Consider the following 57,671-nt stretch of genomic DNA (forward strand, 5'->3'; position numbering starts at 1 on the left):
CGGTCAACCCACCATGACCAGCACAAACCAAGATGAAAAACCCCCAATGTGGCATTGGGTGCGTCAGATGCACCCAATGTGGCGTTCGGTGCGTCGCATGCACCCAATGCCACATTGGGGCGCGTCGCGGCGGACCGTTTGGGGGCGTGAGGGGAACCCTGAGGGACTCTGAGTTCGTGAAGGTTCCCCTCACGTACTTCAGGGGGTGGGGGCGCAGGCGGTGTGGCCTACGGTGACTGAGCCTGTTGCGCCGGAGGCGGGGGTGAAGTCGATGCGGAGCATGGTCAGGGTCATGCTTCCGTCGCCGGGGAGCGTTTGGATGTTGAAGACCGCGTTCGCCAGTACGGTTCCGTCGCTCTTCGTCAGGGGCTTGGTGTAGTTCGCGGGGATGGGTGAAGGCAGGCCGCTGATTCCGGTGAGGCCGCTCAGGGTCCAGTTCGCGTTGGTGCCGCTTTGGGTTGCCTTGCAGGTCACTGTGTACGACGAGATGCGGATGCGTTTGCCGCCTGCGCTTACCAGAGCTGACAGTTCGAAGTTGTTGCCGGTGGCGGTCGACGTCGTGGTGGTGACGTCGTTCGCGGGGTCGACGACTTCGGTGGTGCAGCTTGACGTGCCGCCGCCGAACGTGACGCCGGGCTTGGACACCGCGGGTGCGGAGCCGCTGGTCGGGCCTTCTACGGCGCACGGGGCTTGCGTCGGGATGGAGATCGTGGTGCCGGCCTTGGTGAAGTTCGCGTTGCCGGTGTCGGCGACTCCGGCGGGGCTGTCCGCGGCGGCGGTGCCGGCAGCGGCGAGCAGGCCGGCGGCGGTCAGTGCTCCGGCCAGTTTGGCGCGCTTGATGATCATGTCTCGTCTCCTCGCTGCTGATGCTGCTCAAAGGTCTATCCGCAGGTCCGAATCGCCCGTTGCGCCCTCGGGCGGCGATCACCCGTCCGGGATCGCGGATCAACCCGTTCGTGGCCCAGCGCTCAGCTGGGGCGGCAGTGTCGCGTTCGTCACCGTTTCCGCAGGACAGCGGGTAAAGGCAGGCCGCGGGGCAACCACTACCCTGAAGGGGGTAACCGACTGGCGACGAGCGCCACGAGAGAGCGGAGCCGACGTGTCTGTGTCTTCACCACCTCCGGGGGCGGCCCGGGATGGCGCTGTAGAGGACCTGCGCGCGACCGTCGGGCTGCAGATCCAGGACGAGCCCTTGCTGCGCGCGATCGCGGGCGGGCTGGCGGACGTCGAGACGATGCTGCGGGACGTCGTGAAGAGCGACGTGCCCGCTGTGCACGACGCGGCGTTGCACCTGGTCGAGGCGGGGGGCAAACGTTTTCGTCCGCTGTTCACGCTGCTGTCCGCGCAGTTCGGGCCGAAGCAGGGCGAGCAGGTGCTGATCGCGGCTGCCGCGGTCGAGCTGGTGCACCTGGCGACGCTGTATCACGACGACGTCATGGACGAGGCGACCATGCGCCGGGGCGCGGAGAGCGTCAACTCGCGCTGGGACAACACCGTCGCGATCCTCACCGGCGACTACCTCTTCGCGCACGCTTCGCGGCTCGTCGCCGACCTCGGCACGGACGCCGCGCGGATCATCGCCGAGACGTTCGGCGAGCTGGTCAGCGGGCAGATGCGGGAGACGGTCGGGCCTGGGCCTGGTGACGATCCGGTCGAGCACTACCTCACCGTGATCGCGCAGAAGACCGGTTCGCTGATCGCGACGTCGGGACGCTTCGGCGGCATGATGTCCGGCGCGGCCGAGGAGCACGTCCAGGCGCTGCGCCGCTTCGGCGACATCATCGGGGCGGCCTTCCAGATCTCCGACGACGTCATCGACATCGCGTCGCCCTCGGTCGAGCTCGGCAAGGCGCAGGGCACTGACCTGCGGGAAGGCGTTCGCACGCTGCCGATGCTGTACGCGCTGGCCGATCCGGGCACCGACCCGCGGCTCGTCGAGCTGCTCGCCGGCCCGATCACCGACGACGACCTGGTGGCCGAGGCGCTCGAGCTGCTGCGCCGTTCCAGCGGCCTCGAACGCGCGCGGGCAACCCTTTCCGACTACGCTTCCCGAGCACGTGCCGAGCTCGCCTCGCTGCCCGCTTCCCCTGCGCGCGACGCTTGCGAGTCGGTCGCCGACTACCTGGTCGCGCGAACGTTCTAAAAGGGGCGGAAGATGTCCATTTTCGGGCAGGTGTGGCTCTGGAGCCTGCTGGCCTTCATCGTCGGCGCGGTCATCGCCTGGCTGGTGCTGGCGCGTCCGGCACGCAAGCGGGTACGCGAACTGGAAGCGGAACTGGCGAGCGCGCACGCGGACACTGCGCGCGCCGCGGCCAGCACGCCCGCGCGCACCGCGGTGCTGCCGCCCGCGGAGGACTGGACCAGAGACCGCCGCGAGCACGCTCCGACGGAAGTCATCCAGGCGACGAGCGCTTTCGAGCCGGAAGCCGAGTACGACGCGGAATACCGCACGGCTCCGGAACCGGCGGCCGCTGCGGCCTCTGTGGACACTGCTGAGTCTCCAGAGGACGACGTCGACGAGGCGTTCGCTCAGGCCGAGGCCCGCGAACACCATGCGGCGAACGGTCTTTTCGACAGCGCGCCGGCCGAGACTGCTCCGGAGGACTCCGGCTCGGCCTACCGCGCCGCGGCCACCGAGTACCTGCAGCCGGTCGACCGCGACACCGGTTCGCACCGCATCGCCGAGCCGGCCGAGGACCACGACAGCGGCTATCACCGCATCGCGGAACCGGCGGACGCGCACGACAGCGGCTACCACCGCATTCCGGACCCGGTCGACGTTCCGGCGGCGGACTACTCCGAGGCGGACAGTCCCGCTGAGCAGGAGCAGAGCCATCACCTGGCCGAACCGGCCGACGGTCTGTCCTCTTTGGAGCGGCGACTCGACCCGAATCCGTTGGACGGCACCGCTTCGGAGCCCGAGCCGGTCTCGCTGTTCCGCCCGGGACCGGGTCGCGCGGCCGAGCCGGAGCCGGACTGGTTCAACCAGACGGACGCGCCGCAGCGGTCGGCGTTCGAAGAACCCGCCGAACCGGTCGAATCGACTGTCGGTCACCTCGAAGAGGAATCGACGACCGATCACCTGATCCCGAACGTCGAGCCCGCTGCAGTGTCTACAGAGGACACTGCGGACACGGTGGACACGGTGGACGCTGCGGGTGGCCAGGGCTTGCCGAAGCGGCAGCGCCGCGAATCCCCGCGCGGCGGTTTCGACGCGCCGCAACCGATCCAGCCGTCGATGCGCCCGGTGGAGCGCCGCGAACCGGATCTCGCCGGCGGGCACAGCGGTTCGCTGTTCGAGCCGTCCGTGCAGCCGAACCAGTCCGCGATGGCTGCTCCGGAACCGCCGCCCGCGCGCCAGACTGCTGACGACGCGGTGCCGCCGGGGCCGTTCGGCCCGGGGTCGGCGATGCCGCGTCCGGGCGGTGGCCGTCCGGCGGATGGTTTCACGGTGAAGGCGAGCGTGACGGCGTTGCGGTATTGCGGGGAGGATTCGCCGCAGTTCCCGAAGATGGTCGCCGAGGTGTGGTTCCGCAGCGCGGCTGATGCCGAGCGGGTCGGGTTCCGTCCCCTGCACTGAGTCCACATGCGACAGAGGCCGCCATCCCCGAGGGGGTGGCGGCCTCTGTCGTAAGTGGACTAAAACCTAAACGACGGTCCAGGTGTCCTTGCCCCGCAACAGCCCCTGCAGGTCCGGCTTCCGAGCCTCACGTGCCTGCTCGACCTGGGCCCGCGCCGCATCGTCGTACGTAGGACGCTCGACCTGGCGCAGGATGCCCATCGGGACGTGGTTCAGGTTCTGGTCGCCGAGGCGGGAAAGCGCGAAGGCGTACGAGGTGTCCGCGATGGACGGATCGTGCACCACCAGGTTTTCCTCGCCGATTTCCGCGACCTTGCCGACATCCAGGCCGCCCCAGTCGCCGCGGCGGACGCCGTATTCGCCTTCCGAGCCGAAGCGGATCGGCTCGCCCGTGCGGAGCGGGATCAGCCGGGAGGCGGCTTCGTCCTTGTCCTTCAAGACATCGAACGCGCCGTCGTTGAAGATCGGGCAGTTCTGGTAGATCTCCACCAGCGCCGAACCGCGGTGTTTCGCCGCTGCCTCAAGGACTTCGGTGAGGCCCTTGCGGTCGGAGTCCATCGCGCGGCCGACGAACGACGCCTCCGCGCCGATCGCCAGCGACAGCGGGTTGAACGGAGTGTCCAGCGAACCCATCGGCGTCGACTTCGTGACCATGCCCTGGCCGGACGTCGGCGAGTACTGGCCCTTCGTGAGCCCGTAGATCCGGTTGTTGAACAGCAGGATCTTGATGTTCACGTTGCGCCGCAACGCATGGATCAAGTGGTTGCCGCCGATGGACAGCGCGTCGCCGTCTCCGGTGACGACCCACACCGACAGGTCCGGGCGCGTCGTGGCGAGCCCGGTCGCGATCGACGGCGCGCGGCCGTGGATCGAGTGCATGCCGTAGGTGTTGAGGTAGTACGGGAACCGCGACGAGCAGCCGATGCCCGAGATGAAGACGATGTTCTCGCGCTTGAGCCCGAGCGTCGGCAGGAACGACTGCACGGCGTTGAGCACCACGTAGTCGCCGCAGCCGGGACACCAGCGCACTTCCTGGTCGGACTTGTAGTCCTTGGCCTTCTGCGGTTCGTCGGTGGTCGGCACCAGGTCGATGCCGCCCAATTGCGGCAGCCCGAGATCGATGGCGGTCACTTGACGCCCTCCGGAACGAGGTTGGCGATGATGTCGGAGAACACGTTCTGCAGTTCCTCGGCCTTGAACGGCAGGCCGGCGACCTTCGTGTACGAGTGCACGTCCACCAGGAACTTCGCCCGCAGCAGCAGTGCGAGCTGGCCGAGGTTCATCTCCGGGACCACGACCCGGTCGTAGCGCGCGAGCACCTCGCCGAGGTTGTGCGGCAACGGGTTCAGGTGCCGCAGATGCGCCTGCGCGATCGGCATCCCGAGCTTGCGCACGCGGCGGCAGGCCGCGCCGATCGGGCCGTAGGACGAACCCCAGCCCAGCGCCAGCACGCGCGCCTCGCCGGACGGGTCGTCGACCTCCAGGTCCGGCACGTCGATGCCGTCGATCTTCGCCTGGCGCAGCCGCACCATCTTGTCGTGGTTGTCCGGGTCGTAGGAGATGTGGCCGGTGCCATCGGCCTTCTCCAGCCCGCCGATGCGGTGCTGCAGCCCGGGAGTGCCCGGGATCGCCCACGCCCGCGCGAGCGTCTCCGGGTCGCGCACGTACGGCCAGAACTCGCCGGATCCGTTGTCGGAGTTGGGTTCCGACGCGAATTCCACGCGCAGATCCGGCAGGTCCTCGACATTCGGGACCAGCCACGGCTCGGAACCGTTGGCGATCGCGCCGTCGGACAGCAGCAGCACCGGCGTGCGGTACTTCAGCGCGATCCGGGTGGCCTCGATCGCCGCGTCGAAACAGTCGGCGGGCGAGAGCGGCGCGACGATCGGCACCGGCGATTCGCCGTTGCGGCCGTACATCGCCTGCAGCAGGTCGGCCTGCTCGGTCTTGGTCGGCAGGCCGGTGGACGGCCCGCCGCGCTGCACGTCGATGATCACCAGCGGCAGTTCGGTCATCACGCCGAGGCCGATGGTCTCCGACTTCAGCGCGACGCCCGGCCCGGACGTGGACGTGATGCCCAGCGCCCCGCCGTAGGACGCGCCGAGCGCGGCCCCGATGCCGGCGATCTCGTCCTCCGCCTGGAAGGTGATGATGCCGTAGTTCTTGTGCTTGGACAGCTCGTGCAAAACGTCCGAGGCCGGGGTGATCGGGTACGTGCCGAGCAGGATCTGCAGCCCGGACTGCTGTCCGGCGGCCACGATCCCGTACGCCAGCGCGGTGTTCCCGGTGATCTGCCGGTAGGTGCCCTTGTCCAGCTTCGCGGGCGCGACCTCGAAGGTGGTCGCGAACGATTCAGTGGTTTCGCCGTAGTTCCAGCCTGCCCGGAAGGCAAGGATGTTCGCCTCGGCGATGTCCGGCTTCTTCGCGAACTTCTCGCGCAGGAAGCGCTCGGTGCCCTCGGTCGGCCGGTGGTACATCCACGACAGCAGGCCGAGCGCGAACATGTTCTTGCAGCGTTCGGCGTCCTTCTTGCCGAGCCCGGTGTCGGCGAGCGCGCCCTGGGTCAGGGTCGACATGGCGACCCGGTGCACCTGGAACGGCGACAGCGAATCGTCGTCGAGCGGGTCGGTCTCGTAGCCGACCTTCACCAGGTTCCGCTTGGAGAACTCGTCGGTGTTGAGGATGATCGTCCCGCCACGGGGGACGTCGCGGACGTTCGCCTTGAGCGCGGCGGGGTTCATCGCGACGAGCACGTCCGGCCGGTCGCCCGGCGTGAGGATGTCGTAGTCGGCGAAGTGCACCTGGAAGGACGAGACGCCGGGGATGGTGCCCTGTGGCGCCCGGATCTCGGCCGGGAAGTTCGGCATGGTCGACAGGTCGTTCCCGAAAGCCGCCGCCTCCGAGGTGAACCGGTCGCCGGTCAGCTGCATCCCGTCGCCCGAGTCGCCGGCAAACCGGATGACCACCCGGTCCAGCTTGTTCACCTCGGTGGAGCGGGACGCGGTCAGCGCGCCTTGCCCGTTCCCGGCCGCGCTGCCGTTCGCACTGGTGCTCATGGGTCAGGGAATCCCTCTCTCCCGGCGTGCTGCGGGCCAGGGTCGGCTCCCCGGGGAGCCCGCCGAGGCCTGCTTCCGAGGTTACTCGCCGCGCCCCTGGCCGCGGCCCGAGTGCGGTCAAGTGTGGGGTGGCCAGACCAGATGCCCGCCAGGGTGCCCTCGATCGTAGGGCGAATCGGGCCCTCGTCCGGAGTGACGCGCGTCTCTTGCCGACCGCGCGGCACTGACCAGCAGTTTGCTCCAGGTTGAGGGTTCCCGGAATGTGGGAATTTTTGCGCGGTGCTGGTCAGCGGCCGCTGATGCGCGCCTTCATCGCCGCCAGTCGCTCGGCGAATGCCGGTGCGGCCAGCGATTCCAGCTGCGGGACGAGCTCGGCGTCGACCGCAGCGGCGTGGTCGGTCAGGCCGCTCGTCTGCCGCATAGTCCGCTTGGTGGACAGCACGACCTCGCGCGGCGCGGCGACCGTCGGGGCGGCGAGGTCGCGCGCGGCCTGGACCAATGCGTCGTGGTCGCCGTCCACAAAGCGCAGTGCGAACCCGACCTTGACTGCGGATTCCGCGGTAAGGGTTTCGCCGAACAACGCCATCGCGGACGCCTGCTGCGGACCGAGGATTCGCTGCGACATCCAGGTCATGCCGCCGCCGGGGTGCAGGCCCAGTTCGAGGAACCGCGGGATGAATTTGGCGTGCGGCCCCACGAGGCGGACGTCGGCGGCCAGCGCGAGGTTCAGACCAGCGCCGACAGCGGCCCCGCCGACCGCGGCGATCGTCGGCAGGCTGCATCCGGCGACAGCGAGGAACCCCGCGTACACCGAGCGCAGCCCTTCGGCGTCGGCCTTGCCGAGCGCGGTGAGATCCGCGCCCGCGCAGAACGCTGGCGGTGCGCCAGTAACGATCACGGCGTGCACGTTCTCGTCCGCTTCTGCGCGCGCGACCGCTGCGGCCAGCTCGGCGGAGAGATCGAGAGTGAGCGCGTTGCGGCTCTTCGGGGCGTCGACGGTGAGCAGCGCGACGCCTTGGTCGTGCTCGCTGTGAATGCGGTCGGTCATGCCGCGAGCATCTCAGGAGGGCGTCGGCGGGCGCTCCAGCAGCCGGGACAACACGACTGTCGACACCGTGCGATCGATGATTTCCAGCCCGCGCAGCCGTTCGAGCGCGGTCTCCAGGTGGTGGATGTCGGCGGCGCGCAGGTGCACGATCGCGTCAGCCGCGCCGGACACCGTGTACGCGGCGACGACCTCGGTCAACGGCTCGAGCCGGGCGCGGATCCGGCCGGGCGTGACGTTGCCCTGGCAGTGCACCTCGACGAACGCCTCGGTGCCCCAGCCGAGCGCCTCCGGGTCGACGACCGCGGTGAAGCCGCGCAGCACGCCCGTTTCCAGCAGCCGGTCCACGCGCCGTTTCACCGCGGGGGCGGACAGCCCGACCACCTTGCCGATCTCCGCGTAGCTGGAGCGGGCGTTGGCCACCAGGCAGGAAACGATTCGCTGGTCGATGGTGTTCACACGCAATGTTTAGCACGCAGGTGCGCAGTGAACAGCGATTGATTGCGAGATTAGGTCCACCTTAGCCTGGTTGCATGCAGGGAGAGGCTGTGCCGCCGCGGGTGCCCACGCCCCGCCGTTACCTGATGTGCCCGCCGCGTTATTTCGCCGTCGACTACGCGATCAACCCCTGGATGGACCCCTCCAAGCCGGTCAGCGCGGACGTCGCCGTCGCGCAGTGGACCGAGCTGCGCGACACCTATCGCCGCCTCGGCCACACCGTCGAGGAGATCGACCCGCAGCCCGGCCTTCCGGACATGGTGTTCGCGGCCAACTCGGGCACTGTCGTGGACGGGCGCGTGCTCGGCTCGCGGTTCCGTGCCCCGCAGCGCGCCGCCGAGGCGGAGCACTTCCGCCGCTGGTTCCTCGAACACGGCTACCGCGACCTGACCATGCCGGAGAAGATCAACGAGGCCGAGGGCGATTTCGCCTGGACCGGAAAGCTGCTGCTGGCCGGCACCGGCTTCCGCACCGACCCGGCCGCGCACGCCGAGGCGCAGGAGGTGCTCGGCGTCCCGGTCGTGTCGCTGCAGCTGATCGACCCGCGTTATTACCACCTGGACACCGCGCTGTTCGTGCTGGCCGAGGCGACCGACACGGCGACCGCGCAGGTCGTCTACTACCCGGAGGCGTTCTCGCCTGGTTCGCAGCGCGTGTTGCGGCGGATGTTCCCGGACGCTGTTCTCGCTACCGCGGCTGATGCTGAGTGCTTCGGGTTGAACGGGGTGTCCGACGGGCGGAACGTCGTGCTGCCGGTCGAGGCGACGGACCTTGGTGCGCGGCTGGCTGAGCGGGGTTACGAGCCGGTCTACGTGGATATTTCGGAGCTGCGGAAGGCCGGCGGCGGGCCGAAGTGCTGCACTCTGGAGATCCGCAAGTAGGTCAGTGCGGTTTCGGATCGGCCGTTTTGCCAACCCGGCTTACTCCAGGACCCGGCCGAGGAAGCCGCGCAGGTAGCCCGCGACCACGTCGAGGTGGCTTTCCAACAGGAAGTGACCGCCGTCGATCAGGTGCACCTCGGCGTCCTTGGCGTCGCGGGCGAAGGCCTCCGCGCCGGCTGGTCCGAAGATCTCGTCGTTGCGGCCCCAGACGGCGAGCACCGGGACGTCGTGGGTGCGCAGGAACTCGTGCAGCCGCGGGTAAAGCGGGCGGTTGTGCTGGTAGTCGCGGAACAGCGCGAGCTGGATTTCGTCGTTGCCGGGGCGGGAAACGCGGGCGTGGTCGTGCTCCCAGGTGTCCGGGCTGACCAGGCTCGGGTCGGGGACGCCGTGCAGGTACTGCCAGCGGATGGCGTCGTAGCTCAGCGCGGTGCGGACCGCCGGTTCGGTGTCTGGGCCCGGGTTCGCGCCGTAGGCCCAGAGGCCGGTCCAGAACGAGTCGACGAAGCCTTCCTCGTAACCGTTGCCGTTCTGCGTGACGATCGCGGAGATCCGGTCGGGGTGCTTGAGCGCGAGCCGCCAGGCGATCGGGGCGCCGTAGTCCTGGACGTAAACCGCGTAGCGGTCCAGGCCCAGCTGGTCGAGCAGGCCGGCGGTGAGGTCGGCCAGTGCGTCGAAGGTGTAGTCGAACTCGTCGGTGCCGGGGGCGGCGGAGTAGCCGAAGCCGAGGTGGTCCGGCGCGATCACGCGGTAGCGGCCGGCCAGCAGCGGGATGAGGTTCCGGAACATGAACGAGCTGGTCGGATACCCGTGCAACAGGACGATCGCGGGCGCGTCGGCGGGACCGGCTTCGCGGTAGAAGAGCTCGTGGCCGTCGACGACGGTCGTCCGGTGCTGGATCATGGCTAACCCCTTTAAGGTTTTAATCCGGTTAGGTACTCGCCAGGGAAGCACGGTCGAGCTAACCTGTCAAAGGGTTCAGTCTGGTTAGGGAGTTTCGATGGTCGCGCTGCTCGACCTGCTCAACAGCAGGCCGCTGGTCAACGGCGAGGAACAGGACGCGCTCGACCGGCAGTGGGCGCGGGAGCACGGTGGCGACGGGAGCGCCGCGGAGCTGGAGCTGCTGATTCGCGCGCGGGATCTCCTGCGGGACGTCGTGCGCGGGGACAGTTCGCCGGCCGTGTTGCGTCCGCTGCTCGACGGGGTGCGTCAGGTTCCGGAGATTTCCGCCGACGGCCTTCGCTGGTCGGTGGAGACGCCGCCGCATGCCCGGCTGGCGGCCGGGGCGGTGCTGGACTGGGCGGCGCTCGAGAAGGATCTTCCCGGGCGGTTGCGGGCCTGCGCCAATGACGAGTGCCAGTTGTTCCTGCTCGACCGCAGCCGGGCGAACCGTGCGCGCTGGTGTTCGATGGCGGCGTGCGGGAACCGGGAGAAGGCTCGGCGGCACTATCAGCGCAATCATTGAATCTTCACCCAAACGTGTGAAGATGACGGCTGTCTACAAGTGTGGACATATTCCGATTTTCCTGCGGGAGTGTTTTCTCCACCCCAGAAGTCCCCTGTTGACCATGGGATCAGCGTCGGTAACTACTCCGTTTGCTAATCCGATTAATCGGGTACGGTACTTCGGACGGGAGGCGCGATGATCACCTTTGCGGTGCACGGCATTGGCAAACCCCAGCGAGCCCTCGACCCGGGAGAGGACGAGCGGTGGATCACCGTGGAGCAGTTCGACGCGCTGCTGGACGTCGTCTCGGGGACGGGCGCACAGCTCACCTTCGACGACGGGAACTCGTCGGACGTCGAGATCGCCTTGCCGCGGCTTGTTGAGCGTGGGCTTTACGCCGAGTTCTTCCCGCTGGCCGGCCGGGTCGGCGAGCGCGGGTACATCGACCGCGACGGGCTGCGGCAGTTGGTGGACGCGGGGATGCACGTCGGATCGCACGGGTGGGACCGGCTGGACTGGCGGCGCCTCGACGGGTCGTTCGCGGTGCGCCGGGAGCTGGACGAGGCGCCGCGGTTGCTGGAGCGGCTGAGCGGCACCCCGGTGCGGCGGTTTTCGCTGCCGGAGGGGCGGTTTGACCGGCGGGTGCTGACGCATCTGCGCGAGGCCGGGGCGACCCGCGTGTACGCGAACGTCGGCGGGGTCCGCGGGGCGGCGCTGGTGCGGTCGCGGACGGAGATCCGGTCGGACCTGAGCTCGCGCTGGGCCGAGGCAGTGAGCCGCCGTCCGCGCCGATTCCCGGCCCGCTGGGCTTCCCGGCCAGGCCGGTAACTCGCGATCCGCGAAGGCCTCCTTCACGCACTCTGATCCCCATGCCAGAGCCCTAAGCCGGCCCTGCGACTGCGCGCGGGGTGTCCGTGAGGGGAACCCTGAGGGACTCTGAGTCCCTCAGGGTTCCCCTCACGGACGTCTGTCGGGGTGGTGTGGGCGCGCAGCTTGGGGTTTCTTTGCGGGTTGCTCGGTTCGGTGGGAAAAAACACCCTCTTTTGGCGGGTTGTGACCGCATCCGTTCGGCGGCATCCTGAGCGCGCGCCGCCGTAAGGAAAGTTTCCTAATAAACAGGGAGCGTCGATGCGGAAACTCGTCCTGCTCGCGATTCTGGCGATAGCCGCCGCCGTCCTGCCCACCGCGCTCGCCTCCGCCGCGACCCGAGCCGCGAATCCGGCCGCCGAAGCGGTTCAGGCGGGCCCGACCGCGGACCAGATCCTCGCCAAGGTCGCCTCCTGCAAGCAGATCTCCAACGGCAAGTACAAAACCGACGAAGACTCCGGCAGCGCGACCGTCCCGGTGTGCGACGCCGGCAAAGCGGTCTTCTGGAAAGCCGACATGGACATCGACTGCGACGGCCAGCGCACCGCCGAGTGCAACGAGAACACCGACTGCTGCTTCCAGCCCGACACCGCCTTCCCGCAATCCGACGGCAAAGCGCTCAACGCCGCCAAGCTCCCGTACATCGTGGTCCCGTCTTCGAGCAGCATCTGGAACTACGAAAACTCCGGCCTCCGCGGCGGCGGTTCCTGTGCGGTCATTTACAACGGCAAGGTCGAGTACGCGGTCATCGGAGACACCGGGCCGAACAAGATCATCGGCGAGGCGTCGTACGCGACGGCCAAGGATCTCGGCATCAACCCGGACCCGAAGAACGGCGGCGTCGACTCCGGCGTGACCTATGTCTGCTTCAAGAACTCCGCGGTGGACCCGATCGAGGACCACTCGGCCGCGACGAGCACCGGGGAAAAGCTGGCGTCTGCGTTCGTGGGCGGAAACTGAATTTTCCGAAGCTTCGGAAGGCATTCACTGCCCTTTCCGGACAACGGTGGGCAAATTCCCCGGGCGATGCGGCCGGATGGGGTAACCGCCGGTCCGGTGGGCGGCGCAAGGCGGGAATCCGTGCGAGGACACGGGTTCCCGCCTTGTTATGCGGAACCGGTAACGAAGCCCGTCCGCGCTCCGACCAATGAGCAGCGAGCGGTCGGGCGGAGGTTTCGTTGTGAAGATCAGCGTCTTCGGGCTGGGATACGTCGGGTGCGTGTCCGCGGCTTGCCTGGCGGGACAAGGGCACGAGGTCGTCGGAGTAGACGTCAATCCGGCGAAGGTGGACCTGGTGACGGCCGGCAAGGCGCCGGTGGTCGAGGAACGGATCGGGGAATTGACCGCGGAAGTGGTCGCCTCCGGGGCATTGCGGGCGACGACCGAGGTGGCCGAGGCGATCCTCGCGACGGACGTTTCCCTGGTGTGCGTCGGTACGCCGTCCGCGCCCAACGGGAGCCTTTCCACCGAGTACCTGCAGCGCGTCGCCGAGCAGATCGGCGATGCGTTGAAAGAACGAAAAGCTTTGGGGAACAACGAGAATCGGCACACCGTGGTGTTCCGGAGCACGATGCTGCCGGGCACCTGTCTCGGGCTGCTCGTGCCGATCTTGGAAAAGCACAGCGGCGGTACCGCGGGGGTCGACTTCGGCGTCGCGGTGAACCCGGAATTCCTGCGCGAGGGCACCAGCGTCCGCGACTTCTTCCAGCCGCCGAAAACGGTGATCGGCGAGTTCGATCCGGGCAGCGGCGACGTCGTGGCGAAGCTGTACGAGGGGCTGCCCGGCGACGTGTTCCGCGTGCCGATCCCGGTCGCGGAGATGACGAAGTACGCGGACAACGCTTTCCACGGCGTGAAGATCGGTTTCGCGAACGAACTCGGCGCGATCTGCCGTGCGCTCGGGCTCGATTCGCATCAGGTGATGGACGTGTTCCTGGCCGACCGCAAGCTCAACATCAGCCCGGCGTACCTGCGGCCCGGGTTCGCCTTCGGCGGCTCCTGCCTGCCGAAGGACCTGCGCGGGCTGGTCTACGCCGCGCGGCAGGCGGACGTCTCGGTGCCGTTGCTCGCGCACGTGCTGCCGTCGAACGCCGAACATCTGCACCGGGCGTTCGAATTGGTCGCGCGGACCGGGAAACGCAAGATCGGGCTGTTCGGGCTTTCCTTCAAACCGGGCACCGACGATCTGCGCGAGAGCCCGTTGGTCGAACTCGCCGAACGCTTGCTCGGCAAGGGATACGACCTCAAGATCCACGACGCCAACGTCAGCCTGTCGCGGCTGATGGGGGCCAACCGCGAGTACATCGAAAGCAGGCTGCCGCACCTCGGGCAACTGCTCGCCGGGTCGGTGCAAGAGGTGCTCGACCACTCCGAGGTGTGCTTGATCGGCACCTCGGACCCGGAGGTGCTGGCCGCCCTGCCGCACGGCAGCGGGCCGGTGCTGGTCGATCTGGTCCGCGTCCCGGACGCCGCCGCGCGCCGGGCGGAAGAGGGGTACGTCGGCCTTGCCTGGTGAAGGCTTTTCCGAAAACGAAATCCTGCGGAACCGGGTCGCGCTGATTCTCGTCGAGAATCTGTCGGTGCCGTTCGACCGGCGCGTGTGGCAGGAATGCCAGACGCTGCGCGACGCCGGGATGACCGTGCACGTGATCTGCCCGCAGGGCACGAAACGGGACACCGAGGCCGAAGTCGTGCTCGACGGCGTGCACATTCACCGGTACCCGCTGCAGGCGGCGACCGGCGGGCCGGCCGGGTACGCGCGCGAGTACGGATCCGCGCTGTGGCACACGTTCCGGCTCGCCCGCAAGATCGGCCGGATCGACGTCGTGCACGCCTGCAACCCGCCGGATCTGCTGTTCCTCGTCGCCCGGATGCTGCGAAGACGCGGCGCGAAGTTCATTTTCGATCAGCACGACCTGGTGCCGGAACTGTATTTGTCCCGATTCGACCGCGGACAGGATTTCCTTTACCGCGGCGTTTGTGCGTTGGAACGTTCCACCTATCGCGCGGCGGACGTCGTGCTGTCCACCAACGAGAGCTACCGCCAGGTCGCGCGGATCCGCGGCGGCAAGGCGCCCGAGGACGTGTTCGTGGTCCGCAGCGCGCCGGTCGTGGAGCGGTTCCACGAGGTGCCGGTGGAGCCGGAACTCAAGCGCGGCAAGCCGAATCTGCTCTGCTACCTCGGCGTGATGGGGCCGCAGGACGGCGTGGACTACGCCCTGCGCGCGCTCGCGTCCCTGCGCGACGAGGTGGGCCGCGACGACTGGCACGCGGTGTTCGTCGGCGCGGGCGACACGTTCGACGAGATGGTCGCGTTGTCGCATCAGCTCGGATTGTCCGGACAGGTGGAATTCACCGGCCGGGTTTCCGACGAGGATCTGCTGCGGTATTTGTCCGCGGCCGACGTGTGCCTTTCGCCGGATCCGCTCAACCCGCTCAACGACGTGTCGACGATGAACAAGGTCATGGAGTACATGGCCATGGGCAAACCGATGGTGTCGTTCGAGCTGCGCGAGGCGCGGGTGTCGGCGGGCGAGGCGGCGCTTTACGCCCCGGCCAACGACATCGCGGAGTTCGCGAAGCTCGTCGCCGTGCTCCTGGACGACCCCGAGCAGCGGGAACGGATGGGGCAACTCGGCAAGCAGCGCGTGCGCGGACCGCTCGCCTGGGGCAATTCCCAGGCGGCGTTGATCAAGGCGTACGAGCGTGCGCTGGGTTGAGCCGGGTCGCGTTTCGAACAAGGTTCGGCCGGATGGTGTAACCAACCGGTGCGGTGCCGCGACGGGGTCAATGACCCGTGCGTCGGCCCGTGAGGGGAGACCTGGTTTTGAGTGACGAAACAGTACGCCTCTCTGTCGTGGGGAAGGTGGTGCGCCGGCGATGGCGAGCGTTGCTGCTGCTCGCGGTCATCGGCGCGGGTGTCGGGGCCGGGGCTTCCGCGGTGCTGTCGCCGGGATACGAGGCGCAGTCCAGCGTGTTGCTGCAGGGACCAAGGCAGCCGGACGAACTGCTGACCGAAGCGCAGGTGGCGACGAGTTCGGTGGTGCTCGACCGGGCGTCCGCGGCGCTGGGGCTCGGGGTCCGCGGGACGGATCTGCAGAAATCGGTCGCCGCGTCCGTGGCGCAGGGCAATGTCGTGACGATTACCGCGAAAGGCTCCACTCCGGAGCGCTCGCAGCAACTGGCCGACCAGGTCGCGGGCGAGTTCGTGAAGTATTCGACGCAATTGCTCGGAAATTCCGCGGACCAGGCCGCGCAACTCGCGCAACAGCAGAAGGAATCGCTGCGCCAGCAGATCGTGCAGACCAACCAGCGGATCCTCGACCTGTCGAAGTCCGTGGCGAACGGCGACACCGTCGAGGGCGTGCAGGCGCGCACGACGCTGCAGGGATTGCGGACCGCGCTGGAGCAGGCGGTCAACAACCTCAACGCGGCGGACGCGGCGACTGGCGCGGGCAACATGGTCGTGCTCGGCCCGTCCGAGCGGCCGTCTTCGCCGTCCGCGCCGACGTTCCTGCAGCTGACGGTCGGCGGCGCGGTGCTGTTCTTCGTGCTCGGGATCCTGGCCTACCTGTTTGGCGCGCGGACCGACCGGAGACCGCGCAGCGAAGGCGAAATCGGTTCGGCACTGGGCGCTCCGGTGCTGGCGAGCATCGACACTCCGGCGGCTTCGCACGCGCCGGCGAAGTGGTGGCGGAAGGCCGTCGGGAACGACCGGCCGTGGAATCTGCCCGAGGTGCCGGCGTCCGCGGACGACGCGGCCCGGGAGGTGCGGTACCGCCGCGTGCTCGCGCGGCTGGGTGCGGATCGCGACGGAGTGTTGCGGCTGCTCATTCTGGTTCCGAGCGGGGACGCCTCGGCACGGAACGTCGCGGAGCAGTTCGCCGGCACGGCTCGCGGCGACCGCATCCGCGTCGAGGTCACGGTGACCGAAATCGAGGTGGTACCCGGGGCGCAGCCGATCGTGCCGGACGGAACGGCAGGGGTGCTCGTGGTGATCTCGCTCGGCTCGCGCAACGCGTGGGAACTGGTTTCGATCGCGGAGGCTTGCGCGGACTCCGGGCACGAAATTCTCGGTGCCGTGCTGGCGCGGGAAGTGCACGTCGCCGGCGGACCGAAGCAGAAGCCGGTCGCCAAGCGGACCGATGAACTGGCTGGTGCGCGATGAGCGCCGGGCAGGCCCAGCCGCTGGTCGATCTTCAGCGGCTGGTGGTCGCGCTGCGGCGCAAGCGGCGGTTCTGGCTGACGACCGCGCTGGCCGGGCTGATTCTCGGCTGTGCGGTGGCGATCCTGCTGCCCGCGCCGCCCACCGCGGTCACGAAGATCATGGTGATCCACCCGGACGATTCGCCGACCGACAGCGGCACGCTGATGCGCACCGACGTCGCCGTGCTTTCGACCGCGAACATGGCGGCAGCGGCGCTGAAACGGATCAACAACACCGAATCGCCGTCGGATTTCCTGAAGGACTACGCCGGGCTCGGCCTCACCAACAACGTCATGCAGGTGACGGTCAAGGGGAAGACGAAGGACGAGGCGGTCGCGAAGGCGAAGGCGCTCGCGGACGCGTTCATCGCCGACCACACGGCGCGCACCCAAGCCGCGGCGACCGGTCGCTCGAAGGCTTTGCTGCAGCAGCGGGATCAGTCGCAGGCACAGCTGGCGGACATCGACAACCAGGCCGCGGCTGAGGTCGCGAAGGGGCGCAATTCCAACGCTGGCGCGCTGGAGCAGTTGTACACGCAGCGCGCGAACCTGGTGTCGAAGATCGCCGATTTGCAGAACCAGGCGCAGCAGGCCGGGATCGGGTCGCCGGAGGTCATCGCCGGGACGCAGATCGTGGACGCGCCGGCGGTCCAGCCGGTGTCCAAGCTGAAGACCTATGGCACGGACGGCGGCGTCGGGCTGGCCTTGGGTCTCGCGCTCGGGCTCGCTTTCGCCGCGGTGTCCGCGTTGGTCCGGGACCGGCCGGTCTTGCGTCGCGAAATTTCGCAGCACCTCGGGGCGTCGGTCATCGCGCAGGTGGGCGTGAAGCCGATCGGCCCGGCGAAGCTGTGGCGGCGCTCGAAGGCGGTTACCGAATCCAGCCGGGTCGCGCTCACGCTCGCGCGGGCGGCGCGGGAGGACCGGGCTTCGCTGTCGCTGCTGGAAATCGGTGCGGCCTCGACCGCGGCGGAGCTGGCGGTGGAACTCGGTCGTTCGCTGGCCGAGGACGGCCCGGTGGTGCTCGTGGACGACCTGCCGGGCAAGGAAGTGTCGCGGCTGCCGGTGGAAGGAAACGTCCAGGTCGTCGAGGCTGGCGACCCGGCGGTGGCGCGCGCGGTGCGGCGGGTCGGGGTCGGCACGGCCGCTCCGGGCACGGCGTGGACCGACCTGTCGGCGCTCGGCGCGGAAGCGGTGCTGGTGGTGCGCGCCGGGTTCGCGAACACGCAGTGGCTGCACACCGTCGCGCGGCAGCTCGCCGACTGCGGCGTCCCGATTCTCGGCGTGGTGCTGGTCGATCCGGATCCGAAGGACCGCACCGACGGCACGCTCTGGGACGGGCTGCACACCGCGTTGCGCGGGCGGGCGGCCGTGGTCGCGAAGAAACAGGAAGACGCGGTCGAGCTGGAACTGCGCGAGGAAACCAAACCGATCGAATGGCCGGGGAAGCGCGACACCGAGCGCAGGCGCCGTCCGCTCGACCGGACTCGTCCGCCCTCGCCGGTGGATCCGGACGCACCGACGAGGCGGCTCAAACCCGTACAGGAAAGCTAGGGGGACCAAGCGCATGTGCGGCATCGCGGGCGCGTACAGCTGGCCGGACGGCGGCCCGCTCACCGACCGGCTCACCCAGTGCCTCGCGCACCGGGGGCCGGACGGCGACGGCCGCTACGACCACCGGGACGTCCACTTAGGACACCGTCGGCTGTCCATCGTGGACCTTTCGGAAACCGGCGCGCAGCCGATGACGGCCGAGGGCCTCGCCCTGACCTACAACGGCGAGCTGTACAACGCGCCGGAGCTGCGGGCCGAACTCGAAACCGCCGGGGTCCGCTTCCGCGGCACCTCCGACACCGAGGTGCTGCTGCGGGCCTGGCGGGAGTGGGGAACGGACTGCCTGCCGCGGCTGCGCGGGATGTTCGCCTTCGCGGTATACGACGAACGCACCGGTGAGCTGGTGCTCGTGCGGGACCAGTTGGGCATCAAGCCGCTGTTCTTCGTGCGTCGCGGCGGCGGGGTCGTGTTCGCGTCGGAGCTGAAGGCGCTGGCTCGCGAACTCGGCGACACCTTGAACGTGGACCAGGCCGCGATGATCGCGTCGCTGCTCTACTACTGGGTCCCGGACAGCCGGTGCGCATACCGCGAGGCGGAGAAACTGTCGCCGGGCACTTGGCTGCGGTTCCGGCCGGACGGCAGCACGGACACCGGCGCTTACTGGTCGCTGCGCGAAGTCGCCGAGGAAGGCGCGGAGTATCGCGGCGAGGTCGACCTGCACGCGGTCGTCGAGGATTCCACCCGCAAGCACCTGCTGTCCGACGTCCCGGTGGCGACCTTCCTCTCCGGCGGCCTCGACTCCAGCTACCTCACCGCGCTGGCCGCGCGCGAGCAGCCGGGGATTTCGGCTTACACGATCGGTTTCCGTCCCGAGGACGCGAAATTCGAGGCAATGCCGGACGACCTGCGCTACGCCCGGATCGTCGCCCGCCAGTTCGGCGTCGACCTGCACGAGATCGAGATCGCGCCGGACGTCCAGGATCTGCTGCCGCGGATGACCCACCACCTGGACGAACCGATCGGCGACCCGGCGGCGATCAACTCGTACCTGATCTGCTCGGCCGCCCGCGAGGCCGGCGTGAAGGTGCTGCTGTCCGGGATGGGCGCGGACGAGCTGTTCGCCGGGTACCGCAAGCATTTGGCGAACCTGCTGGCGTTGCGGTACCGGCGGGTGCCGGGCGTGGCCCGCCGGGCGATCGGGGCGGCGGTCGACCGGCTGCCGGTCGCGTCGTCCACGCGCGGTTACCGGTCGGTGCGGTTCGCGAAGCGGTTTCTGTCCTTTGCGGACCTTCCGGAGGAAACGGCGTTCCGGCGCAGCTACACCATGTACGACCGGGCCGAGCTGCTCGACCTGGTCTCGCCGGATCTTCAGTCCGAAGTGGACGATGTGCTCACCGAGCACGCGGACATCTACTACGACACGAAGCTGACCGACCAGGTCAACCGGATGTGCCTCGCCGACGCGCGAATGTTCCTGCCGGGCTTGAATCTCACCTACACCGACCGGTCCACCATGGCCGCGTCCACCGAGGTGCGAACGCCCTTTGTGGACATTGAAGTGGTCCGGGCCGCGTTCCGAGTGCCCGGCAGGGAGAAGATCGCCGGACGCCAAGGCAAGGTGGCGTTGAAGAAGGCGGCCACGGCGATCCTGCCCGACGAAATCGTGTACCGGCCGAAGGGCCTGTTCAGCGCGCCGCTGCGGGCGTGGATGAGCCGGGACCTCGCGCCGCTGGTGCGCGAGGTCATTGAGGACGGCGTCCTGGTCGAGTCGGGTTTCCTGCAGCGCGACGCCCTGCGCAAGCTGGTGGCCGAGGACGCCGCCGGGCGCGAGGACCGCGCGAAACATCTTTGGCACGTGCTGACCCTCGAGTACTGGTACCGCGGGGCCCTCCGCGGCGAGCGGCTAGGAGTCCAGTGAAACAGGTAGTGCAGAACTACAAGAGCGGCGAACTGGCCCTGCTCGACGTCCCGGTGCCGGCGTGCAAACCGGGCGGCGTGCTGGTCCGCAGCCAGTACTCGCTGATCTCGACCGGCACCGAGATGATGAAGGTGTCCGAGGCGGGAATGTCGTTGCTGGGCAAGGCCCGGTCGCGGCCGGACCAGGTCGCCAAGGTCATGCAGAGCGTCGCGACGAACGGCCTCGCCGCGACGTATCGCAAGGTGTCCGGGAAGCTCGATTCCTATACGCCGCTGGGCTATTCGCTGTGCGGCGTGGTCGAGCAGGTCGGCGAGGGCATCGACGACGTCGTGGTCGGCGACCTCGTGGCGTGCGCCGGGAACGAGCACGCGCTGCACAGCGAGCTGAACTGGGTGCCGAAGAACCTGTATGCGAAGGTGCCGGCCGGGCTTTCGCCGCGGCAGGCGGCGTTCGCGACCGTCGGCGCGATCGCGATGCAGGGCGTCCGGCGCGGCGAACCGCAGCTCGGCGACCTCACGCTGGTGATCGGGCTCGGCCTGATCGGTCAGCTGGTGGTGCAGTTACTGGTGGCGAGCGGCGCACGCGTCGTCGGCGTGGACCCGGACGCGCAGCGTTGCGAACTCGCGCGGGAGCTGGGCGCGCTGGCCTGCGGGCATCCGGCGTCCGGCGAGATCGACCAGGCGGTGGCCGAACTCTCCGGCGGACACGGCGTCGACCAGGTGTATCTCGCCGCGGGCGGGGCCTCGAACGATCCGGTGGAGCTGGCCGCGCGGCTCGCGCGCGACCGCGGCCGGGTGGTCGACATCGGCAAGATCTCGTTGAACCTGCCGTGGAACGCTTACTACGAAAAGGAACTCGACGTCCGGTTCTCCCGCTCCTACGGGCCCGGCCGTTACGACCCGTCCTACGAGCTGGAGGGGCGCGACTACCCGATCGGCTACGTGCGCTGGACGGAACGGCGCAACCTGGAGTGCTTCCTCGACCTGGCCGCGCGGGGCAAACTCGACGTGTCGCCGCTGATCAGCCACACCGCGGACTTCGCGAAAGCGGTCGAGACCTACCGGGCGCTCAACGAGGGCGAGCTGAAGGCGGTCGCGGTGCTGTTCCGCTACCCGGACGCGCCGCCCGCCGAGGACGAAAGCGTGGTGTCCGCGGTTCCGGCGGCTCCGGCCGTCGACAAGCGGCCGGACCCGTTGCGGGACTTGCGGATCGGGTTCATCGGCGCGGGCAACTACGCGTCGTCGATGATCCTGCCGCACCTGGCCGGGGACGAACGCGTGCTGCTCACCGACGTCGTCACCACCTCCGCGCTCTCCGGGGCCAACGCGAAGCGCAAGTTCGGTTTCGTCGCAGCCAGCACCGACGTCGACGCGTTGCTGGAGGACGACCAGGTCAGCACGGTCTTCGTGGTGACCAGGCACAGTTCGCACGCTGAGCTGACGCGGCGGGCGCTCCTGGCGGGCAAGGCGGTCTTCGTGGAGAAGCCGCTCGCGTTGTCGGAGAAGGAATTGCGCGGCATCGTGGACGCGGTCGCGGAATCGGGCAACGACCGGCTGCAGGTCGGGTTCAACCGGCGGTTCGCGCCGCTGCTGGTCGAGGCCAAGAACCAGTTCGGCCCGCGGGTCGGCCCGGCTTCGGTGCGGTACCTGGTCAACGCGGGCCGCCTCGACGCGAACAGCTGGTACAACCAGGCCGATTCCGAGGGCAGCCGGTTCGTCGGCGAGGGCGGGCACTTCATCGACACGGTCAGCTGGTTCCTCGGCAGCGACCCGGTTTCGGTGTACGCCACCGGCACCCCCGGAAACCACGACCTGCAGGTGCTGCTGCGCTACGCCGACGGCTCGACGGCGTCGATCAGCTACATCACCAGCGGCAGCACCGCGTTCCCCAAAGAAACGCTTGAAGTGCTCGCCGACGGGAAAGTGCTGAAATTCGACGATTTCGTCCGCGCTTCGGTGTTCGGGCGCAAGCGCTGGACCAGTTCGCGGCTGCCGAAGGCCCGCGACAAGGGCCAGCAGGCCGAACTGGACGCGTTCATCACCGCGCTGAAGACCGGCGTCGCGATGCCGATCAGCCTCGACTCGCTCGTGTCCACGACGCTGGCGACGCTGGCCGTGCACCGCAGCCTGGAGACCGGCGCGCCGGTGCGGTTGGAGCGGTGATGGACCCGTCCTGGTACCTGCGCCGGCTGTCCGCGATGGGGCCGGCGGAGATCGCCGGCCGGGTCGGCGACGTCGTGCGCAAGCAGCGCTGGCGCGGCGAATCCCAGCGGCAGCCGACCTGGGCGGCGACCCGGACGTTCCCGGCCTGGCCCGCCGAGCCGGAGGTGCCCGCGACCGGCCGGGAAAGGCTGGTCGCGGCAGCGGATCGGCTGATGGACGGGCACGCCGAGTATTTCGGCGTCGCGCGGGACGACCTCGTCGCGCCGGATTGGGCGTTCGATCCGAAGACCGGCCGCCGCGCGCCGGGGGACCGGTATTCCTTCGAGATCCCGTACCGCGACGAGAACGCGATCGGCGACATCAAGCAGATCTGGGAACCCTCGCGGCATCAGCACCTGACCGTGCTGGCCGCGGCGTACCAGGTGACGGGCGACGATCGCTACGCGCACCGCGTGGCTGATCACCTGAAGTCGTGGTGGGCGGCCAATCCGCCGATGCGCGGCGTGCACTGGTTGAGCGGGATCGAGCTGGGGATCCGGCTGCTGTCGTGGGTGTGGGTGCGCCGGCTGCTGGACGGCTGGCCCGGCGCGCCCGGGCTGTTCGAGGACAACCCCGAGGCGCTGCGGCAGATCTGGCACCACCAGCGGTGGCTGGCGGCGTTCCCGAGCCGGGGCACTTCGGCCAACAACCACGTGCTCGCCGAGGCCGCCGGGCAGCTGGCGGCGTCGTGCGCGTTCGACTGGTACCCGGAGTCCACCGGCTGGCGATCCGCCGCGATCCGCTCGCTGGACTCGCATTTACGGGCCAACACCTTCACCTCCGGCCTGAACCGCGAGCTGGCCACGGAGTACCACGGTCTCGTGCTGGAACTGGGCCTCGCCGCCGCGCTGGAGGCCGGACCGCGACTGCCGCGCTCGACCTGGCTGGAACTGCGAGCGATGTGCGACGCCCTCGCGGCCATTGTGGACTGTGCCGGACGCCCGCCGCGCCAAGGCGACGCCGACGACGGCTTCGGCCTGATCGTGGACGGACCGCCGACGGACCGCTGGCATTCGCTGCTCGCCACTGGCGACGCGCTGTTCGGCCGCGCGGAGTGGTGGCCGAAGCTGCCCGACGACGACGTGCGCACGGCGTTGTTCGCAGCTCTGCGCTCCCGAGTCCCGCAGCTGGACAACTCCCGCGAGCGCCCCGTCTTCTCCGACGCAGGCATGACCATTCTGCGCAGCGACAACGGCCCGGAGATCTGGTGTCGCTGCGACAGCGGTCCACACGGCTTCCTCGCGATCGCCGCGCACGCGCACGCCGACGCGTTGTCCATTGAGGTCCGGCACGACGGCGTCGACATCCTCGCCGACCCGGGAACGTACTGCTACCACGGCGAACCCGAATGGCGTGCGTACTTCCGCTCCACGCTCGGCCACAACACGCTGCAGCTCGGCGGGGTCGACCAATCGACTTCCGGCGGCCCCTTCCTCTGGACGCGGCACGCCAACTCGCGCACCCTCGCCGTGACGCCCACGCAATGGCAGGCCGAACACGACGGTTACGCCCCGGCATTGCACCGCCGCACCGTCGAGCTGTCCGGCCGGACGCTGACCGTGGTCGACGAGGTAACCGGCGGCGGACCCGCCAAACTTGCCTTCCACCTCGGGCCGCTGCTGTCGGCCGAGCTGGACGGAAACACCGCGCAGCTCACCTGGCCCGGCCGCACCGCGACGCTGGAACTGCCGCCGCAACTCGGCTGGACCGCGCACCGAGGCGAGACGAATCCGCCGCTGGGCTGGTATTCGCCCGGCTTCGGCCGCCGCGAACCCGCCACGACGCTCGTCGGCTCCGGTCCCGTCACCGGGCCGCTGACCACCGTGCTCCGCCTGCCCTGATGTCGAGAGGATCCACCGTGCGAAGGATTTTGGTGCCGCTGCTGGGGGCGTTGCTCCCGCTCGCGCTGGCTTCGTGCAGCTCGTCCGGAGCCGCGCCAGCTCCGGTCACCGGATCGACTACGCCGCAGGGCCCGGTCGCCGCGGTCTGCGATCACGCGCCGCCCGGCCCGGCGACCGCGCCCGCCGGGGCCGTCCAGGTCGATCCGGCCGTGGTGGACGACTTGTCGGCCAAGACGAAGAACTCCCCGGCGGGCACCACGTTCTGGCTCGCGCCCGGCACGCACCGGCTCACCGACGACGAGTACGCCCAGGTCCAGCCGAAGGACGGCGACGTCTACCTCGGCGCTCCCGGCGCGGTCTTCGACGGGCGCAAGAAGAACCGGTACGCCTTCGCCGGCCCGGCCAAGGACGTCCGGCTCGAATCGTTCACCGTGCAGGGCTTCACCGCGCCGCGCGACGAGGGCGTGGTCAACCACGATTCGGGCCCGGGCTGGGTCATCCAGCACCTGACCGTGCAGGACAACGACGGAGCCGGGCTGATGGCCGGGCCCAAGCAGCAGATCCTCGACAGCTGCCTGCGGCGCAACGGCCAGTACGGCCTGAACGCCTACTCCGGCAACGCCGTGGTGACCGGGCTGGTGCTGCGCGGAACCGAGATCACCGGCAACAACACCGCGAACTGGGAGTCCAAGGTCCCGGAGTGCGGCTGCACCGGCGGCATGAAGTTCTGGGCGGTGGACGGCGCGGACGTCGTCGGCAACTGGGTGCACGACAACCGCGGCACCGGGCTGTGGGCCGACACGAACAACAACGATTTCCTGATCGAGGGCAACCTGATCGAGAACAACGACAGCGCCGCGATCATTTACGAAACCAGCTACAACGCGATCATCCGCAACAACACGATCCGCCGCAACAACCTGCTCGACGGCCGTGCGCACGCCGACCGCGGCGACCCGTTCCCGGCCGCCACGATCTACGTTTCCGAGTCCGGCGGCGAACCGCGGCTGAAGGCCAGGACGAGCAATCTCGAAATCTCCGGAAACGTGCTGCAGGACAACTGGAACGGCATCATCCTGTGGGAGAACGCCGACCGGTTCTGCAACAGCCCGGCCAACACCTCCAGCGGCTCGTGCACGAAGCTCGTGCCGAACGTCTCGACCTGTTCCGCGCCGGCGATCGCGAAGAAACCGCTGTACAGCGACTGCCGATGGAAGACCCAGCGGGTCGTGGTGCAGCACAACCAGTTCACGCTCAACTCGAAGGCGCTCGGCTGCGAGGAGGTGTGCGGCCGGATGGGCGTGCTGTCCAATTTCGGCAGCTACCCGAACTGGTCGCCGTACCAGGGCGCGGTGATCCAGCAGGCGATCACGTTCCAGCAGGACAATTCCTGGCACGACAACGCGTACGCCGGGCCGTGGACGTTTGTCGCCAAGGAAATGAGCAACATCGTCGGCATCGGCGAATGGCAGAGCGCGCCGTACCACCAGGACGCGAATTCGAGCTACAAGCCGAACGGGGGCTGACATGGCCGAATTGACCGCCACGCTGCCCGCCGAAACGAAATCGGCGCCGAAAGCGGTCGGCGCGGCCTGGGCGTTGCTCGTCCTCAACACGCTGGGCTCGACCGGCGCGCAGACGGTGATCCCGTTGCCGCGCACGGTGATCCAGCTGGTCACCATGGGCGCGCTGATGACCGCGTTCCTGCTCGCGCTGGTGCTGAACCTGCGGATCCGGATCCGGCCGAGCGCGTACCTGCTGCTCCTGACCTTCCTGCTGCTCACGAGCATCGTGGCCAGCGTGCACCTGGAATCCGGGTACGGCTCGCTGTTCCGGTGCTTCCGGTTCTCGGTGTTCGTCGCGACGCTTTGGCTGCTCAGCGGCTGGTGGGACGGGTCGTTCGCGTTCGTGCGGGCGCACATCCGGATGTTCGGCGCGGTGCTGGCCTCGGTCGTGCTCGGCCTGGCGATCGCGCCGGGCAAGGCGATGCCGGACATCTACGGCGGCCGGCTTTCCGGCGCGGTGTGGCCGCTGACGCCGCCGCAGGTGGGTCAGTACGCGGCGGTCATCGCCGGGCTCGCGGTGCTGATGTGGCTCGGAAAGAAGACGGACGCCAAGAGCGCGTTGATCGTCGTCGTGCCGTCGCTCGGGCTGCTGCTGCTCACGCACACCCGCACCGCGACGCTCGGGCTCGTCGCCGGGCTGATCGTCGCGCTGCTGTCGCTGGGGCTGGTGAGCGCGCGGGCGCGGAAGGTGTTCGCCGGGATCGTGCTCGTGGCCGGCTTCGCCGCGGTGGTGCTGGGCGGCCTGCTGCAGGCGTGGTTCCTGCGCGGGCAGAGCACCGACGATTTCTCCAGCCTGACCGGCCGCGCGAAGGTGTGGGACGCGCTGCTGTCCGCGCCGCGGACCGGATTCGAGTACATCTTCGGCGTCGGCCTCACCGACAAGTCCTACGACGGCCTGCCGATCGACAACAGCTGGCTCGCGATCTACCACGAGCAGGGCTTCGTCGGGATCGGGATCGTCGCCGCGATGCTGCTGGTGCTGGTCGCGATCGCGGTGCTGCGGCCGCCGTCGGTGGCGAGGGCGTCCGCGATTTTCCTGATCGCTTACGTGATTTCCGCGTCCTACACCGAGGCCGGGCTCGGCGACGCGTCGCCGTATCTGCTGCATCTGGCGGTGGCCGCGTCGTTGCTGGCCGCGGGCGAGGCTCCAGCGAGGGAGAGGCTGGCGTGAAGGTTCTGGTGGTGCACAACCGCTATCGGTCCGAGCAGCCGAGCGGCGAGAACAACGTGGTCGACGCCGAGGTCGCCCTGCTGTCCTCGGCCGGGATCGACGTCCAGCGGTTCGAGCGGCACAGCGACGACATCGCCTCGATGCCGTTGGCGCGCAAGGCGTTGGTGCCGCTGCAGGTGCCGTGGAACCGCGCGTCGCGGACAGAGCTGCGGGCACGCCTGGAGGTCGAGCGGCCGGACGTCGTGCACGTCCACAACACCTTCCCGCTGCTGTCCCCGTCGGTGCTGGCCGCGTGCGCCGACGCGCGCGTGCCGGTGGTCGCGACCCTGCACAACTACGGCCTCGTCTGCCCGCCCGGCACGCTCTACCGCGACGGCCGGATCTGCACCGATTGCGTCGGCGGCCTGCCCGTCCCCGCGGTCCGGCACGGCTGCTACCGCGATTCGGCCGCCGCGACCGTGCCGATGGCGGTGAACCTGCTGGTCAACCGCGACCGCTGGCGAACCGGCGTGACGCGGTTCTTCTGCATTTCCGACGCCCAGCGCCGCTTGCTCGTGGACGCGGGGATGCCAGCCGCGCGGATGACCGTGAAGCACAACTTCGTCCCGGACGAGGGACGGCGTCGCGTCGGCGAAGGCGAGCACCTCCTGTTCCTGGGACGGCTCACCGAGGAGAAAGGCATCCCGCTGCTCAAAGCGGCGTGGGAGCAGTACTCCGGGAAACTGCCGTTGCTGATCGCCGGGACCGGGCCGCTGTCCGACGACGTCGCGGCTTGGGCTGCCGGTCGGGACAACGTGTCGTACGTCGGGCTCCAGGACCGGGCTTCGTGCCAGGAACTGATCGCCCGTGCGGCGGCGGTCGTGGTGCCGTCCACGTGGCTTGAGGCGTTCGGTCTCGTGGTGGTGGAGGCGATGGCCGCCGGGGTGCCGACGGTCGCGCCCGCGCACGGTGCGTTCGAGGAGCTGGTCACCGACGGCGTCACCGGCCTGCTGCACACTCCCGGCGACGCGGCGGCGCTGGCCTCAGCTTTGTGCGAGGTGGCCGACTCCGAGCTGAACCAGAAGATGGGCGAGGCCGCGCGGCAGCGGTACGACGCGGACTTCACTCCGGAAGTCGGGCTGAAACGGCTGCTCGACGGCTACGAGGAAGCGATTTCAGCGGTATGAAGGACGGTGTGCGCGACCGACTGAAGACCTCGCCCCTGGCGCTTCCGATCGTTCTGCGCACGCCGTCGCTGGTCCTGGCCGTGCTGGGGCTCGTGGCGTTGATCGCGCTGGGCGTCCGCTTCGCCGGACACTCGGTGCCGAGCGCGTTCGACGCCCCGCTCCTGCCCGGCCCGGACCTCATTCCCGACCCATGGTGGTACTTCGCGACCGCGATCGACTTCTGCGGCGAACCCTTGGGCGCGGTGCTGATCCTGCTCCTGGTCATCGGCGGCTGCCTGCTGACCCACCGCCCGCGAACGGCCGTGCTGGCCGTGGTCGGCTGCAGCCTCACGGTCGGGGTGACTTCGGTGCTGAAACCGCTGACCGGCCGGACTATTCACGGCAGCTACCTGTCGTTCCCCAGCGGCCATACCGCCTTCGCGACCGCCTTGGCACTGACCGGCGCTTACGTCCTGGCCGGCCGGTTAAGCCGGTTCGCTGCGGTGGCGTGGCTGCTGGGTCTCGCGTTGGTGGCTGGCTTCCTGATGGCCTGGGCCGAGGTCGGGCTAGGCGCGCACTACCCGACCGACACGATCGGCGGCTTCGCGGCCGCGCTGGCGATCGTGCCGGTCACGGGGTACTGGATCGACCGGATCGCCGACCGCTAAGTCTTCCGCCGAAACACCGGCTTCACCGGCCGCCCGCCCAGCCACGGCGACGGATCCCCAGCCTCAAGCGCCTTCCGGTACACCACGCACGCCGAAGCGACCGCCTCCACAGTCCGGTCGATGTCCTCCTCCGTCATCGCCGCACTGACCACAAAGGACGGCCCAAGAATCCCGTTCTCCAGCAGGCACCGCAGGAACAGCGTCCGGTACTCCTGCGACGGCTGACCGTCCCCGTCGAGAGTCGCGAACACCAGATTGCTGTACCGCCCCCGCACCAGCACCTGCTCGCCGACCCCGTGCGCGGCCGCCACCTCGGTCACACCAGCAGCCAACCGAGCCCCGAGCGAGTGCAGCCGAGCAGTCACGTCCTCCGCCGCGTAGGTGTCCATCACCGCCATTGCCGCGGCCAGCGACGGGGTCTCCGCGCCGTGTGTCGTCGACAGCAGGAACACCCGGTCTCGCGAATCGCGCAGCCCGCCCAGTTCCATCAGATCCCGTCGACCGGCCAGTGCGGAGACCGCGAAGCCGTTGCCGAGCGCTTTGCCGAACGTCGAGAGATCCGGCGTCACGCCGTACAGGCCCTGCGCGCCGTGCTCGGAATACCGGAATCCGGTGATCATCTCGTCGAAGATCACCAGCGCGCCGTGCTGATGCGCGAGGTCGAGCAGTCCGGCGAGATAGCCGTCCGGCGGAGCCACTCCCTTGGTCGGCTCCAGGATCAGGCACGCCACTTGCCCGCCGAACTGGCGCAGCATCTGCTCGGTCGCGGGGAGGTCGCCGTACGGGAAGGGCACGGTCATCGCCATCGTCGCGGCGGGAATCCCGGCCGACATCGGGGTGGTGCCGATGAACCAGTCGTCGGTGGAGAAGAACGCGTGGTCGGCGCATTGGGCGACCAGCGGCCGTCCCGTAGCGGCGCGGGCGAGCCGGACGGCGGCGGTCGTCGCGTCGGAGCCGTTCTTCGCGAACTTCACCATGTCCGCGGTCGGCACCGTCGCCAGGAACTGCTCCGCCGCTTCAAGCTCCACAATGGACGGACGGACGAAGTTGTTGCCCCGTTCCAGCACGTCGCGCACGGCTGCGGTCACGCGTGGATGCGCGTGGCCGAGACTGACCGCGCGCAGGCCGGAGCCGTACTCGAGATAGCGGTTGCCGTCGACGTCCCAGACATACGCGCCGCGGCCGTGCGAAATGACTGGTGCGAGATGTTCGGGGTATTGGTCCTCGCCTTTGGCGTAGGTGTGCGCACCGCCGGGGATAGCGCGATGCAGGCGTTCGTTCGCGATTCGGGAGAGTGGCAGGTCCATGACGGGTCACCTCAAGGCATCGGCCAGTGAAGGGGCCGACGCGTCGCGTTCGGACAGCAAAGCCGCGGGCAGCGGCCACGGGATGGCGAGCTCCGGGTCGTCGTGCGCGATGGCGACGTCCTCGGACGGGTCGTGCGCGCGGTCGATCCGGTACGACACGTCGGCGACGTCGCTGAGCGCCTGGAAACCGTGTGCGCATCCGGCCGGGATGTAGATGCTCTCCTGGGTGTCCCCGGAGAGGTGAAACGTTTCCCTGGAAAGAAAAGTCGGTGAGTCCCGGCGCAGGTCGACCACGACGTCGAACACCTCGCCGAACGAACAGCGCACCAGTTTCGCCTCGCCGGCCCCGGAGCGCAGGTGCATCCCGCGCACCACGCCGCGGACCGAGCGGGACACGCTGTCCTGGGCGAATCCGTCCGGATCGATGCCGGCCGACCGGGCGACCTCGGCGTCGAAGGTCCGCGAGAAGAAGCCGCGATCGTCTCGGTGCGGCGTCGGCCGGAACAGCCACACGCCGGAAATCGACGGCACGGGAACGGCTTTCACGACACCTCCGCGGGAATGAGCGACCTCGACAACAGGGTGAACTGGTCCTTCAACTGCTGGGTGCATTCCTCGTTGCGGGCGGCGAGTTCCGCTTTCAGCTCCGGCGCTCGCCGCTGCAATTCCTCGAACTGCTTGATCAGCCGCGGCACGTCGACCGCGCGGGCCTCCTGGCAAAACTCGCCGAGCCCCATTTCGGCCATCAGCACGTCGTTCTTCTTCGCGTATCCGATCGCGACCGTCGGCCTCCCGACCTTCAACGCGCACAACACATTGTGGTACCGAGTGGCTACGACTGTGCCCACTTCGGCCATCGAGCGCATCAGCTCGTCCAGGGTGCCGGGAACGGCCGCGGAGAGCAGCGGCGAGTCGACCGTTTCGACGATCTCGTCCACCACTTCGAGGTCCATCCGATCCCCGATGAAGAGCCGGACCGGACGCTCCTGGCGGACCAGATACCGCACGAACTCGGTCATCGCGTCCACGTACGCCCGGTAAATCTCGTCGCCGCGCGCACGATCGTCGTTGCTGCCGTAGTACGCCATCACGCCGATGCCCACCGCACGCGGATTCTCGACCGCGGCCGGAGTCGGCAAGGCAAAAGCAAGATCGGGATAAACGCGGTCATTCGTGACCCGCACGCCCATGTCCGCCATCGCCGAACGCGAGAGTTCATCGCGGAAGGACCGATAGGCCGCGAGCTGGGACGCATACCGCACCAGAAACCGCGTCGCTGGCACTCGAATCCGATCAGCTCCGACACTCACCAGCGCGACCTTCGTGCGACCCAGCCGTCCGCACAGCGAAAGCAGGAACAGCGCGTACGGGAACCCCCACGGCCGCAATGGAAGCGTCGCCTCCAGCACGCCCATCCCGGGAACGATCACCACGTTCTGCCGCCGCACCCACCAGGCCGTGCGGAAGACGTCGATGACCTTCCCGAGGGCCTTGGTCGCGATCGACCGCAGCCCGGACGCGTGCCGGTACTCGCCGCTGTACCAGTTCAGCCGCACCGCGGGGATCCCGTAGCGCGCGCGAATGGTGTCCGCCCCACCACAGAACGCGGACACCTTCGCGTACGGATGTTCGGCCCGCAGGAAGCCGAGTACCGCCTCCAGCGAGCCGTCGTTGCCGAGGTTGCCTGAACCGAGAAGTCCGAAGACCCCGACCCGAACGGTCACGGCACCCGCCGTTCGCGCCCGGCGACCACGCGGTCGACAGTGAGGTTGAGCTCGGCCGCGTGCACCGGAGCCCGGTCCTCGACGCGTTCCCCGCCTCCGCCTGGCCGGGCCCGGCTGGCGAACCATTCCACCAGCGCGAGGTAGCAGGCACGGCGTTCGCCGGACGACAGCGGCGCGGAGCGGATCCCGTGCACGAAACCCCAGACGTACTCGGCGAGCAGCCGCGCGGTCGGGTTCAAGATCGCGTTGCCGCGCTTCGGATCGAGGTTCGCGCACCGGGAGCGCTTGCTCGGGTTCGCGCGCTCGGCCCGATCCGGGTGGTCGCGCCGGAAATACAGCAGCTCAGGCACTTGATAGAACGGCCCGTGCAGCGCCAGCTCCGCCACGTAGGTGCGATCCGCGTGGTGGTAGCTGTCCATTGGGGTGACGCGACGCAGCACCGCCGTGCGCATCACGCCGTAGAAATCGTCGCCGCCCGGCTCGAACAGCAGGCTCTTGAACCGCACCGACGGTCGCGGCGCATCCGTCTGGTGCCGGTAGTCCAGCGGCACCGTCACCGCGCCGTTCTCGTCGATGATCGCCTGGTGCGAGTGCGCGAGGATCATCTCCGGCCGCGCGTCGAGCGCTTCGACGCACTTCGCCAGCAGGTCCCGGCCGTAGAGATCGTCGTGCGACGCCCACTTGAACAGCTCGCCGCGCGCCTGGTCGAGCAGGACGTTGTGGTTCGGGGTCGCGCCGATGTTGCGCTGCTGGCGCAGGTACCGGATCCGCGAGTCCTCCTGCGCGTACTTCCGGGCGATCTCTTCCGTGCCGTCCTGCGACGCGTTGTCGGAGATGATCAGTTCGAAGTCCTCGTAGGTCTGCCCGAGCAGCGCGTCGAGTGCTTCGCTGAGGAATTCCTCTCCGTTGTAGACGGGCAGACCGATGGTCAGCCGGGGCGCCGTGCTCATGCCGGTTTCATCTCCTCGGAAGCCGAATGGAGTTCTGCTTGGCTGAATGAACCTGAAGCGGCGGGAAACTCGGGCACCGCCGCGAAGTGGTCGCGAAGCGCGCTGCGCAGCTGCCACCACCACACGGCCGAACCGGTGAGCGTGGCGGCCGCGACGCCCCACTCCGAGCCGGCCGCACCGCCGAGCCCGGCCCCGATCAGGCCGAACACGACGTAGCAGGCGGACGCGATCAGCTGGGACCGCAAGCTCCGCCGCGCCATCCCGAGCGCGCGGAGCCCGGCCGTCGCGCCGGTGGTGAAGCTCGCGCCGACGACCGCCATCGTGACCGCCGGGACCAGCAGCGACGAGCTGTCCCACAGCGAACCGAGCACGAAGCGTCCGGCGTCTTCGGGAACGAAGAACCACAGTCCGAGTCCCCAGATCAAGGCAGCGGCCGCCTGCGCGGCACCGAGCACCACGCAGAAGTGCCACAATCGATGCGGCGACTGCCGGAGCACCCGCGCTCCCTCGGCGACAGTGACGAGGGAAAGTCCCATTAGCAGCGCGAGAAACGGTCCGAGCAGCTGTTCCGCGCCGCGCACCGTGCCGACCGCGGCCAGCCCGGAAATCGCGCCCAGCCCGTACGCCCGCAGCTGCGACGAACCGCTGTTGCTGACGTTCTCCACGAGGTAGCGCACACCCAGGTCGCGGTGATCCCGCAGCCACGCGCGCACCCCGCCGAGCCGCGGCAGCACGCTCGTCTGGACCCAGCCGAACGCGGCCGCGACGCCGGCTGAACAGCCCCAGGCCAGCAGGAACGCGACCACAGTGTCGTAGCGCGCGGCCAAAACCAGCGCCGGGAACAACGCGACGGCCTGGATCCCGTCGTTGAGGAACGCCTTGTGCCCAGTGCCCTGTGCGAAGAACCCGAACCGCCACGCGTCCTGCACGAGCAGGAACGGCAGCACGACCCCGAGCGCGACGAACGCGGCCCCGAGCGAACCGCCGACCACGAGTCCGAAAAGGACACTCACCAGCCCGGAAGCGACACCCACTACGAGTGCGGTCCCGACCGCCTGGCCCACCGCGGTCCGCCAGCTCGCCCTGGCAACGCCGGAGAAGCGCACCATCAGTGGGTCGGTGGCAAGGCCGCGCGAGATGTTGAGAATGACGCCGTAGGTCACCCACGCGATGCTGAACAGGCCGAACGCCGTCGCGCCGAGCGAGCGCGCGACGTAGAGCCCGACCACGAAGTTGGTCAGGCTCGAAACGGCCTGGTCCCCAAGGCCCCAGCTGAGCCGTCCCGCCATCGCGCGGACGGCTCGCGAACGCAGGATCGACGGCACGGCCTCACTCCTTCAGCAGTCCGGCGGCCTGAAGGGCATCGGCCGCCGCGGCTACGGCACCGAACGGCAGGTCCGCCCGTTCGGCGATGTCGAGGAGGCTGTGGTCGCCGTCGGAGAGGCTGAGCACCCACAGCATGGCCAGCTGCGCTTGTTTCGCGTCGCTGCGCCCGCCGAGCGAGTCGTACAGTCCGCGCTTGCCGAGCTGCGGTTCGCCGTACGGGCTGAGGTTCACGTAGCGCCGGTTGCGGTCCAGCACGGAAAACGCCGTCCGCAGCGTGTCGAGGGTGTCGGCCATCGAGTCCGGGTCGACGAAGGACGGGTTGTCCGCCGAGGTGTGGTACTCCGGGTAGCCCGCGTACGGCGTGCGCGTGAGCGAGCCGACGCCGAGGTTGAAGCCGGGGGAGCAGAACTGGCGCTCGTCGTAGCCGTACGGGGAGAAATCGCGGATCTCGTGCGGCTTGTCCTTGAGGATGTGCGCGAAGACGCGGTCGATATCGGCGTCCCCGCGCCGGCTGCGCTTGTAGGTCAGCGAACCCCGGTCTCCGGCGCAGGCCAGCACGACGCCGTGCTTGACCTGCTCGATGCGTTCGGAATTGCGCGCCAGCCAGGTGATCGCGCCGATCGTGCCGGGCATGAACAGGAACCGGTAGGTGTAGTACGGCTTTTCCTCGGCCAGCGCCTGCGCGAGCGCGACGGCGACCGCGATGCCGGCGAGGTTGTCGTTGGCCAGCGACGGATGGCAGAGGTGGCACGAGACGAGCACCTCGTCGGACACCTCGCCCGGCACGACGTGCTCGGCGTAGGTGAGATGTCCGTCGGCGAGCGTCGAGTCGATTTTGACGTGGTAGTCGCCTTCGGGCAGCGTGTCGAGGACGTCCTGGGCGAGGCAAAAACCCCAGGTGGGGGAGTAGTAGCTGGTGCGGTACGGGATCAGCGACGGCTGCTCGGGCAGCGTGTGCAGGTGCGTGCGCAGTTCGGTCAGGCTGACGACCCGGTCGACCGGGACGCTGTAGCCGACCACGTGCAGGTTCGACTTCCGGAAGTCGATCACCCGCCGCCCGGAGGAATCCGCGACGAAGGCGTCGCGGATGTTCCACTCCGCGGGCACGGTCCAGTCCAGCACCTCGGTGCCGCTGGGCACCTCGTACCGGTCGAGCGGGAGGTGCTCGCCGATGACGGCAAGGGTCTGCCGTACGCCGTCGCCGGTGATGCTCCGGCAGAACGGGTACAACCGTTCCACCAGAGCGTGCATCTCGGGCCCCGTGCGCATCAGGCGTGCCGCAGGGTGGCGTCGACCGCGCCGGCGGCCTGCCGGTCGCTCAACCAGTTCAGCCGGGTGAAGCGGCGCTGGAACTGTTCCTGGGTGAGGCTGTTGCGGCGGTAGGCGTCGAACAGTTGCAGCGCCCCGTCTTTCACGCCCCACTTGCAGTCGAAGGACGGGACCGCCTCGCGGAACCGGGAGAAATCGACGCGGTAGGAGCGCGGGTCGGCCCCGGCCTCGCCGGTGATCCGCAGCTTGGAACCGGGCACCACCGCGACGACCTCTTCGGCGATCTCGGCCACCGTCACGTTGTTGCGCTCGGTGCCGATGTTGAACGCCTGGTTGTGCACGGCTTCGCGCGGTGCTTCGAGAGCGGCGGTGAAGGCGTGGGCGATGTCGTCGGCGTGCACCAGCGGCCGCCACGGCGTCCCGTCGGAGAGCACGAGGACCTCGCCGGACAAGTAAGCGTGGCCGACCAGGTTGTTCAGCACGATGTCGGCGCGCAGCCGCGGCGAGAAGCCGAACGCGGTGGCGTTGCGCATGTACACCGGGGTGAAGCCTTCGTCGGCCAGCTTTGAAACCTCGTCCTCCACCCGGACCTTCGATTCCGCGTACGGCGTGACCGGCCGCAGCGGCGCGTCCTCGTCGACCAGGCCGCTGCCGCCGGAAGCGCCGTAGACAGAGCAGGTCGAGGCGTAGAGGAACCGGGAGACCCCGGCGTCTTTCGCGAGCTGCGCGAGCTTGACCGACGCGTGGTGGTTGATGTCGTAGGTCAGTTCGGGCGCGAGCGAGCCGAGCGGATCGTTGGACAGCGCGGCGAGGTGGATCACCGCGTCGAAACCCTGCAGGTGCTGGGCTTTCACGTCCCGCAGGTCGACGGCCAGCCCGACCGGGTCCTGCGGGGCCGGGCCGAGCACACAAGCGGCGAACAAGCCCGAGTCGAGGCCGATGACCTCGTGTCCCGCCGCGGCGAGCACCGGCGCCATCACCGTGCCCAGATATCCCGTGTGCCCCGTGAGCAGCACGCGCATGCCTTCAGCCCCTTAGGTCGATGACGAGTTTGTTCGCCTCGAACGCCTCGGCATAGCGTTCTTGGCATTCGATTCCACGGATCCGCGCGAGGCCAAGGAAAGCTTCGCGGTCGTACCACGGCCGGTGCTGCTGAGAGCCGTAATGCTCGTGCAGCAGTTCGATCTTGCGCTGCATCACGTCGTCGGACAGCGGCGCGTAGGCGGGCAGCCGTCCGAGGTCCCCGTCCCATTTGACGATCTCGTAGCCCAGCGTCAGATGACCGCGGAACACCGTGGGCACGAGCTGGGCGAGCCCGCGGTGGTCCTGGTGCGCGTCGATGGTGCGCGGCGCGAACACGACGTCCGGATCGGTGCGGCGGCGGAGGTCTTCGAGCGCGTTCTTGGCTTCCTCCCAATGCGAGGGGAGGCGGCCGTCGGGCAGCTTGAGCACCGTGACGTTCAGCTCGGCGCCCGGGCAGAACGCGGCCAGCGCTGCGCGTTCCTCGGTCTCGCGGTCGGTGCCGCCGCCGGACAGCACCAGCGCGTCGACCTGAAGCCCGGGACGCTGTCCGCAGATCTCGAGGAGCGTGCCGCCTGCCCCGATGGCGATGTCGTCGCAATGCGCGCCGAGCACGACGATGCTCTTCAGCTCGGCGCCGAGGCGGATCACGAGTGCACCTTTTCGTGTTCCCACAACGCCCACGGCCGGTCGCCGTGCGTGTAAGCGGCGTCGAGCGCGTAGCGTTCCTTGACCGTGTCGGTCGGCTTCCAGAACCCGCGATAGGGGTAGGCGAGCAGCCGGCCGCGCTTGGCGAGTTCGCCGCAGCCGTCGGCGACCAGGTCGCCGTTCTCCGGGATGTGGTCGAAGATCTCCTGCCGCAGCACGAAATACCCGCCGTTCTCCCACAGCGGGAGCTCGCTGACCGGCGTGATCGCGCCGATCAGGCCGCCCTCGTCCATCTCGACGCAGTGGAACGACGACTGCGGCGGCACGACGAGCATCGACGCGCCCGCGTCGGTGTTCGCGAATCGCTCGACGATGGCGTCCAGCGGCGCGTCGGTGAGGACGTCGGCGTAGTTGGCGAGGAACATCTCGTCGCCGTCGAGATGGTCGCGCACCCGGCGCAGCCGTTCGCCGATCGGCGATTCGATGCCGGTCTGCACGAAGGAGATCGTCCAGTCGGCGATGTCGGTGGACAGCAGTTCCGGCTTCCCGCCGCGCAGCACGAAATCGTTGGACGTCGTTTCCTCGTAGTGCAGGAAGAAGTCCTTGATGTGGTGCGCGCCGTAGCCGAGGCACAGCACGAACTCGGTGTGCCCGAAATGCGCGTAGTAGCGCATCACGTGCCAGATCAGCGGCCGGGGACCGACCATCGCCATCGGCTTGGGCACGTCGGACGCCTCGCTGCTGCGCATCCGCATTCCGTAGCCGCCGCAGAACAGAACGACCTTCACTTCACTGCCACCTCGACGATTTCCAGGCGCGGAATCGGGAAGACGAGCTTGCCGCCCCACGCGCCGACGTAGGAAAGCTGCTCGGTCAGCTCGTCCCGCAGGTTCCAGGGCAGGACGAGCACGTAGTCCGGCCGGTCGGCCGCGATCCGGTCCGGCTCCACGACCGGGATCCGGGTGCCCGGCGTGAACCGGCCGTGCTTGTACGGATTGCGGTCCACCGTGTAGGCCAGCAGGTCCGGCCGGATGCCGCAGTGGTTGAGCAGGGTGTTGCCCTTGCCGGGCGCGCCGTACCCGACGACGGTTTTCCCGGCTTTCCGGGCGGCGAGAAGAAATTCGAGCAATTCGAGGCGGACGCGGGTGACCCGGTCGGCGAATTCGGTGTAGCCGGACAGCTCGTGCAGCCCGGCCGCCTTCTCCCGGGCCAGCACGTCGGTCATCCGGGCGCTCGGCTCCCCGGCCGCCTCGGCCGGGCGCGCCCAGAGTCGGATCGACCCGCCGTGCGTCGGCAGGAGTTCGACGTCGACCAGGGTCAGGCCGCCGGTCGCCAGCGCCTGCCGCGCGGATTCGACGGTGTAGTACTGGAAGTGCTCGTGGTAGATCGTGTCGTACTGGTTCTTTTCGATCAGCGTGAGCAGATGCTGCACCTCGATCGACACCCAGCCGTCGTTCGCGACGAGCGCGCGCAGCCCGTGGGTGAACCCGCGGATGTCCGGAATGTGGGCGTAGACGTTGTTCGCCACGACCAGGTCGGCCGGACCGTGCTCGGCCCGCACCTCGCGGCCGGTCTCTTCGGAGAGGAACGCGGTGTGCGTCGGCACCCCCGCCTCACGCGCGGCTTGCCCGACGTTGACCGAAGGTTCCACGCCGAGACAACGGATTCCGCGTTCCACGACGTGCTTCAGGAGGTATCCGTCGTTGCTGGCGACCTCGACGACGAAAGACCGGTCGGTCAGCCCGAGCCGTTCGACGGCGGTGTCGGTGAACCGTTTCGCGTGCTCGACCCACGAGGTGGAAAAAGACGAGAAATACGCGTAATCGGTGAAAGTGTCGGCCGGGTCGAGCAGCGGCGGGAGCTGCGCGAGCCAGCATTCCGTGCACACTTCGAGATGCAGCGGGAAAGTCGGTTCGGGCTCGGCCAGCTGGGCGGCGGTCAGGAACCGCTCGCACGGCGGGGTCGCGCCGAGGTCGACCACGCTGGCGGTTCTTTCCGAACCACAGAGTCGACATGTGGTCATGTACCAGGCTCCTCCGGTAGCGACGCGATCTGCGTAGGGCAGGTCGATCCGCGCCCGGCCGTCGTTACAGCGCGCCGGGAAGCTCACCGGAGTCGATTCGGAACCGAGACAATGACCGCAGCGGAATGCGGCGAGTGCTGTGACGAACGGGTGACCGGCTGGCACCGGATGGCGCAGCCGTCACCCGTTCGTCAGCGGATCACAGCTTTTCCGCCGCCGGGATCACTTCGGTGGCGAACCGCTCGAGCACCGCCGGGTCCGGAACGCCGTGCGCCCAGCCGGTCGCGACGCTGAAACCGAGTTCCGACAGCCGGCCCAGTTCATCCAGCAGTTGCCCGGTTTTCTCGCCGTTTTCACCGGTATCGAGCCGCAGCGAAGCGGTTTTCGTGATCTCGGAGTAGTCGCGGCCGACGTCCTCGCAGTGCTGCTTCAGGACTTCCAGTTTGCGCGGAAGGTCCGCGTTGGGCAGCAAATTGCAGATGTCGCCGTACTGCGCGACGAACCGCAGCGTCTTCTTCTCGCCGCTGCCCCCGATCATGATCGGCGGGTGCGGACGCTGGATCGGCGGCGGGCTGTTGAGCAACCGTTCGGCGCTGACGTGCGTGCCAGTAAAGGGTTCGTCGCCCTCGGCCCACATCTGGTGGACGTACCGGAGCGCGTCCTCGAGTTGCTCGAACCGTTCCTTCATCGGCGGGAACCGGAACCCGAGCGCGCGGGACTCCTCCTCGTTCCAGCCCGCCCCGATGCCGAGGATCGCCCGCCCGCCGGACAGCACGTCGAGCGTCGTGGCCGCTTTCGCGAGCAGCCCGGGGTGCCGGTAAATGACGCCGGTGACGAGAGTGAGCAGTTTGACCCGTTCGGTGTGCGCGGCCAGGAAGCCGAGCGTCGTCCAGGCTTCCAGCATCTCGTGCTCGGGCGGGCCGTAGCCGGAAATCTGGAAGAAATGGTCCATCACCGACAGATATTCGAACCCGGCCTCGTCCGCGGTCCGGGCCACCCGCGCCAGGTCCGAGCCGAGCGCCGCCGGGCCGTTCGGCCAGGTCTGCTGAGCGAGATGCAACCCGAGTTTCATGCCAACTCCTCTGTTTGATTGCCCCGGCTTCGCCGGGGCGCCGAGATCGCCGGGAAGCTGGTTTCTTCCCTCCCGATTTCGCCGGCCCTGGGGGGCCGTCGAAATCGCTCAGTCCAGAAACCAGCGCGATCTCGGGTTGTGGTCCCGAAGTGGACGGAAACGGAAAGCCGAGTCCGCGGGCTTCTTTTGTTCCACCCGGCCCCGATGCCGAGCATGGCGCGTCCGCCGGACAGCACGTCGAGTGTGGTGACGGCCTTCGCGAGAAGGCCGGGATGCCGGTAAATCGCGCCAGTGACGTAGGTGAACAGTTTCGCGCGCCGGGTGTGCGCGGCGAAATAGCCGAGCGTGGTGTACGCCTCAAGCATCGGGCGATCGCTCGGGCCGACGCTGGGGATCTGGAAGAAGTGGTCCATCACCGCGAGATAGGCGAACCCGGCGTCGTCCGCCGCCCGCGCCGCGTCGGCTAGCTTCCCGCCCAGTGCCGCAGTCCCTCCCGGCAGGGTGAAGTCGGGGACCTGGAGGCCAAGTTCCATATCCGACACCGTATACCTGGAGTAACTTCATGTGTGCGGTCAGAAATCGCGCACGACGGTGATCGTGCCGTGCAGCGGATCGGTCACGTACACCGTGCGTGTGCGCTGATCCACCGCCACGTCGCCCGGATTCACGCCCAGGCCAAGCTCGCCGGTAAGGGTTTCCGTTCGTCCGTCCACACGGGACAGTCCATTTTGCCCGCCGTTGGTGTACACGACGTCGCTGGCCTGATGCACCGCGAGCGACGACGCCTCGCTGCGCAGCAGCACGGTCTTGACCTGCGCCCGCGCCGATCCGTCCACAATGGACATGTGATGGATCGCCGAATTCGCCACGAACACCGTGCCGCTCAGCTCGTGCACGCCGATCCCGGTCGGAGAGGCGCCCACCGGCACGCTCGCGGTGAACGCCCCCTGGTCGAGGTCGCAGATCTCGACCGAGTTCGTGGTCGGGCTGGTGCAATACGCGCGCCGCCGGCCGCGGTCGAGCGCGATCCCGGCGAGGCCCGGCTTCGGCGCTGGCAGCAGGTCCTGCTGAGTGAGACTGATGCTGTCGAGCACTGCGAACGTGCCGGTCTTGCCGCTCACCGCGTACACGAGGTTGGCCTGCGGATCGATCGCGACCGCCGACGCGCCCGCCCCCGCGCCGACGACGCTCAGCAACCGGTGCGTCTGGCTGTCGAAGGCGAGCACCGTGCCGCCCGGCGGATTGGCGACGTAGATCCGGTCGGTGTCTACCACGACGTCGCTCGGCTCCCCGCCGACCGCGAGCGCGGACACGACCCGCCCCGCGTCCGGATCGACCACGAGAACCGCGCCGGATGCCTGGTCGGCCGCGTACACGAGCCCGGTGACCGGACTCACCGCGATCGCCGAAATCGTCCCGCCGACCTGCACGGTGCTGACCCGCCCGGTCGCCGCGGCGGTACCGCCGAGCACCACCGCCGCACCCGCGCTGACCAGGGTAAACAGCCCTCGCCGGGAGAACTGGGAACCGTGCATCGCTCACCTGCCCCGGTCGGTTGGGTTGCCCGCTGACCCTAACTCGGACCAGGATCAGGCGAAGGAACTTCGCGTCCCCCGATCGCGTTGTTTCCAGTGAGTAACCCACCTTGCGGCACCTGCCAGAGCGGACGGAGGCGAGCGCGCGTGCACAAGCACCACAACGGGCTGAAGACGGCGATGCTGCTCGGTCTGCTCTCCGCGATCATCGTCGGGATCAGCGGATTGTTCGGCCGAGGGGCCCTGGTGATCGGCCTGATCGTGGCGTTGGGGATGAACGCCTACGCGTACTTCAACTCCGAGAAGATGGCCCTGCGCGCGATGCACGCGCGGCCGGTGTCGGAGGTGGAGCAGCCTGCGATGTACCGGATCGTGCGGGAGCTGGCTACTTCCGCTCGGCAGCCGATGCCTTCGTTGTATGTGAGTCCTACTGCGGCGCCTAATGCGTTCGCTACTGGGCGTAATCCGCAGCATGCTGCGGTGTGTTGCACTACGGGGATTCTTGAGTTGCTCGATGAGCGCGAGTTGCGGGCGGTGCTCGGGCATGAGTTGTCGCATGTGTACAACCGGGACATTTTGATCTCTTGTGTGGCTGGGGCGCTGGCCAGTGTGGTCAGTGTGTTGGCCAATATCGCGTTCTTTTTCGGGGGGAATGATCGCGAGGGTAATCCGTTCATGTCGCTGCTGTTGGTGTTGATCGGGCCGATCGCGGCTGGGGTGGTGAAGATGGCGGTCAGCCGGTCTCGGGAGTATCAGGCGGATGCTTCTGGGGCTGAGTTGACTGGGGATCCGTTGGCTTTGGCGTCGGCGTTGCGGAAGTTGGAGCGGGGGACTCGGGCTGCTCCGCTCGCGCCTGAGCCGGCTGTGGTTTCGCAGTCGCATTTGATGATTGCTAATCCGTTCCGGCCTGGGGCCGGGTTGAGTCGGATGTTTTCTACTCATCCGCCTATTGAGGATCGGATCCGCCGTCTCGAGGAGATGGCTCGGCGGGGGCGGTGAGTGACGGCTCGTCGCCTGGCGGCGACATTGCGCACGGTGGTTGCGTGGGGCACCCCGAAGCTTGATTGTGCTGACGGTCTGGGGGTGCTTGTCAAGGCGGGAAAGATGCCTTGACAAGCACCCCCAGACCGCAGGAGAGCTTCGTATCGGGGTGCGGGGGAGGGGCTGGGTGCCTCGATCGTTGGGTGCACCGGTGCGGTTTGGTTACTCCCAGACTGCTGTTTCTGGGTTTACTCCGTGGGTGATTGCGTTGGCGAAGATCACGTCTCGTAGCCAGGTTGCTAGGCCTGGGGCCAGCGCGTCGTAGTACTCCGTGTAGCCGGGTTCTTCTACGAACTTTCTGGCTAGGCAGACCTGCATTGAGTGGGTGCAGTCGAAGTAGCGCGACAGCGTCGCTCGATGGCGCTCCGCGAGGGCGTTCGCCTCCGCTGATCCGGGCTCGACACCGGCTCGTCGCGCCTTGGTCAGGTCTGCGTGGAGGGTCTCGTGCTCGGCTGCGGCTTCCTGCCAGTCTTGCGGAGTCAGGTCGGTGGTTCGCTCGCGGTACTCCGCCCACTGCTTCGTGTCGCCCCAGCGTTCTGCGGCCTCGTCGACCCACTCCGGGTTCCAGTCCGAGCCGAAGATCTCGACCTGTTCCTCGGCGGTCAGTTGCATCCCGCCTCGAGTGGCCGCTGCCATGCGGTCTACTGCGGAGACCATGTGTTCCAGTTGTTCGATTCGCTCCCGCAGTTCGCGGCGCTGGCGCGTGAGGTGGGCATGCGCGTCGGCGGTCGGGTCGTCTAGGAGGCGGCCGATTTCCGACAGGGGGAAGCCGAGTTCGCGGTAGACGAGCACGCGGTGCAGGCGCGCGATGTCGTCGGCGGAGTACACGCGGTAGCCGGACCTGGTGCGCTCGCTTGGGCGCACCAGGCCGACCGCGTCCCAGTGGTGCAGGGTTTTCACACTCACGCCGACGAGCGTCGCCGTGCGTCCGACAGTGAGGCCGTCTTGGTCGGTCACGGCCTCAGTGTCGCAGCTCACCGCCGTGGGACGTCGATCCCCACGGCGCGCATCCGCTCCGCGACGGGGCCGTCCGGGTCGATCGGCTCCGCCGCGGTCATCACGACCGTTGTGCCTTCCGGCGTGACGACCGTCAACTCCCGCGAGTTCCACGGCATCAGCTCCGGTCCAGTAGTGCAGCCCGGCGTGATTTCCTCGCACCGCTTGGCGATTTCGTCGAGTTCGCTGAGCACGCAGGAGAAACTGATGCTGGCCTCGCTCGGAGCCGCGGGCGTCCCCGGCTTGAGCAGCACGTCCTGGAACGCCCAGCGGCGCAGGTGCACGACCTGGCCGGGGAGGGTGAAAAGGTTGTCGAAGCCGAGTCCGCGAAGCCAGAAGTCCGTGGAAGCTTCGAGGTCGGCGGTGGGCACGTTGGGAAACATCGGCATCCCGTAGAAGCCGAGGTAGTTGCCCGGAGACACCGCGTCGTAGGCGGGCATCGGAACCGGGCCGCGAAATTCGTTCATGTCGATGAGCGTGCAGCCTCCTGCCGCAGGAGGGTCAAGCCCGCCGTAGCGGTCGCGCGGGTTTCTCCGACATAGGTGCAGAGCCTTCGACGACTGCCAGAGCATTTCGGCTTCGACGTCGCCAGGCAAGGAGGGTCACCATGACTCGATCGATCAGGCTGAGGACAGCCATTCTCGCCGGAACGTCGGTGTCCGCCCTGCTAGCAGGATGCGGCGGCGGTCAGCAAGACGACGGAGCTTCAGTGGATTTCGTCCAGTACCAGACGGACGCGGGCTCCGGCTCGCCGCCGGGAGTCTCGTTCAGTCTGCTGTGGACCTTCGACCCGGAAACCATGCAACTCTCACCCAGCGACTGCACGGCGGCCCAGGGTGACGAGACCCGCCTGGAAACCGATACGGCCACCTGGCCCGATGTCCTGAAGCAACCCATGGACAACGCCGAGAAGAACTTCCGCGCGGCGATCGCCGCCTGCTCGTCCGGCGACTTCACCGCGATGACGAGCGACATCAACCAGGGCAAGGACAGCCTGGCAGCCACCCGTGACGCGTTCGGCGCGCACTGCAAACCGACGAGCGACGCGACCAAGTTCGCCTGCTAGAGCTGAGCGTGGCCGGGTCAGTTGGGTAACAAAAAGCACCCCGTGACCTGGTCGGTCCCGGGGTGCTCTGGGGTGGCAGGTGAGGGATTCGAACCCCCGAAGGCTGAGCCGTCTGATTTACAGTCAGATCCCTTTGGCCGCTTGGGTAACCTGCCATGGCCGGGCGAACCGGCCGGGAAGAAGGATACCCAACGGCCCGGACGGCCGGTCAACCGGGATGCCCCGGCGCTACGCTGGGGGTCCCTGACGAGCTGAGACAAGGTGTGAGGACACGTGGCGGATCCCTCTTTCGACGTGGTGAGCAAGGTCGACCGCCAGGAGGTGGACAACGCGCTGAACCAGGCCAGCAAGGAACTGGGCACGCGGTTCGACTTCCGCGGCACCGGAACCGGCATCAGCTGGTCCGGCGAGGAAGCCATCGCGATCGAGTCGGAGACCGAAGAGCGCGCCCTCGCGGCGGTGGAGGTCTTCAAGGAGAAGCTGATCAAGCGGAACATCTCGCTGAAGGCCTTCGAGGCAGGCGAGCCCGCGATCTCCGGCAAAATTTACAAGGTCAGCGGCAAGATCCTGCAGGGCATCGCGTCGGACAAGGCGAAGCAGATCGCGAAGTTCATCCGCGACGAGGGCCCGAAGGGCGTGCAGGCCCAGATCCAGGGCGACCAGCTGCGGGTGTCGGGCAAGAAGAAGGACCAGCTGCAGGACGTGATCTCCCTGCTGAAGGGCAAGGACTTCGAGATCGCTCTGCAGTTCACCAACTACCGGTGACTCTCGGGCCTGCTGGCGTCCGGATCAGGATTCCAGCAGGCCCTCAAAAGGCGGTAAAGGTCCAATCCGCCTCGAACGTCTCCACCGCTACATACGTGGGTCCGGTGAGCGGGAACTCCCCGGTGGTTTCGCCGATGTGGTTCACCACCAGATGCCGATACCCGTCGGCCAGGACCCAGACTCCGTTCGAGCCCTTCGAGCCGGTGAAGAACTTCCCCCAGGTCGTGTTCGGGGGTACCGCCAGGACCGCGTCCCCGTGGCCGTTGTACGGCTTGCCGGGCTCGACGACCGGCACTCCGCGGTAGTCGGTGATCGTCGCGGTCCACGAGCCCTTTGCCTCGACCGTCAGCGTGTGCACCGGTTTGCCGCCGGGGGAGACGTTGAACCAAGCCGTCCCGTGGTAGGCGTCGCCGTCGTTGACTAGCAGGCTTTCCGTGCCGTCCGTCGTCACGGCGATGTGCCCGGTGCACTTCGGACAGTCGAAGGTCAGGAACCCCGAGACCCCGGACGGCCAGGTCAGCGGGACTGTCGCGTTGTTCTTGCCCTGGTGGGTTTCCGTCGGGTTCTCGGCGAGGCGGGGCTTTTCCGGTTTCGGCGGCGGAGGCAGGGCCGGCGCGGGGGTGCGGTCGGGCTCGTCCGGCAGCTGGCGCACGATCGCCCCGACGCCGGACGGCTGCAGCGAGCACGACGCGGTGATCGCCACCGCCGCGCAGACCGCGGCGAGACGACCGACAGTGCGGCGCATGGTTCCCCCTAGCGTGCCCCGGCGGGGCCTCCGGATGATCTTTCGTCACGCTCCGCCCGGTCGTTACGCAGCGGGTGCCCCTGAACAGCCCAGCGATGTCCTCGAAGGGGTGGACTCACGCGGGTGACCAGGCGAAATCGATGGTGTCGAGGCGACCACGTGGTGTAATCGCGCGTCTGGTCGTGAGAGGAGTTTCTGGATGCGCCGCTGGACTCCCGTGCTTGCCTTCCTCACCTCGCTGGCGGTCCTCGTGACCGTGATCGCGCCGGTCGCGGAGGCAGCGGGCAAGAAGTTGCTCGTACCCGGTTTCGGCTCGTACCCGCGGCTGGTGCGGCTGGAATACTCGCCGTTCGGGCGCGGGAACATCATCGCGGCGCTGACCAGCGAGGACGGCAACGGCCGGTTCGCGCCGATCCTCGAGAGCACCGACGAGGGCGAAACCTTCCACCGGATCAGCGAGATCCGCGACCCCGACGCCAAGTTCGGCCAATGCTGCGGAACCCTCTACGAACTCCCGCAGCGGGTCGGCCGGCTGCGCGCGGGCACGCTGCTCTGGGCGGCGACCTACCGGCAGGACTCGGGCCCGCAGCGCCGGATGGGGATCAAGGTGTGGGCCAGCCGCGACGGCGGCCGCAACTGGCGGTACCTCTCCGAAGCCGCGCTCTCGCACAACCACGACGGCATCTGGGAGCCCGAGTTCACCGTGGACGCCGGCGGCACGCTCTGGCTCCACTACGCCGACGAGACGCAGGCGCCGAAGTACGGCCAGGTGCTCAACCGCGTCGCCTCGACCGACGGGATCAACTGGGGCACCAAGCAGCTCACGATGGCCATCGGACCGTCCCGGGTGCGGCCGGGCATGCCGAACATCCGCAGGCTGCCCGACGGCCGGTACTGGTTCGGCTACGAGATCTGCAACTACCGCGACCGCTACTGCGACCCGTATTACAAAATCTCCGCCGACGGCGCGAACTGGGGCGACCCGTCCGACCCCGGCACCCGCGTGAACACCGCGAACGGCAACTACTTCCAGCACGCCCAGACCACCACCCTGTTCCCCGGCGGCCCGAACGGCGTGCGGCTGGTGATGGTCGGCCAGATCTACACGCGGGCCGACGGCACCCCGGTGTCCGGCAACGGCCAGACGCTGCTGGCCAACGACAACTTCGGCACCGGGAACTGGTACGAACTCCCCGCCCCGGTGCACATCACCGGCATCTACAACAACTACTGCCCCAACTATTCGTCCACCGTGCTGCCGGTCGACGGCGGGAAGAACGTGGTGGAGATCGCCACCGAGTACGCGAACGGCTGCCAGGCGTATTTCGGCAAGGGTCCCGCGTTCTGAGTTGAGCGGAGTCCCAGACGGCCTCGAAGCTCACTCGGTACGGTGAACACCACCACCGCACGTGAGGAGGGGCTGTGAAGGGCATCGTGCTCGCCGGGGGCAGCGGAACCCGTCTGCACCCGATTACGCAGGCCGTGTCGAAGCAGCTGCTGCCGGTCTACGACAAACCGATGATCTACTACCCGATCTCGGTGCTGATGCTGGCCGGGATCCGGGAGATCCTGATCATCTCGACGCCGGCCGACCTGCCGAACTTCCGCCGCCTCCTCGGCGACGGCAGCCAGTTCGGCCTGTCCTTCTCGTTCGCGGAACAGCCGAGCCCGAACGGTCTCGCCGAAGCGTTCGTGATCGGCGCGGACTTCGTCGGCGACGATTCGGTCGCGCTGGTGCTCGGCGACAACATCTTCTACGGCCAAGGTTTCTCCACCACCCTGCGCACCGCCGCGACCGACCTCGACGGCTGCGTCCTGTTCGGCTACCAGGTGAAGGACCCCGAGCGCTACGGCGTCGGCGAGATCGACGAGAACGGCACCCTGCTGTCCATCGAGGAGAAGCCGGAGAAGCCGCGGTCGAACAACGCGATCACCGGGCTGTACTTCTACGACAACGAGGTCGTCGACATCTCCCGCAACCTGAAGCCCTCGGCGCGCGGCGAGCTGGAAATCACCGACGTCAACCTCTCCTACCTGCGCCGCGACCGCGCCAAGCTGATCGAACTGAGCCGCGGTTTCGCGTGGCTCGACACCGGCACGCACGATTCGCTGCTGGAGGCCGGGCAGTTCGTGCAGGTGCTGGAACACCGGACCGGCGTGCGGATCGCGTGTCTGGAAGAGGTCGCGCTGAAGATGGGCTTCATCAGCGCGGACGAATGTCATGCGCTGGGGACGAAGCTGGCCAAGTCGGGGTATGGCGAGTACGTGATGAACGTGGCTTTGCTGGCGGGGGCGCAGAACTGATTTCCTCTGGGGGCCTGAGCTAGCGACGGGGCGCTGGGGCCGTTGCCGGCGAAGAATCGGTACGCGGTCTTGAAACGCGGCGGCCATTGTGTCCAAATAGGACAGAGGAAGTTCGGGACGGCTCGACTTCTCCTGAGTTCCCGTACAGCACAAGGGGTCCTCACCGAAATGTCCGGTGAGGACCCCTGCTTGCTACTGGCGATCAAGCCGCCTGCCGAACCTCCGAAGAAGCAGGCGTAAGTGCCAACTCCAGCACCTCCCGCACGTTGGCCACCGCGTGCACCTCCAACTGGGACAGCACCTCAGCAGGCACGTCGTCCAGATCAGGCTCGTTCCGCTGCGGGATGATCACTGTCTTCATCCCCGCCCGGTGCGCGGCCAGCAGCTTCTGCTTCACCCCGCCGATCGGCAGCACCCGCCCGGTCAGCGAAACCTCTCCGGTCATCGCCACATCGGCCCGGACGACCCGCCCGGACAGCAGCGAAGCCAGCGCGGTCGTCATCGTGACACCGGCCGACGGACCGTCCTTCGGCACCGCGCCCGCTGGGACGTGGACGTGGATTCCCCGCTCTCGCAGGTCTCCCACCGGCAACTCCAGCTCCGCCCCGTGCGACCGCAGGTACGACAGCGCGATCTGCACCGATTCCTTCATCACGTCACCCAGCTGCCCGGTCAGCTGCAGGCCCGAAGCCCCGCTCTCCGGATCGGCCAGCGACGCCTCGATGTACAGCACGTCCCCGCCAGCGCCGGTAACGGCCAAACCCGTTGCCACGCCTGGCAAAGACGTCCGCTGGGTCGCCGTCGGCAGCGAGGATTCCGGTACGTGCCGCGGGCGGCCGAGGTAGGTTTCCAGGTCCTCGGCGGACACCGAAAGCGGCAGCGAGACCGAATCCAAAGCCACCTTCGTCGCGATCTTCCGCAGCACCTTCGCGATCGTCCGGTTCGCGTCGCGCACCCCGGCCTCGCGGGTGTACTCGGCGGCGATCCGGCTGAACGCGTCGTCGGTCAGCACCACGTCGCCGGGTGCCAGGCCGGCTCGCTCAAGTTCGCGCGGCAGCAGGTGATCCCGCGCGATGGTGACCTTTTCGTGCTCGGTGTAACCGTCCAGCGTCACCAGTTCCATCCGGTCCAGCAGCGGGCCGGGGATGGTCTCCAGCGCGTTGGCCGTCGCCAGGAAGACCACATCGGACAGATCCAGCTCGACCTCGAGGTAGTGGTCGCGGAACGTGTGGTTCTGTTCCGGGTCCAGCACTTCGAGCAGCGCGGCCGTCGGGTCGCCGCGGTAGTCCGCCCCGACCTTGTCGATCTCGTCGAGCAGCACGACCGGGTTCATCGAGCCGGCTTCCTTGATGGCCCGCACGATCCGGCCCGGCAGCGCGCCGACGTACGTACGCCGGTGGCCGCGGATTTCCGCCTCGTCCCGGATGCCGCCCAGCGCGACGCGGACGAACTTGCGTCCCATCGCCTTCGCCACCGATTCGCCCAGCGACGTCTTGCCGACCCCGGGAGGACCGGCGAGCGCGAGCACCGCGCCGGAACGCCGTCCGCCGACCGGGCCGAGGCCCGATTCCGCGCGGCGCTTGCGCACGGCCAAGTACTCGATGATCCGTTCCTTCACGTCGTCCAGACCCGCGTGGTCCGCGTCGAGCACGGCCCGCGCGGCGGCGATGTCGTAGACGTCCTCGGTGCGCTCATTCCACGGCAGCTCCAGCACCGTGTCGAGCCAGGTGCGGATCCAGCCGCCTTCGGGCGACTGCTCGGACGTCCGCTCCAGCTTGTCGACCTCGGCCAGCGCGGCCTTGCGCACCTCGTCCGGCAGGTCGGCGGATTCCACGCGGGCGCGGTAGTCGTCGTCGGCCGCGGTGCCGTCGAGTTCGCCCAGTTCCTTGCGGATCGCCTCGAGCTGGCGGCGCAGCAGGAATTCCTTCTGCTGCTTCTCCATCCCGTCGGCGACGTCCTTGCGGATGGTCTCGGTGACCTCCAGCTCGGCCAGGTACTCCCGGCTCCACTCGAGGGCCTTCTCCAGCCGGACGCTGACGTCGAGCGCGCTCAGCAGCTCCAGCTTCTGATCGGTGGACAGGTACGGCGCGTTGCCGGCCAGATCGGCGATCGCGGAGGGCTCCTCGACCTGCTGGACGGCGTCGATCATCTGCCAGCCGCCGCGTTGCTGCAGCACGGAGATGACTACGGCCTTGTACTCCGCGGCGAGCTGCGCGGTGCGGTCGTCGGAAGTTTCGTCAGCCGCGTCGGCGTGCACCCAGCGGGCCGCGCCGGGGCCGTCGGCGATGCGGCCGACGGAGGCGCGTGCGGTGCCGCGGAGCAGCACGGCGGTCTTGCCGCCGGGAACGCGGCCGATCCGTTCGACGGTCGCGACGGTGCCCAGCTCGGCGTACTCGCCGTGCACGCGCGGGACGATCAGGACTTCGGCCTTGCTCGCTCCGCCCGAGCGGATCCCGGGGAACGACGCGGTCGCGGGGGTCTTGGCCTGTGCGGACTCCACTGCGGCCCGGGTCTCTGCGTCGCCGAGGTCGAGCGGGACCACCATGCCCGGCAGCACGACGTCGTCATCGAGCGGGAGGACGGGCAGGAGGCGGGGGTCGGACATGTGCACTCCTCGAATAAGTTGAGTCTAAGGTGCTCAACTCTCCGAAGGGCGGGTTTGTTTCCCAGGGAGTGTTCGCTGGGAGAGAAGTCAGGGCTTCACCGCGACGGCGCCCCAGGCGAACGGCCGGACCTCCGCGGCGAACTCCGACACCGGCTCGTCCGGCCGCCAGTCCGGCAGCGCGCTCATCCCCGGCTCCAGCAGCGGCCAGCCGCCGAAGAACGGCCGGATCTCGTCATCGGAACGCAGGTACGCCGGGTTCGACGTGTCCTTGTACGCGTCGACGAACGCGCGGACCTCGGCGGCTCGCTCCGGCGGCGCGTCGTCCCGGCAGGTGCCATGCGTGATGGCCAGCCAGGAGCCGGGCGCGAGCTGCTCGCGGTAGGCGGCGACCAGCTCTTCCGGCCGGTCGCCGGGGCCGAGGAAATGCAGCACGGTGATCATCAGCAGGCACACCGGCTGCGACCAGTCGATCAGCTCCTGGGTGATCTCGTCGGCGAAGATCGCCTCCGGATCGCGGATGTCGCGCTCCACGATCCCGGCCCACTCGGTCGCGTCCTCGTCTTCGAGGATCACTCGCGAATGCGCCGCGGCCACCGGTTCGTAGTCGACGTACACCACCCTCGCGGGAAGCTGATCGCGCACGATCTCGTGCACGTTGCCCGCCGTCGGCACGCCCGACCCGAGGTCGACGAACTGCCGGATCCCCGCGTCGAGCGCGGCCCGCACGACCCGGTTCATGAACGCCCGGTTCTCCCGCGACATCGGCCGGATCAGCGGCCACACCTTCTCGACGCGGCGGCCGAATTCCCGGTCCACCGCCCAGTTCTGGGTGCCGCCGAGGTACCAGTCGTAGATCCGGGCGGCGGACGGCTTGTCGACGTCCACGCCCCGCGGGGCGTCCGGCGCGGTCACGGCTTCTGCGCCACGGCGCACCAGGCGAACGGGCGCGCCTCCGCCTCGACGGCGTTCAGCTCGCGCTCCGGGCGCCAGTCCGGCAGATGCGTGATTCCCGGCTCCAGCAGCGGCCAGCCGCCGAAGAACGGCTCGATCTCGTCGCGGTCGCGCAGCCACATCGGATTGCTCGTCTTGCGGTACTGCTCGACGAACCAGCGCAGCCCCTCCAGCGCCGGACCGCTGCCGTCGCCCTCGCTCATCTGCGAGATCGCCAGCCAGCTGCCGGACACGAGCTTGTCCCGGTAGGCGCGCACGACGGCGTCCGGATCGTCGTCCGGGCCGACGAAGTGCAGCACCGCCATCAGCATCACGCACACCGGCTTGTCGAAGTCGATCAGCTCGCGGGTGCGCGGGTCGCTCAGCACGGCCCGGGGATCGCGCATGTCGGCCTGCACGATGCCGGCCCAGTCGGTGGCCGCCTCGTCTTCGAGGATCAGCGTCGCGTGCGCCACGGCCACCGGTTCGTAGTCGACGTAGACCACGGTCGCCTCGTCGTCGTCGCCCAGCGCGGCCTCGACCACCTCGTGCACGTTGCCCGCGGTCGGCACGCCGGAGCCGAGGTCGAGGAACTGGCGGATTCCGGCGTCCAAAGCGGCCCGCACCACGCGGTTCATGAACTCGCGGTTCTGCTTCGCGCCCGGCCGGGCGAGCGACCACATCTTCTCGACCTTGCGGCCGAATTCCCGGTCCACCGCCCAGTTCTGCTTGCCGCCCAGGTACCAGTCGTAGACCCGCGCGGCCGAGGGTTTCTCGACATCGACGCCTTCCGGCGCTTTCGGCGCGGCGTCGGGCTTCTCGGTCACTGGGACTCCCCTCGGACGGTCTGGCAACCGCCAGACTAGCGAGAACGCACCGCGGGCCTGCGCTGCCAGCCAGTCCACAACGGCCGGTAACCCTGCGCGTACCAGAACGGCGTCGACCGCGGATTCGCCACGGCGTGGTGCAGCAGCACGACATCCGCGCCCGCCTCGTCGAAGACCTGGTGCGCGTGCGCGGCCAGCGCGGTGCCGACACCGGACGACCGAGCCGTCTCGGAAACCGCCAGCGACGACAGGTAACCCACCCGGGAAGCGGCGACCCGGTGCCGGATCCAGCCGGTCTCGTCGGGCATCTGCAGCACGACCATGCCGAGCGGCTGGCCGTACAGCTCCGCGATCCACACCTGCGGCTCGGGCCGTTCGAGGTGGTGCAGCAGTTCCTTGGTGATCAGCTCCTCGACGCCGGGACGGAGCGTGATCCGGCCGAACTGCGCGTCGTACCGCTGCAATTCCAGCTGCAGCGCGACCGCGGTGGACAGGTCGTCCGGCGTCGCGTGCCGGATGCAGACGCCGGGCGTCGCGTCGGGCCCGGCGGCCATCCGCTGTGCCGGGCGGACCGCGAGGACGCCGACCGGGGCGAAGCCGTGCCGGAGGAGTTCGGTGGCTCCGGCGGTGTCGCGGCTGGGCCGGGAGAGCACCGCGGCGCACTCGGTATCCCCCACTCGGGCGAGGGACCCCAGGTGTTCATCCCATCGAGTGAGCAAAGCGTCGAGGCCGGCGGCCGGATCGGGACCGGCGAGCTGGACCTCCAGCCGGTGCTCGACGAGCGCCCGCCACATCGACCGGGGGCTGTCCGGGCCGAGTCCGGTACAGGTCGTCAGGCCGGCCGCGGTGGTGTCGCCGACCTCGGCGGAAAGCAGGGCGGAATCCCCTCCGACCTCGAAGGGGAGCGGCGCGGGAAGCAGCGCGTCCACCGTGGCGATGCGCGCCGCATGGCCGGTGGCTGTCACGTCGTTGTGCATGCCGCCATTGTCCGCCGGTCCGGGCGGAAAAGACCCCCAGAACACTCCCCGGCCCGGGGGTTCCGGGGCAAACCGGGAGTTTCACTCCTTGGTCCACGCAGGTCAGAGAAGAACGCCCATTGTTAACCCTGGGGTGATCTCCTACTGTCTCGAAAGGGACGCCGGTACGCCCTACGGGGTAAGGTGGCGCCCTCGCCCACACCTGACGTCACGGACGAGCGCGACCGGGCAGCCGGGAAGGAAGGTCGGATGCCGGACAGCAACGCCCATCCCGGTACCGCGCCGGAGGCGATGGGCTCGGGAGGTGCTGGCTCCGCACCGGCCGAAGGCCGCACGGACGAAAGCCGCTTCCGCGTTTACACCTTCTTCGTGCTGGGCCTCGGCCTGCTCGCGGCCTTCGCCGTCGGCGCCTGGCTGCCGTTCCACGGCTCGGCCAAGCTCTGGTGGATCGGCCCGGTGCTCGCGGTCGCGTTCCTGCTCGCCGAACAGCTCGGCATCAACGTCGACGTCCGCAGCGGCATTTCGTGGACCATCTCATTCACCGAGATTCCGCTGGTAATCGGTTTCTTCGTCGCCCCGTTCGAAGTGGTGCTCGCCGCGCATCTCGTGGCGGGCATCGGCACGCTGCTGGCCCGCAAGGTCGCCGGCCGGGTCCTCTACAACGCGGGCGCGTTCCTGCTCGAAATCACCGGCGCGTTCGCCGTCGCCGGGCTCGTGCACCTGGCCATGGGCGGCGGGCCGACCATGCCGTGGGTCGCCGCGCTCGCCGGCACGCTCACCGCGCCGCTGGTCAGCACGCTGCTGGCACTGGCCGCCGTGCGCGTGCTGCGCCGCCGGATGCGCGTGAGCACCGCGATCCGGCTGACCGGCCGCATCCTCGTGGTCGGTTTCGTCAACGCCTCGGTCGGCCTCACCGGCTACCTCGTCATCGCGAGCACGCCGCAGGCCTGGCCGCTGGTGCTGGCGGTCTTCCTCGGCCTGACCGCGCTGTACTGGGCGTATTCCGATCTGCTTCGCGAACAGCGGGACATGGAAGCGCTGTCCGACGTCAGCCTGATGGTCGCGCGGTCGGGCCAGCAGGCGGCGGCACGTCCGGCGAGCCGCGCCGAGGAACTGGTGGGCGGAGTCGACGTGCGCGAATGGGCCACGATCGCCGAGCGGATCAAGGACCAGCTCGCCGCCGGACGCGTCGTGCTCCGGCTGCGGCTCGAGGCCGACGATCCGATGCGCGTCGTGGTCGCGGGCAACGAACTTCCGGCCTCCGACCCGGCCAACGACGACCCGCTGCTGCGCCTGCCCGGCGCGCACGTCCGGCACTTCCGGATCACCGAAGCCAACCCGGACGTCCGCGCGGCGCTGCTGGAACGCAGTGCGCAGGAAGCGCTCGTGGTGCCGCTGCGCAGTGCGAACCGGCTGCTCGGCGTCGTCGAAGCGCACGACCGGCTCTCCCGCTGGCGCGGCTTCGGCAAGTACGACGTCCAGTTGCTCGGCACGATGGCCAGCCACCTCGCGACGTCGCTCGACAACCGCCGGCTGCTCGCCACGCTCCGCCACGACGCCTACCACGACCCGCTCACCGGGCACCTGAATCGGCCGGGTTTCCAGCAGGTCTCGCGGGATCCGCTGCGCGAATCGGCGGAGGTCGTGGTGCTGCGGATCGACCTCGACGTCTTCTCCACGGTCAGCGACGCGCTCGGCTACTCGTGGGCGGACCGGATGGTCGTCGCCGCGGGCACCCGCATCCGCGGCGCACTCGGCTCGGACGTCCCGCTCGCCCGGCTCGAAGGCGCGTCCTTCGCCGCGCTGCTCGTGGACTGCACGGTCGACGACGCGCATCAGGCGGCCGAACGCCTGCGGGTGCAGCTGTCCGAGCCGTATCCGGTAGACCGGCTTTCCGTCGAAGCCAACGCGATGATCGGCTACGCCAGCTCCGTGGACGACGCTGGCGAAGTCGACGTCGACGGCCTGCTGCAGCGCGCCGACGTCGCGGTCCGCGCCACCCGCGGCGGCGAGGAAGTGCGCGGCTATGTGCCGAGCATGGGACAGATCTTCCTGCGCCGCTTCCAGATGGTCACGCAGTTCCGGCAATCGCTGGAAGACGGCCACGTCTCCGTGCACTACCAGCCGAAGGTGACGCTGCCGAACCGTCAGGTGCAGGGCGTCGAGGCACTCGTGCGCTGGGTGCACCCGGAGTTCGGCCGGCTCGGCCCGGACGAGTTCGTGCCCGCGATCGAAGCGGCCGGCCTGATCGGCGTGCTGACGTCGTTCGTGCTGGAGGAATCGCTGAAGCGCGTGCGCAAGTGGCTCGACGAGGGCCTGCGCATCTCCGCGGCGGTGAACCTCTCGGTGCGGAATCTGTCCGACGACGACTTCCCGGCGAAGGTCCAGCGCGAACTGGAGCGCTTCGACGTGCCGCCGGAACTGCTGACGTTCGAGCTGACCGAGTCCGGCGTGATGTCCGATCCGCAGAAGGCGCTGCCGATCCTGCGCGAGCTGCATTCGCTGGGCATCGTGCTGGCGGTGGACGACTTCGGCACCGGCTATTCGTCGCTCGCGTACCTGCGCCAGCTGCCGGTGGACCAGGTCAAGATCGACAAGAGCTTCGTGCTCGGCATGGGCACGGATCTCGGCGATCTCGCGGTGGTGCGGTCGATCGTCGAGCTCGGTCACTCGCTGGGCCTGACGGTGGTGGCGGAAGGCGTCGAGGAAGACGTGGCGCGCGATCAGCTCGAGGCGATGGGATGTGACGTCGCACAGGGTTATCTGATCTCGCGGCCGCTGCCGGAGGACCGCCTGGAGGCGTGGCTGCAGGCCCGCACGGCGCGCTCGCCGGGGCGGCATTCGGAGACCGTGCTGACCCTGCTGACCTGAGCTTTTGCGGTTAACCGACCCCGGTTGCACGGCCGGGTGAAGCCCCTTGCTAATCTTTCCAAGTCCTCGCGAGAGGCAGGCCCCTTTAGCTCAGTCGGCAGAGCGTCTCCATGGTAAGGAGAAGGTCTACGGTTCGATTCCGTAAAGGGGCTCGCGAGTAGGCGAGCTATGTCTGCGGAAAACGCAGACGTGGCTCGCTTCGCGGCGTCCATCTGGGGGTCGAACCCCCAGACCCCCGCCAGGGGGCAAGCCCCCTGGACCCCCAGGCCGGGTCACCTTGACCTGGTGGGTTGAGGCGGGGTGGGTGTCACGTAGGGCGGTGTAGCTCAGTTGGCAGAGCAAGCGGCTCATAATCGCTGTGTCGCCGGTTCAAGTCCGGCCACCGCTACGCGGTAACGACGGGGCTGGCCCCCGGATCTGAGAGAGAAGGAAACGCTGTGGCTGCCACCGACGTGCGACCCAAGATCACGCTGGCGTGCGAGGAGTGCAAGCACCGCAACTACATCACCAAGAAGAACCGGCGCAACAACCCGGATCGCCTGGAGATGAAGAAGTTCTGCCCGAACTGCGGTACGCACCGGACTCACAAAGAGACCCGCTGACGCAGGCGGTCTTTTACCAGCTTCGAAAAGCCGTCCCGGCCACGCGCCGGGGCGGCTTTTCGCTGTCCGCCTACTGGCCAGTTCTGGCACCCGCGCGGGACGGCGCCGCGGTTCGGTTAGCCTTCTTCGCGTGCCTTTGGACCAGTCGTTCACCGGGCGGGAGTACCCGTCGGACAGCAAGTACTTCGTGAGCCGGGAGAAGATCCGCGAGTTCGCCGACGCGATCGGGGACCCGAACCCGGTGTACCGCGACCCGGAGGCGGCCCGCGCGGCCGGCCACCCGGACGTGCTCGCGCCGCCCACCTTCCTCACCATCCTCAACCTGCCGAAGATCAACGGCATCGTGACCGACCCCGCGCTCGGCCTCGACTACTCCCGGATGGTCCACGGCGATCAGGGCTTCCGCTACGAGCGCCCGGTGCACGCCGGCGA

The 57,671-nt window shown here is 68.7% G+C and carries 50 protein-coding genes, 3 tRNA genes and 1 pseudogene (1 of these 54 running past the window's edge); 27 read left to right on the plus strand and 27 right to left on the minus strand.

Annotated elements, in window-relative coordinates; genetic code table 11:
* Positions 1-198: 198 nt before the first annotated feature.
* Positions 199-846: a hypothetical protein gene (locus ABD156_RS10335; protein WP_344269814.1), complete on the minus strand. Its 648-nt coding sequence runs from the start codon at positions 844-846 to the stop codon at positions 199-201.
* A gap of 259 nt (positions 847-1,105) precedes the next feature.
* Between ABD156_RS10335 and ABD156_RS10340 the strand changes: the two genes are divergently transcribed.
* Positions 1,106-2,143, plus strand: a complete 1,038-nt coding sequence (locus tag ABD156_RS10340) for a polyprenyl synthetase family protein (protein WP_344270711.1) — start codon at positions 1,106-1,108, stop codon at positions 2,141-2,143.
* A gap of 12 nt (positions 2,144-2,155) precedes the next feature.
* Positions 2,156-3,580, plus strand: coding sequence for a sunset domain-containing protein (locus ABD156_RS10345; RefSeq protein WP_344269815.1), 1,425 nt, complete (start codon positions 2,156-2,158; stop codon positions 3,578-3,580).
* 66 nt (positions 3,581-3,646) lie between these two features.
* Here ABD156_RS10345 and ABD156_RS10350 read toward each other — a convergent pair whose 3' ends face one another.
* The 4 genes from ABD156_RS10350 to ABD156_RS10365 form a co-directional block, all read right to left on the minus strand.
* Positions 3,647-4,711, minus strand: coding sequence for a 2-oxoacid:ferredoxin oxidoreductase subunit beta (locus ABD156_RS10350; RefSeq protein WP_344269818.1), 1,065 nt, complete (start codon positions 4,709-4,711; stop codon positions 3,647-3,649).
* Entirely contained in the window at positions 4,708-6,636 is a 1,929-nt protein-coding gene (locus ABD156_RS10355) for a 2-oxoacid:acceptor oxidoreductase subunit alpha (RefSeq protein WP_344269821.1), read from the minus strand. Before ABD156_RS10355 ends, ABD156_RS10350 begins: the two co-directional genes overlap by 4 nt.
* 286 nt (positions 6,637-6,922) lie before the next feature.
* Positions 6,923-7,684: an enoyl-CoA hydratase gene (locus tag ABD156_RS10360; RefSeq protein ID WP_344269824.1), complete on the minus strand. Its 762-nt coding sequence runs from the start codon at positions 7,682-7,684 to the stop codon at positions 6,923-6,925.
* Between the two features lie 12 nt (positions 7,685-7,696).
* Positions 7,697-8,140, minus strand: a complete 444-nt coding sequence (locus tag ABD156_RS10365) for an Lrp/AsnC family transcriptional regulator (protein ID WP_037712217.1) — start codon at positions 8,138-8,140, stop codon at positions 7,697-7,699.
* A 74-nt stretch (positions 8,141-8,214) separates the two neighbouring features.
* Here ABD156_RS10365 and ddaH point away from each other — a divergent pair, with 74 nt between their 5' ends.
* Positions 8,215-9,060 carry a dimethylargininase gene (gene ddaH, locus ABD156_RS10370; RefSeq protein ID WP_344269835.1) on the plus strand — a complete coding sequence of 282 codons (846 nt, stop codon included), beginning with the start codon at positions 8,215-8,217 and terminating at the stop codon, positions 9,058-9,060.
* 39 nt (positions 9,061-9,099) lie between these two features.
* On the opposite strand, the gene ABD156_RS10375 is transcribed toward ddaH, so the two are convergent.
* Entirely contained in the window at positions 9,100-9,960 is an 861-nt protein-coding gene (locus ABD156_RS10375; protein ID WP_344269838.1) for an alpha/beta fold hydrolase, read from the minus strand.
* Between the two features lie 97 nt (positions 9,961-10,057).
* Here ABD156_RS10375 and ABD156_RS10380 point away from each other — a divergent pair, with 97 nt between their 5' ends.
* From ABD156_RS10380 to ABD156_RS10445, 14 genes are all read left to right on the plus strand, one after another.
* The gene (locus ABD156_RS10380) at positions 10,058-10,522 is read left to right on the plus strand and encodes a CGNR zinc finger domain-containing protein (protein WP_344269841.1); all 465 of its coding nucleotides are present in this window, start codon (positions 10,058-10,060) and stop codon (positions 10,520-10,522) included.
* Between the two features lie 177 nt (positions 10,523-10,699).
* Positions 10,700-11,332 carry a polysaccharide deacetylase family protein gene (locus ABD156_RS10385; protein WP_344269844.1) on the plus strand — a complete coding sequence of 211 codons (633 nt, stop codon included), beginning with the start codon at positions 10,700-10,702 and terminating at the stop codon, positions 11,330-11,332.
* A gap of 300 nt (positions 11,333-11,632) precedes the next feature.
* Positions 11,633-12,331 carry a glycoside hydrolase family 75 protein gene (locus tag ABD156_RS10390; protein ID WP_344269846.1) on the plus strand — a complete coding sequence of 233 codons (699 nt, stop codon included), beginning with the start codon at positions 11,633-11,635 and terminating at the stop codon, positions 12,329-12,331.
* Positions 12,332-12,551: 220 nt separating this feature from the next.
* Positions 12,552-13,886 (plus strand): nucleotide sugar dehydrogenase, encoded by a 1,335-nt coding sequence (locus ABD156_RS10395; protein WP_344269848.1) that lies wholly within the window; start codon positions 12,552-12,554, stop codon positions 13,884-13,886.
* Between the two features lie 130 nt (positions 13,887-14,016).
* On the plus strand, positions 14,017-15,090 hold the full coding sequence (locus ABD156_RS10400; protein ID WP_377926251.1) for a glycosyltransferase family 4 protein: 1,074 nt from the start codon (positions 14,017-14,019) through the stop codon (positions 15,088-15,090).
* A gap of 107 nt (positions 15,091-15,197) precedes the next feature.
* Positions 15,198-16,538, plus strand: a complete 1,341-nt coding sequence (locus ABD156_RS10405; RefSeq protein WP_344269851.1) for a YveK family protein — start codon at positions 15,198-15,200, stop codon at positions 16,536-16,538.
* Positions 16,535-18,127, plus strand: a complete 1,593-nt coding sequence (locus ABD156_RS10410; RefSeq protein WP_344269854.1) for a Wzz/FepE/Etk N-terminal domain-containing protein — start codon at positions 16,535-16,537, stop codon at positions 18,125-18,127. Before ABD156_RS10405 ends, ABD156_RS10410 begins: the two co-directional genes overlap by 4 nt.
* Positions 18,128-18,140: 13 nt before the next feature.
* Complete coding sequence (gene asnB / locus ABD156_RS10415) at positions 18,141-20,045, plus strand: asparagine synthase (glutamine-hydrolyzing) (RefSeq protein WP_344269857.1); 1,905 nt, start codon at positions 18,141-18,143, stop codon at positions 20,043-20,045.
* A complete protein-coding gene (locus ABD156_RS10420) occupies positions 20,042-22,207 on the plus strand; it encodes a bi-domain-containing oxidoreductase (protein WP_344269860.1) in 2,166 nt (721 codons plus the stop codon). Before asnB ends, ABD156_RS10420 begins: the two co-directional genes overlap by 4 nt.
* The gene (locus ABD156_RS10425) at positions 22,207-24,087 is read left to right on the plus strand and encodes an alginate lyase family protein (protein ID WP_344269863.1); all 1,881 of its coding nucleotides are present in this window, start codon (positions 22,207-22,209) and stop codon (positions 24,085-24,087) included. The genes ABD156_RS10420 and ABD156_RS10425 overlap by 1 nt, the downstream gene beginning before the upstream one ends.
* Positions 24,084-25,613 carry a right-handed parallel beta-helix repeat-containing protein gene (locus ABD156_RS10430; RefSeq protein WP_377926249.1) on the plus strand — a complete coding sequence of 510 codons (1,530 nt, stop codon included), beginning with the start codon at positions 24,084-24,086 and terminating at the stop codon, positions 25,611-25,613. Before ABD156_RS10425 ends, ABD156_RS10430 begins: the two co-directional genes overlap by 4 nt.
* Before the next feature lies 1 nt (position 25,614).
* Entirely contained in the window at positions 25,615-26,823 is a 1,209-nt protein-coding gene (locus ABD156_RS10435; RefSeq protein ID WP_344269869.1) for an O-antigen ligase family protein, read from the plus strand.
* Positions 26,820-27,989: a glycosyltransferase family 4 protein gene (locus tag ABD156_RS10440; protein WP_344269872.1), complete on the plus strand. Its 1,170-nt coding sequence runs from the start codon at positions 26,820-26,822 to the stop codon at positions 27,987-27,989. The genes ABD156_RS10435 and ABD156_RS10440 overlap by 4 nt, the downstream gene beginning before the upstream one ends.
* 8 nt (positions 27,990-27,997) lie before the next feature.
* Positions 27,998-28,636 (plus strand): phosphatase PAP2 family protein, encoded by a 639-nt coding sequence (locus tag ABD156_RS10445; protein ID WP_344269875.1) that lies wholly within the window; start codon positions 27,998-28,000, stop codon positions 28,634-28,636.
* On the opposite strand, the gene ABD156_RS10450 is transcribed toward ABD156_RS10445, so the two are convergent.
* The 13 genes and pseudogenes from ABD156_RS10450 to ABD156_RS10510 all read right to left on the minus strand — a co-directional run bounded on the left by ABD156_RS10450 (position 28,633) and on the right by ABD156_RS10510 (position 41,510).
* The gene (locus tag ABD156_RS10450; RefSeq protein ID WP_344269878.1) at positions 28,633-29,943 is read right to left on the minus strand and encodes a glutamate-1-semialdehyde 2,1-aminomutase; all 1,311 of its coding nucleotides are present in this window, start codon (positions 29,941-29,943) and stop codon (positions 28,633-28,635) included. The two genes, ABD156_RS10445 and ABD156_RS10450, sit on opposite strands and share 4 nt — an antisense overlap.
* A 6-nt stretch (positions 29,944-29,949) precedes the next feature.
* A complete protein-coding gene (locus tag ABD156_RS10455) occupies positions 29,950-30,489 on the minus strand; it encodes a dTDP-4-dehydrorhamnose 3,5-epimerase family protein (RefSeq protein WP_344269881.1) in 540 nt (179 codons plus the stop codon).
* Complete coding sequence (locus ABD156_RS10460; RefSeq protein WP_344269883.1) at positions 30,486-31,667, minus strand: polysaccharide pyruvyl transferase family protein; 1,182 nt, start codon at positions 31,665-31,667, stop codon at positions 30,486-30,488. The genes ABD156_RS10455 and ABD156_RS10460 overlap by 4 nt, the downstream gene beginning before the upstream one ends.
* Positions 31,664-32,617 carry a glycosyltransferase family 2 protein gene (locus ABD156_RS10465; protein WP_344269886.1) on the minus strand — a complete coding sequence of 318 codons (954 nt, stop codon included), beginning with the start codon at positions 32,615-32,617 and terminating at the stop codon, positions 31,664-31,666. The genes ABD156_RS10460 and ABD156_RS10465 overlap by 4 nt, the downstream gene beginning before the upstream one ends.
* Entirely contained in the window at positions 32,614-33,906 is a 1,293-nt protein-coding gene (locus tag ABD156_RS10470) for an MATE family efflux transporter (protein WP_344270717.1), read from the minus strand. The genes ABD156_RS10465 and ABD156_RS10470 overlap by 4 nt, the downstream gene beginning before the upstream one ends.
* A gap of 40 nt (positions 33,907-33,946) precedes the next feature.
* Complete coding sequence (locus ABD156_RS10475) at positions 33,947-35,212, minus strand: DUF4910 domain-containing protein (RefSeq protein WP_344269888.1); 1,266 nt, start codon at positions 35,210-35,212, stop codon at positions 33,947-33,949.
* Positions 35,212-36,234, minus strand: coding sequence for an NAD-dependent epimerase/dehydratase family protein (locus ABD156_RS10480; RefSeq protein ID WP_344269891.1), 1,023 nt, complete (start codon positions 36,232-36,234; stop codon positions 35,212-35,214). Before ABD156_RS10480 ends, ABD156_RS10475 begins: the two co-directional genes overlap by 1 nt.
* Before the next feature lie 4 nt (positions 36,235-36,238).
* On the minus strand, positions 36,239-36,883 hold the full coding sequence (locus tag ABD156_RS10485) for a PIG-L deacetylase family protein (protein WP_344269893.1): 645 nt from the start codon (positions 36,881-36,883) through the stop codon (positions 36,239-36,241).
* On the minus strand, positions 36,880-37,668 hold the full coding sequence (locus ABD156_RS10490) for a glycosyltransferase family protein (protein WP_344269895.1): 789 nt from the start codon (positions 37,666-37,668) through the stop codon (positions 36,880-36,882). Before ABD156_RS10490 ends, ABD156_RS10485 begins: the two co-directional genes overlap by 4 nt.
* The gene (locus tag ABD156_RS10495; protein WP_344269897.1) at positions 37,665-38,903 is read right to left on the minus strand and encodes a methyltransferase domain-containing protein; all 1,239 of its coding nucleotides are present in this window, start codon (positions 38,901-38,903) and stop codon (positions 37,665-37,667) included. Before ABD156_RS10495 ends, ABD156_RS10490 begins: the two co-directional genes overlap by 4 nt.
* Positions 38,904-39,102: 199 nt before the next feature.
* Entirely contained in the window at positions 39,103-39,975 is an 873-nt protein-coding gene (locus ABD156_RS10500) for an LLM class F420-dependent oxidoreductase (RefSeq protein ID WP_344269900.1), read from the minus strand.
* Positions 39,976-40,120: 145 nt separating this feature from the next.
* Positions 40,121-40,508 (minus strand): annotated as a pseudogene (locus ABD156_RS10505) (LLM class flavin-dependent oxidoreductase); the annotation flags it as partial.
* Positions 40,509-40,547: 39 nt separating this feature from the next.
* Positions 40,548-41,510 (minus strand): YncE family protein, encoded by a 963-nt coding sequence (locus ABD156_RS10510; protein ID WP_344269903.1) that lies wholly within the window; start codon positions 41,508-41,510, stop codon positions 40,548-40,550.
* Positions 41,511-41,657: 147 nt separating this feature from the next.
* Here ABD156_RS10510 and htpX point away from each other — a divergent pair, with 147 nt between their 5' ends.
* On the plus strand, positions 41,658-42,509 hold the full coding sequence (gene htpX / locus ABD156_RS10515) for a zinc metalloprotease HtpX (protein ID WP_344269906.1): 852 nt from the start codon (positions 41,658-41,660) through the stop codon (positions 42,507-42,509).
* A 204-nt stretch (positions 42,510-42,713) separates the two neighbouring features.
* Here the strand turns inward: htpX and ABD156_RS10520 are convergent, their stop codons facing one another.
* The gene (locus tag ABD156_RS10520; protein WP_344269908.1) at positions 42,714-43,508 is read right to left on the minus strand and encodes a MerR family transcriptional regulator; all 795 of its coding nucleotides are present in this window, start codon (positions 43,506-43,508) and stop codon (positions 42,714-42,716) included.
* Positions 43,509-43,525: 17 nt separating this feature from the next.
* Positions 43,526-44,014 (minus strand): VOC family protein, encoded by a 489-nt coding sequence (locus tag ABD156_RS10525; protein ID WP_344269911.1) that lies wholly within the window; start codon positions 44,012-44,014, stop codon positions 43,526-43,528.
* 242 nt (positions 44,015-44,256) lie between these two features.
* Between ABD156_RS10525 and ABD156_RS10530 the strand changes: the two genes are divergently transcribed.
* Positions 44,257-44,613, plus strand: coding sequence for a hypothetical protein (locus tag ABD156_RS10530; RefSeq protein ID WP_344269913.1), 357 nt, complete (start codon positions 44,257-44,259; stop codon positions 44,611-44,613).
* Positions 44,614-44,686: 73 nt separating this feature from the next.
* On the opposite strand, the gene ABD156_RS10535 is transcribed toward ABD156_RS10530, so the two are convergent.
* Positions 44,687-44,768: transfer RNA gene (locus ABD156_RS10535), tRNA-Tyr, on the minus strand.
* 118 nt (positions 44,769-44,886) lie between these two features.
* On the opposite strand from ABD156_RS10535, the gene ABD156_RS10540 reads away from it, so the two are divergent.
* The gene (locus ABD156_RS10540) at positions 44,887-45,378 is read left to right on the plus strand and encodes a YajQ family cyclic di-GMP-binding protein (protein ID WP_344269916.1); all 492 of its coding nucleotides are present in this window, start codon (positions 44,887-44,889) and stop codon (positions 45,376-45,378) included.
* A gap of 43 nt (positions 45,379-45,421) precedes the next feature.
* Here ABD156_RS10540 and ABD156_RS10545 read toward each other — a convergent pair whose 3' ends face one another.
* Entirely contained in the window at positions 45,422-46,123 is a 702-nt protein-coding gene (locus tag ABD156_RS10545) for a hypothetical protein (protein WP_344269918.1), read from the minus strand.
* Positions 46,124-46,322: 199 nt separating this feature from the next.
* Between ABD156_RS10545 and ABD156_RS10550 the strand changes: the two genes are divergently transcribed.
* Positions 46,323-47,471: an exo-alpha-sialidase gene (locus tag ABD156_RS10550; protein WP_344269921.1), complete on the plus strand. Its 1,149-nt coding sequence runs from the start codon at positions 46,323-46,325 to the stop codon at positions 47,469-47,471.
* Positions 47,472-47,545: 74 nt separating this feature from the next.
* Positions 47,546-48,427: a glucose-1-phosphate thymidylyltransferase RfbA gene (rfbA, locus tag ABD156_RS10555; protein WP_344269924.1), complete on the plus strand. Its 882-nt coding sequence runs from the start codon at positions 47,546-47,548 to the stop codon at positions 48,425-48,427.
* Between the two features lie 202 nt (positions 48,428-48,629).
* Here rfbA and lon read toward each other — a convergent pair whose 3' ends face one another.
* From lon to ABD156_RS10575, 4 genes are all read right to left on the minus strand, one after another.
* Positions 48,630-51,032, minus strand: coding sequence for an endopeptidase La (lon, locus tag ABD156_RS10560; protein WP_344269927.1), 2,403 nt, complete (start codon positions 51,030-51,032; stop codon positions 48,630-48,632).
* A gap of 87 nt (positions 51,033-51,119) precedes the next feature.
* Positions 51,120-51,944, minus strand: a complete 825-nt coding sequence (locus tag ABD156_RS10565) for an SAM-dependent methyltransferase (RefSeq protein WP_344269930.1) — start codon at positions 51,942-51,944, stop codon at positions 51,120-51,122.
* Positions 51,941-52,789, minus strand: a complete 849-nt coding sequence (locus ABD156_RS10570) for an SAM-dependent methyltransferase (protein WP_344269933.1) — start codon at positions 52,787-52,789, stop codon at positions 51,941-51,943. Before ABD156_RS10570 ends, ABD156_RS10565 begins: the two co-directional genes overlap by 4 nt.
* Before the next feature lie 35 nt (positions 52,790-52,824).
* Positions 52,825-53,766 (minus strand): GNAT family N-acetyltransferase, encoded by a 942-nt coding sequence (locus ABD156_RS10575; RefSeq protein WP_344269936.1) that lies wholly within the window; start codon positions 53,764-53,766, stop codon positions 52,825-52,827.
* 249 nt (positions 53,767-54,015) lie between these two features.
* Here ABD156_RS10575 and ABD156_RS10580 point away from each other — a divergent pair, with 249 nt between their 5' ends.
* The 5 genes from ABD156_RS10580 to ABD156_RS10600 form a co-directional block, all read left to right on the plus strand.
* The gene (locus tag ABD156_RS10580; RefSeq protein ID WP_344269939.1) at positions 54,016-56,637 is read left to right on the plus strand and encodes a putative bifunctional diguanylate cyclase/phosphodiesterase; all 2,622 of its coding nucleotides are present in this window, start codon (positions 54,016-54,018) and stop codon (positions 56,635-56,637) included.
* 79 nt (positions 56,638-56,716) lie between these two features.
* Positions 56,717-56,789: transfer RNA gene (locus tag ABD156_RS10585), tRNA-Thr, on the plus strand.
* Positions 56,790-56,952: 163 nt separating this feature from the next.
* Positions 56,953-57,025, plus strand: a tRNA-Met gene (locus ABD156_RS10590).
* Positions 57,026-57,074: 49 nt separating this feature from the next.
* The gene (rpmG, locus tag ABD156_RS10595; RefSeq protein WP_005152047.1) at positions 57,075-57,239 is read left to right on the plus strand and encodes a 50S ribosomal protein L33; all 165 of its coding nucleotides are present in this window, start codon (positions 57,075-57,077) and stop codon (positions 57,237-57,239) included.
* A gap of 130 nt (positions 57,240-57,369) precedes the next feature.
* On the plus strand, positions 57,370-57,671 hold the 5' portion of the coding sequence (locus tag ABD156_RS10600) for a MaoC family dehydratase N-terminal domain-containing protein (RefSeq protein WP_344269986.1). It continues 148 nt past the right edge of the window; only the first 302 of its 450 coding nucleotides appear in the window; its start codon is at positions 57,370-57,372; the stop codon falls past the right edge of the window.

It is taken from the genome of Amycolatopsis albidoflavus (assembly GCF_039525725.1).
Taxonomy (GTDB): domain Bacteria; phylum Actinomycetota; class Actinomycetes; order Mycobacteriales; family Pseudonocardiaceae; genus Amycolatopsis; species Amycolatopsis albidoflava.

Bases quoted from the DNA above. Each gene is read 5' to 3' on its own strand.
- ABD156_RS10390 (WP_344269846.1), top strand. From the start codon at position 11,633: ATGCGGAAACTCGTCCTGCTCGCGATTCTGGCGATAGCCGCCGCCGTC.
- ABD156_RS10575 (WP_344269936.1), bottom strand. From the start codon at position 53,766: ATGCACAACGACGTGACAGCCACCGGCCATGCGGCGCGCATCGCCACG.
- ABD156_RS10360 (WP_344269824.1), bottom strand. From the start codon at position 7,684: ATGACCGACCGCATTCACAGCGAGCACGACCAAGGCGTCGCGCTGCTC.
- ABD156_RS10345 (WP_344269815.1), top strand. From the start codon at position 2,156: ATGTCCATTTTCGGGCAGGTGTGGCTCTGGAGCCTGCTGGCCTTCATC.
- ABD156_RS10435 (WP_344269869.1), top strand. From the start codon at position 25,615: ATGGCCGAATTGACCGCCACGCTGCCCGCCGAAACGAAATCGGCGCCG.
- ABD156_RS10480 (WP_344269891.1), bottom strand. From the start codon at position 36,234: ATGCGCGTGCTGCTCACGGGGCACACGGGATATCTGGGCACGGTGATG.
- ABD156_RS10380 (WP_344269841.1), top strand. From the start codon at position 10,058: ATGGTCGCGCTGCTCGACCTGCTCAACAGCAGGCCGCTGGTCAACGGC.
- ABD156_RS10450 (WP_344269878.1), bottom strand. From the start codon at position 29,943: ATGGACCTGCCACTCTCCCGAATCGCGAACGAACGCCTGCATCGCGCT.
- ABD156_RS10465 (WP_344269886.1), bottom strand. From the start codon at position 32,617: ATGAGCACGGCGCCCCGGCTGACCATCGGTCTGCCCGTCTACAACGGA.
- ABD156_RS10335 (WP_344269814.1), bottom strand. From the start codon at position 846: ATGATCATCAAGCGCGCCAAACTGGCCGGAGCACTGACCGCCGCCGGC.
- ABD156_RS10550 (WP_344269921.1), top strand. From the start codon at position 46,323: ATGCGCCGCTGGACTCCCGTGCTTGCCTTCCTCACCTCGCTGGCGGTC.
- ABD156_RS10385 (WP_344269844.1), top strand. From the start codon at position 10,700: ATGATCACCTTTGCGGTGCACGGCATTGGCAAACCCCAGCGAGCCCTC.
- asnB (WP_344269857.1), top strand. From the start codon at position 18,141: ATGTGCGGCATCGCGGGCGCGTACAGCTGGCCGGACGGCGGCCCGCTC.
- ABD156_RS10425 (WP_344269863.1), top strand. From the start codon at position 22,207: ATGGACCCGTCCTGGTACCTGCGCCGGCTGTCCGCGATGGGGCCGGCG.
- ddaH (WP_344269835.1), top strand. From the start codon at position 8,215: ATGCAGGGAGAGGCTGTGCCGCCGCGGGTGCCCACGCCCCGCCGTTAC.
- ABD156_RS10510 (WP_344269903.1), bottom strand. From the start codon at position 41,510: ATGCACGGTTCCCAGTTCTCCCGGCGAGGGCTGTTTACCCTGGTCAGC.
- ABD156_RS10545 (WP_344269918.1), bottom strand. From the start codon at position 46,123: ATGCGCCGCACTGTCGGTCGTCTCGCCGCGGTCTGCGCGGCGGTGGCG.
- ABD156_RS10375 (WP_344269838.1), bottom strand. From the start codon at position 9,960: ATGATCCAGCACCGGACGACCGTCGTCGACGGCCACGAGCTCTTCTAC.
- ABD156_RS10410 (WP_344269854.1), top strand. From the start codon at position 16,535: ATGAGCGCCGGGCAGGCCCAGCCGCTGGTCGATCTTCAGCGGCTGGTG.
- ABD156_RS10500 (WP_344269900.1), bottom strand. From the start codon at position 39,975: ATGAAACTCGGGTTGCATCTCGCTCAGCAGACCTGGCCGAACGGCCCG.
- ABD156_RS10355 (WP_344269821.1), bottom strand. From the start codon at position 6,636: ATGAGCACCAGTGCGAACGGCAGCGCGGCCGGGAACGGGCAAGGCGCG.
- ABD156_RS10475 (WP_344269888.1), bottom strand. From the start codon at position 35,212: ATGCGCACGGGGCCCGAGATGCACGCTCTGGTGGAACGGTTGTACCCG.
- ABD156_RS10495 (WP_344269897.1), bottom strand. From the start codon at position 38,903: ATGACCACATGTCGACTCTGTGGTTCGGAAAGAACCGCCAGCGTGGTC.
- ABD156_RS10525 (WP_344269911.1), bottom strand. From the start codon at position 44,014: ATGAACGAATTTCGCGGCCCGGTTCCGATGCCCGCCTACGACGCGGTG.
- ABD156_RS10580 (WP_344269939.1), top strand. From the start codon at position 54,016: ATGCCGGACAGCAACGCCCATCCCGGTACCGCGCCGGAGGCGATGGGC.
- ABD156_RS10470 (WP_344270717.1), bottom strand. From the start codon at position 33,906: ATGGCGGGACGGCTCAGCTGGGGCCTTGGGGACCAGGCCGTTTCGAGC.
- lon (WP_344269927.1), bottom strand. From the start codon at position 51,032: ATGTCCGACCCCCGCCTCCTGCCCGTCCTCCCGCTCGATGACGACGTC.